Source organism: Paenibacillus protaetiae, assembly GCF_004135365.1.
In the GTDB taxonomy this organism is placed as follows: Bacteria; Bacillota; Bacilli; order Paenibacillales; family Paenibacillaceae; genus Paenibacillus_AP; species Paenibacillus_AP protaetiae.
Genome location: NZ_CP035492.1, coordinates 1,499,320 through 1,556,450 on the forward strand (window position 1 = coordinate 1,499,320; position 57,131 = coordinate 1,556,450).

Here is a 57,131-nt window from a genome sequence, read left to right on the forward strand (position 1 = left end):
CCATTCAGGAAGGCGTCGGCCGCATGTTCCGGCTGCTCCCGGCATCGCTGCAAGCGGAAGTGGTGGACTTCGGCATCTCGAACGTCCGCATCCGCGACGGCTTCGAAGAGCTTCTCGCTTATTGCAAGGAGCAGGACATCGAGTTTTATGTGACAAGCGGCGGCATCGACTTTTTTGTGTACCCTGTGCTTGAGCGGTTTGGCATTGATACCAGCCATATCTATTGCAACGGCAGCGATTTTACCGGCGAATTTATCGAAATTACGTGGCCTCATCCTTGCGATGAGCATTGCACGAACCATTGCGGCATGTGCAAAACAACCATTATGCGCCGTTTTCCTGCCGATCGTTATGAACGGATCATTATCGGCGACAGCGTGACCGACTTCGAAGGCGCCAAGCTGGCGGATGTCGTCTATTCGCGTTCGCACCTTACGGCAAAATGCAGCGAGCTTGGCATCGCCCATACTGAATTTGAAACCTTCCACGATATTATCGCGGACTTGAAACGAGAAAGGAAATAAACAAATGAGCAGCTTTGAGCAATTTACGCTGGAACAAAAACAGCAGTCGTTTGATGAGCTGCGGGACGTCAAGCAATTGTTTGCATCCCGCAGCTGGTTCCCGGGTACAAGCGGCAATTTGTCCGTACGGATCGGCGATTTCGACCCTGAGCAGTTTTATTTCGCCATTACGGCAAGCGGCAAAGATAAAACGGTCAATACGCCGGAAGATTTCCTGTTTGTGGATAAGCATGGTCAAGCATGCGAGAAAACGAACCTCCGCCCTTCTGCGGAAACGCTCATTCATTGCGAAATTTACCGCCTGACCGGTGCAGGCGCCATCTTCCATATCCATTCCGTATTTAATAATGTGATCTCCGAATATTTCTGGGACCGCAAATCGGTTCCGGTAGACGGTGTTGAGCTTATTAAAGGATTAAATAACTGGGAAGAGGAAGCGCATATCGAAATCCCGATCGTGTCCAACTTCGCCGACATTTCCAAAATCGTGCCGGAAGTAACCGAACGGCTGCAGCCCGGCGTGCCCGGCATTTTGCTGCGCAAGCACGGCATCTACGCCTGGGGCGCCAATGCGTTCGAAGCGAAGCGCCATATCGAAGCGTTTGAATTTATTTTTGAATATGTGTATCGCTTGGAGCTGCTTAAAAAAGGGATGTCGTAATTTAGCGACAGCATCGTTAATGCCCCAATCGGTCAAAAAAAGAAGCTAGGCTCTAGTGGCCTAGCTTCTTCCTGTTCTGAACTTTTGCGCATGCGCGCGTGCTTCTTCGGCATTGGTAACGCGGTTGCGGCTCCATTCCAGCAATATACGGTCAATATAGCGAATATTTAATTTGCCTGCAAATACCGCTTCCTTTAAAGCAAACCGGATAATTTCATCGGAATACCGGTCTTCATCCAACCAGCCGCTGATCGTCTCGCATTCCATCGGCGATAAGAGTCGCCCGAACTCCTGCTCGAAGACCGCAAACAAATTTTGCGGATCAGCCGGCTTGACAGCCGCTGGTTTCCGCTCTGCTTTTTTGGATTCCCGTCTGCTGGCTGCAGACCATTCGGCAGCTTTCAGCAGCCAGCCGTCCAGGCTGTAACGTTCCGACTGAATACCCGTCTCCGCATCCTGCTCGTCTTCAATTGACAAGAAGCCTTCTTTAAGCAGCCGGCTCAGCATTTGGGTCACCGCAAGCGGAGAAGTGCCCATCCGTTCCGCCAGCTGCTCAGGAGTCGGAAAATCAATATATTCACGCTCCGCATACAGCATGATCTGCAGCAGCAGCATAACCTCCGTATCCGTAAGGCCAAGCAGCCGGTAAGATTGAAGAAGGAGAGCATGCACTTGAATGCTCCCTTCCTTCATTGCCGCAGCCATTCCGCGCGAATACGCCTTCCACATCTCATTGCTCAACGTATTCGCCATCCTTTCTGCCTAGCTGTTTTGTTTGCGCTGCACCAGTTCATACGTATCACGAGCAATAAGCAGCTCTTCGTTAGTCGGCACGACCAGCACTTTCACTTTGGATGAATCAGCCGATATATAACGCGTTTCTTTGCTGCGTACCGAGTTGCGTTCTTCGTCCAGCTCAATGCCAAGGAAAGTCAAGCCTTCGCACACCGCACGACGGAGCGTTGAAGAATTTTCACCGACACCGGCCGTAAACAGGAGCACATCAATGCCGTTCATTCCGGCTGCATAAGCGCCGATATATTTGCGAAGCCTGTATACATACATGTCAAAAGCAAGCTTCGCGCGGCTGTCGCCTTCGTTCATCGCCTGCTCGACCTCGCGCATATCGCTGCTCAAGCCGGATACGGCCAGCATGCCGCTATGTTTGTTCAGCATGGAGTTAACTTCGTTAAGCGTCAGCTCTTCCTTGTTCATCACATAGGGCACAATAGCAGGGTCCAAGTCGCCGCTGCGCGTGCCCATCATCAAGCCTTCCAGCGGGGTCATGCCCATGCTCGTATCAAACGACTTGCCGTCCAATATCGCGGTGCAGCTTGCGCCGTTGCCGATATGGCAGCTAACCATCTTCAGCTGCTCCAGCGGCTGGCCTAAAAAAGCCGATGCCTGGCTGCTCACATATTTATGGGATGTACCGTGAAATCCGTAGCGGCGTACTTTATGGCGATTGTATAAGACCGTAGGAATCGGATATAAATAAGACGTTCTAGGCATCGTCTGATGGAAAGCAGTATCAAATACGACAACTTGCGGCACATTCGGCAAGTTCGCTTCAACGGCATTGATGCCCATCATATGGGCAGGGTTATGAAGCGGAGCAAGGTCGAACAGACGCTTGATCTCCAATTTAACTTCCTGATTGACAACTACCGAATCTTTGAACGTCTCGCCGCCATGGACGATACGATGCCCTACTGCATCAATTTCATTCATATTGTGAAGAACGCCATGCTCTGCATCAGTCAGCATATCGATAACACGCTTGACGGCAGTCGTATGATCCAATATTTCGCTTACATGGCGGACTTCCGGCTTATCGGCAGGCTCATGCGTAACGATGGACGAATCCATTCCGATCCGTTCTACCCTTCCGCTTGCCAATACGGTTTCGTCTGTCATATTGTACAGCTGATATTTCAAGGAGGAGCTTCCTGCATTGATGACTAATATTTTCACTGTAACCGATCCCCATCCATATCGTATTTAAAAAATCCCGTTCCTGATTTTACGCCCAGCTGGCCGGCCCGAACCATCTTTTTAAGTATGATGGACGGACGGTATTTCAGCTCGCCGTATTCCCGGAACATGCCGTCCAGCGCGGCAAGCACAGCATCCAGTCCAAACCGGTCAGCCATTTCGAACGGGCCGTGCTGGAACGAATAGCCGATCCGCATCGCGGTGTCGATGTCCTCCGCGGAAGCGACGCCTTCCTCCAGTACATGGAGCGCTTCATTGATAAAGAGACAAATAAGCCGGCTTGTGACAAAACCAGGCGATTCAAAAACCATAATATTTTTTTTATGAATAATTTCTTCCACAAAATTTTTGATGGATTGATAAGTTTCTTCGGATGTGCGCAAGCCGCGCACCGATTCAACCAAATCCACCTTGGAAGCCGGATATATAAAATGCATGCCGATCACCCGCTCCGGATGCACGGTGGCGCTTGCGATTTCCGTCAAACTTAGCGATGACGTATTGCTGGCCAGAATGACATTTGGCGCGCAAATGCGGTCCAAATCTTGAAAGACGGCTTTTTTAATAAGCAAATCTTCAGTAATGGACTCAATGACAAGATCGCAATGCTGCAATTCCAAGTAGTCTTCCGCTTTGTGGATGCGATTCATGATCAGTTTCTTCTCCGCAAGCGTTAATGCCCATTTCTCTATTTTTTTATCGAGGCTTTGCTCGATCATTTGATAGCCGTGTTCAAGCCGCTCTGCGCTTTTTTCCACAAGGCAGACATCCAGTCCGTTTGAAGCGAGCATCTCCGCGATGCTTTGGCCCATCGTTCCAACGCCGACTACCCCGATTTTTTTCATTGCCATAGGGTAAAACTCTCTCCTTTGTGTATGGCTGCATATCCCAGTATGGTCTATCTATGCCTTCGATTTACGGGTTGCCTCTATGTAAGGCATATCTATTATACCTTTTTTGAAATCATAAAAGAAGGCGGGCGAGCTGCCCGCCCCTTTGTTTTTTACACCACTGTACATGCTTTTGCCATATCCTGCTGCTCAAGCAAACTTCTAAATTCGTCGCCGGTCAGTGTTTCCTCCCGGATAACAATAGCCAGCGCATGCTCAAACACGGACCGGCGTTCCTCAAGCATCGTTTTTGTCCGGTCCATAAGCTGATCCAAGATCGAACGGTTAATTTTCGCCCAAGCATCCGGCGTCATCATTTGCGAATCAATGATGCCCAGCTCGGTCAATCCCGATTCAACCAGTGTGCGCACGATATTCATCGCCTGGTCAAAATCGCCCCGGGACCCTGTGCTGCGCCCGCCGTAAAAGATTTCTTCAGCTGCTGCGCCGCCCAGCGCGATCATAATTTGATTGTCCAGGAAATCGCGCGTGTATAAATAATGGTCCTGCTGCGGGTTATGGCGGACATAACCAAGCGCCTGGCCTCTCGGCGATAATGCCACATGCGAAACGCTGCCCGGGCGAACAAGCTCCGCCATGATGGCATGGCCCAATTCATGCAGCGCAACGCGCTCCCGCTCCTCGCGTGTCGATTCGCGGTCGGTTTTTTCACCCATCATCACTTTGTCGATAGCCATCGCCAGATGATGCTCGCCGATGACAGCGGATTGTTCCCGCATCGCATAAATAGCCGCTTCATTCATGACGCTTTCCAGCTGCGCGCCGGAGAAGCCAAACGACTCCGAAGCAATTCGTTCCAAATTAACGCTCGTGTCCAGCGGTTTGTTCGCGGCATGCAGATTCAAGATATGAAGACGCCCTTTTTTATCCGGCAAATCCACTGTAATATGGCGGTCGAAGCGGCCCGGACGCAGCAAAGCGGGATCAAGCGAATCTTTCCGGTTCGTCGCGGCAATGAGCAGAATACGCGGCGTATCGCTGCCGTGAATCCCGTCCATTTCTGTCAGCAGCTGATTTAACGTCTGGTCATATTCGCGCTGCTGGCCGCCGTCGCGTTTGCCGCCGATGACGTCAATTTCGTCTATAAAAATAACGGCACTGCCTTTTCCCGCTTTTTTCGCCTTCTGGCGGGCTTCCTTAAACAAATCACGGATACGGCTTGCGCCTACGCCTACATACATCTCTACGAACTCACTGCCTGAGGCAGCCAAATATACCGAGTCGGTGTAATGGGCAGCCGCTTTCGCCAGCAGCGTTTTGCCGGTTCCCGGCGGCCCCGCCAGCAGAATACCCTTCAACGGACGAATGCCAAGCTTTGAAATCGCATCCGGCTTCATAATGAAATCAAGAGCCTCGATGATTTCCTGTTTGGCCCGGTCCTGTCCGCCAATTTGGTCAAATGAAAAGGACGACACATAGCGGCTCGTCCCGTTTTTACGGCTTGCAATCGGAACCAGGCCGCCTCTGCCTTTGGCCGCAACCGTCACAACAGCCGCCAAGGCTCCCGCCAGCAGGACCGGCACAATGTTAATTCCGGTATAGGCCAAAAACAGCAGCAAAACGACCGCAAAACTAAGCAAAATTTCTTTCACGTATTTACGCATTAGACCACGCCTCCATTTGGGCCGGAGTGCGCGGCAATACGATATATTTGGTCAAATCCCCTTGCTTTAACGTAATATATACGTTTTTATCATCCATCTCCGATGTTGCTTTAATTCCTGTATGATGCGAGGACAGATCGGATAATGCCGCAGGAATTTCCGAATAATGTTTAGTTTCCATCGCTTCTGCTACCGCAAATAAAGCGGACGACCACGCTTCGTCCAATGCTGCGCTGCCGTTCTGGTCAATATCCAGTTTCAGCTCACGATTGCCAATTACATCGCGGCTTTCTTTATAGATCGTTTCATATACGGAACGCAGGTTGGCGTCCGGAGCAAGCTTTACTTTTATTTTTACGGAACCGGCTGTAATATCCGGCTTGCCGGCTTCCACAATTCCATCCGAACTGTTAATCGCTTTTTGCAATGGCGCTGCAACAACCGAACGCTCGTACAAAAACCAGCCTCCAAACAATATTGTAACTGAGGCGGCAACCGTCAACACAACTGCAAGCACGCGTTTAGACAACATAAGCAGCCCGTCCTCCTTCCGCAGCCGTAGATGATCAACTTTCCGCTTATCACTCATCTATCAAGACCGCTATCAAAAATGCTATACGAAGAGTATATCATATTGATCTATCAGAGAACGGGTGTAAAAACAGGAAACAGCGCCAGTTACGACGCTGTTTTCCCGGTTAAATGATATTCATCCATAAAGCTGCCGTCGTGAAAGGAATAAAAGGAATAACTGTATTTGCCGTCTTGCGAAAAATAAATTTCCCAAGCCGGCGTATTGTTAACATATGCGGGCTGCATACGAATAATGGACGCGCCGGAATGGCTCTGCATAAACAGCTGGACGACGCTGTCTTTGGAAATCTGTTCAGCGGCTTGCAGCGTAAGGACGACGTTGCCGTCTTGATCCATCCATACATATTGCTCGTCGCCGGCGTCCGTCTTGCCTTTTACAACCCACATCGGCGAGTCCCAAACATACTTGTAGATCTCGTCGATTTTCACCAGCTGAGCTTCATCCCGCGCTTTTGCAGCGATATCGGATTCATGATTCCAGAGCGGCTTTTGAATCGACTGGTAATACAACAAAGCGGCCGTTACAAGCGCAATAATGACAATCGCGACCATCATAATGATGCGTTGCACCGACATAGCCGGTTTATTTTTTCTCTCCGCAGCTCTCATCAGGCGTGCAGCAGCCTTTCAAAACTTGCCTGTGCTTCATGTTTTATTTTTTCCTCATCCAAATAAACGCATGATCCGTCTTTCAACACCTGGCGCCCGTCGATCCATACATGCTTCACATCACGTCCCGAACCCGAATAAACCAGATGTGATACCATATCCGTCATAGGATAATAATGCGGCTGGTCAATATTAATGGCAATAAAGTCGGCTTTCATGCCGGTGCGCAGCTTGCCGATCGTTTGCTCCTGGCCGATTGCTTTAGCGCCGTATACCGTCCCCATCTTCAGCGCTTCCAGCGCAGGCACAACCGTCGGATCGCCGGAAGTTCCTTTATGCAGCAGAGCGGCAGCATTGATCTCCTGGAACAAATCCAGATTGTTATTGCTGGCCGCACTGTCTGTGCCAAGCGATACCGTAATGCCGGCTTTCAGCATATCCGGAACACGTGCAATACCGCTGGCCAGCTTCAAGTTGCTGATCGGGTTATGGGACACCGCAACTCCCCGTTCTGCGAGCAGCGCGATTTCTTCGTCGTTTAGATGAACGGCATGGGCAACAAGCGAAGGGCGGCTGAAAAAGCCGAGTTTGTCCAGATGCTCTACCGGACGGGTGCCATAATCGCGGACATTTTGCTCGACTTCGGCTAATGTTTCCGACATATGGGTATGCAGCGGCAATTGATAATCATGGGCCGCCTGCACAAACCGCTCAATATAAGCCGGCGGGCATGTATACGGCGCATGGGGCGAAATCATCGTTGTAATACGGCCGTCCGCTTTGCCGTTCCAGTCGCGGGCAAAAGCAATCGCTTCGCTTAGCTTCGCTTCCTGCACCTCCGGCGGGCATAAGCCAATTACGCCGCGCGTCAAAACGCCGCGAATGCCGGATTGTTCCGTCACCTGTGCAACCTGGTCCATCCGGTCGTACATATCCACAAATGCGGTTGTGCCCGACTTCAGCATTTCCGCAACCGCAAGCGCGGTGCCCGCTTTTGTATCCGCATCAACATATTTGGCTTCCATCGGCCACATTTTTTGCTCCAGCCACACTTGCAGATTCTGGTCATCCGAATACCCGCGGAGCAGCGACATCGCTGCATGTCCATGCGTATTAATTAAGCCCGGCATAAAAGCCAATTTGCTGCCGTCCAAACGTTCCGTATCGTCCGGCAGCCCGGCTGGAGGCTGTTCCCCCAAATAAGTGATCCGGTCGCTTGATACGACCATATGTCCACGGAAAGACGGTTTATCGCTGTCCATCGTTATAAACAGCCCGTTTTCAATCCACAACTGACTCATTCCGTCTTGCTCCTCTCATTTTCCAAATAAAACGCCAAGCTAAGCAGCTCTCTTGTAAAATCGGCGTAATGCACTCGAATTTCGTCCGGCACTTTCAGCACTGCGGGAGCAAAATTTAAAATGCCTTCGATTCCCGCTTCAACAAATTGATTGGCGACGCTTTGCGCAGCATCGTCGGGAACGGTAATGATGCCGATGCGGATATACTGCTCTTCCACGGTCTGTTTCAGTTCGCTCATCGGCTGAACGGTCAGATTGTTGATTTGAGTACCGATTTTGTTCGGATGTTGATCGAACACCGCCACAATCTTCAAGTTGTTATCCCGCGAATATTTATTATAGTTGCAAAGGGCATGCCCGAGATTGCCTGTGCCAACGAGCGCAACGTTAATCGTCTGGTTGAGCTTTAATATGTTGCGGATGTTCCCGATCAAATTTTGAACGTCATATCCGACGCCCTTGCGTCCAAAGTCGCCAAAGTAAGCGAGGTCTTTGCGGATTTGCGCAGGGTTAAGCCCAAGCAAGTCGCCAAGCTCCTGAGAGGAGACGGTTTCGACATCTCGCCGGTCCAATTCATGCAGCAGCTGCAAATACGTCGGCAAACGCCGGACGACCGCCTCCGATATTTTCTCCTGCTTCATTTGCGATCATCTCCTCACGTCAGCCATTCGCGTATACGGGGTACCATTTGCTCTGTAAACATCGACTCAATTTTAGGTCCTGGCAGTGAATACAAGAAATGTTTGCCGTAATACGCGTCGATGACTCTTGTATCGTACAAAAGCACAATTCCTTTATCCTCCGAAGTGCGGATCAATCTGCCGAATCCTTGCTTAAACCGGATGACGGCTTGCGGGATCGACAGCTTCATAAACGGATTTTGCTTCTGCTGCTGGAGCAGCTCCGATTTGGCTTCCACAAGCGGATGGTTTGGAGGCTGGAAAGGAAGCCTTACAATCGCCAAGCAAGTGAGCGCTTCGCCCGGAATATCGACGCCTTCCCAAAAAGAGCTTGTGCCGAGCAAAATCGACTTCGGATTTTGCGTAAATCGTTTGGTCAGCTTCGTCCGGTTGCCGCTGTCAATTCCTTGTCCGATCACTTGAATGCCGCTCGCTGTAAGTTTTTGCTTTAACGGATCATAAATCTGCTTCAGCATCCGGTAGGACGTAAACAGCACAAGCATGCGGCCGCCCACTTCTTCTGCCGCTGAGGCAAGCGAATCAATAAGCATTTCATTGAATTGCGGATCACCTGCAGCCCCTCGGAGCGACGGGAAATTGCGCGGCACGATTACGAGCGCCTGCTCCCGGTAATTAAACGGCGAGGGCAGCTGAACCGTCCGCAGCCGTCCGGATTGTTCATATCCGTCAAGGCCTAGCTGTTCCGATACGTATTGGAATGACTTTTGCACAGATAAAGTAGCGGATGTAAGCACAATGCTGTCTTTAACGTCAAAAAAATACTGCTGCAGCTGGCTGCTGACATCAACCGGTGCGCCGTACATATGAATCGAACGGTATCTGTACGTAGTGCTTGCCTCCAGCCAGTATACATGCGATTTGGATTCCATCTTCATAAAGATGCGCAAGTCGTCTTTGACTCTGACCAAATCGCGGACAGCGCCGTTTAAGTCCGTAATTAAAGCTTGGGTGGCGTTGTCGTCCATTCGCTCTTTAATGTCGCCCAGCATTTTTTCCATCGTTTTGACGGAGGCGCTAAGCTCGGTATGCAGATTGTTTTCGATCGTCAGCGCATCATCCCAGCCGGATGGCATTTGCTCTGCACGCAAACGGTATACCGTCTGCCCGTTTTCCCCGTTATGGTCAGCCCCTGCCGCTCCCATAAAGCTGTACAGCATTTCAAACAGCTTATCCCATTGCTCCTTCATATCATTGAAGGCCGGGATAAGCGTATCAATGGTCTCGATCCATGCTTGCGAACGGTCATCCAATTCGCCGGACAAGCGGATGCGGAGCGAATGCAGCAGCCCGGTCCGGCTGTCTTTGTACAAACGTGCAATGGCTTGCGTTAACGTAAAATAAGATAATTGCATGCCCAAATGTTTGCCGGCTACCTCTTCCACATGATGGGCTTCATCCACGATCAAATGATGATAAGTCGGCAGCAACCGATGGTCGGCCTGAATATCGGTGAACAACATCGAATGGTTCGTAATGCAAACATCCGATATGGTTGATTCATGTTTCGCACGATGATAATAACAACGCTTAAACCACGGGCAGGCGCGGTTCAGGCATGAATCGGAGTCGCTGGCTACCGTTGACCAGAATTCGCCGCCGCGATTGCCGAGGTTCAGCTCCTCTTGATCGCCTGTTTCCGTTTCGCCAAGCCATACGATCATTTGAGCAGCCGTAAGCGAATCCTCGACCGGAGATGCCATATCATTGGTATTAACTTTCCCTTCAAACTTCCTGAGGCATAAATAGTTGCCTCTGCCTTTAAAGATGGATGCCCGAAACGGAAACGGCAATATATCGGTCAAAAGCGGGATATCCCGCTGCCTGAGCTGTTCCTGCAAATTAATGGTATGCGTGCTGACGACGATTTTTTTGCTTTCTTTTATCCCATAATACAAAGATGGAATTAAATAGCCCATCGACTTGCCCGTTCCTGTACCGGCTTCAATCAGCAGATGGGAATCATTTTGCAGCGATTCGTATACTTCACGGAACATCTGGGTTTGGGCAGGCCGTTCCTCATATCCGTTAAAACGGGCCTCAAAACTTTGTTTCACCTGCTCCAAATATTGCTCAAACGATACTCCCTCAAGCGGATTGGGATCATCCTCCGAACGCGCAGGCTCTTCATCCATCCACTCTCCGGCTTTCAGTGCAAATTGGTTAAAATAAGTATAGGCGTTCGTATCGACTGCGGTTCGCTGCTCCGCTTCGTATGTCGTAATCTGCACAAACCAGCCGAGATCCGTACTATTGTCTAAAAGCAAGGAAAGCCGCTGCAGCGTAAGCAGTGGCAAATTCCTTAATTTTGTAACCAGTTCCGCGAACAGCTGCGCTGTTGCCAGCGCATCGCTGTCCGCTTGATGGTGATTGTCATGTGCGATGCCAAATAGTTCGGTTACGGCGCCTAACTGGTAGGTCGATATCGACGGGTGCAAAAACTTCAGCATGTCGATCGTATCCAGTCTTCGTCCGCCAAACGTATGATAACCGGCTTTGTCGAGCGCCTGATTTAAAAATCCGGCATCAAAACCGACGTTATGCGCGACCAGTACAGCATCGTCCAGAAGCGGTATGAGTTTTAACAGCACATCCTCCACGGCAGGGGCATCTGCCACCATTGAAGCGTCAATTCCCGTCAGCTGCGTGATGAAAGGAGGAATTGCAATGTTTGGCCGGACGAATGAGCTGAAGCTGTCAATCATCTCAAGTTCATCGTTCAGCAGCACGAGGCCAACCTGCAATATTTCATCGTCGGCGCTATGCCCTGTCGTTTCTAAATCCAATACAGCAAATTTCATCCATTCCCGATCCTCTCACAAACAGCATAACTCGGTACTCCCGAAAAATAACGATAATTGCTGCGGCGATTCTTTACATGACCTCAAGTTGCTGAGGGAGTCCGTAAAGTCCGGAAACACCTCATACGCCTTCATAAAAAGTTTCTCCGCGTAATCCAGATTCAGCCGAATCGCCTGAATACATCCTAGTGCATTATAGCCTAAAGCCTTCCACTTCGGAAAGTCGGTTAAGGAAACAAGCATCACAAAATGCCGGTGCGCTTCGTTCCAGTTTTGCAAATGCATATACGTCATTCCCAAATAAAGGCGAATCAAATTGCTTTCCGGGCTTCCCGCTTCGGCCTGCTCAAAATAATGAGCCGCTTCCTTAAACATAAATAATTTATAATAACCTTGACCGACCGTAAACGATTCAGCAGTTCCTTCCGGGAGCGGAAGCGTATCGCCGCCCGCAGAAGGTACCGGATAAACCGGCTGCCAGACAGAATCGGTCTGCTGCGCCGCTTCCGCAGCGCTTATGCTGCTCAACATTTCGCTCCATGCAGGCGCAAGCTCCGCAGAAGCTTCCATTTGCTGCTGCCCGCAAGAATCCGGGCAAGCATCCGGACCTTGGCCGCGGTAAACATCATTGAAGTCGGACATTTTCTCTTCAAAAACCAGCCATTGTTCAATCAAGCTGTCGCTGGTCTGCTTCAGCATCGCCAGCTGTTCTTCAAGCATTGCTTTCTGCTCGGGCGTTGACGAGTTGTACTCCTGTATAATTTGATCCAATGTTTCATTCATGACTGCAAATAAATGATGGAACATTCCGCATCCCGCCTTCGCCAAAGATTGAGGATTGTTTATGCTCATTCTTTGTTTCGGCCCGGGATTTCATACTTCCAGCCAGCCGTTACATAACGGCGGATAGTTTAAGCTTTGTACCCTTCTTACAGAATAGTGGCATGGATTTCTTCCGTCAAGTTTTGCAGCGGACGGTTGTTTTTATCCAATATCGTAATGACGGGTTTATGCGTTTGCGCTTCTTCGTTCGACATGACTGCATATGAAATAATAATGACTGTATCTCCAGGCTGCACCAATCTTGCTGCCGCTCCGTTCAAACAAATGACACCCGATCCTCTTTCTCCCGTTATGACATAGGTTTCCAGACGGGCGCCATTGTTGTTGTTAACGACTTGAACTTTTTCGTTTTCAAGCAAATCGGCTGCATCCATCAAATCTTCGTCGATCGTAATGCTGCCGACATAATTCAAATTGGCTTCCGTTACCGTCGCCCGATGCAGCTTCGATTTCATCATCGTTCTATACATGTGTATTAACCTCCAAAAGTAAGCAAGGTATTGTCAATCAACCTTGTTGTGCCGAATTTGACTGCAAGCGCCAATATAAGCGGCGAAGAGCCGGATATCGGGTCATTTGCCGGCACTTGCTCCAAACGCGGATACGTAAGCAGCTCCACATAATCTATTTCCGCTTGCGGAACAGATGTAATGTGATTTTGTACACGCTGCAACAATTCGTTTGGCGTTAATTTACCCTCATCGAGCCACTTTTTGGCCAGCTCAAGCGACTGCGACAATACAACCGCCTGCTGCCTTTGCTCCGCCGATAAATAAACGTTGCGCGAGCTTAATGCCAGGCCGTCCGGCTCCCGGACAATCGGGCAAGGAACAATTTCCACCGGGAAGTTTAAATCGTCAACCATTTGCTGTACGACCGCAACCTGCTGAGCGTCTTTCATCCCGAAATAAGACCGGTCCGGCTGAACCAGATGAAACAGTTTCCCGACAACCAGCCCAACGCCGTCGAAATGGCCGGGGCGCGAGGCCCCGCATAAACGTTCTGTCACTTGGCTGACCGTCACTTTGGTCAACGGCCGGTTCGGATACATTTCCTCCACTGAAGGCAGGAATACGGCATGCACGCCGGATGCTTCCGCCAAAGCCAAATCTCTTTCCTCATTGCGCGGATATTTATCCAAATCTTCGTTTGGCCCGAATTGCATCGGATTAACAAAAATGCTGAGTACGGTAAAGCGGTTTTCCTTGGTTGAGCGGCGCAGCAGGCTTGCATGCCCTTCGTGCAAATAGCCCATTGTCGGGACAAAACCGATCGTCTCGCCTTCTGTCAGTTCACGTTTAAATTTGCTGACAGCAGCTTTCAGCTCAGGAATGGTTCTGCACAAAATCACGTGTAGCTGCCTCCTCTTTTTTCGTTCCGGATTGATCGGCAGCATCCGCAGCCGAAACCGAACCGCCATACAAGCTGCCAACCGTATCCGTGCCGGATGTAACGGCTCCGAATACATTTTCCTCGGCAGGGAATGTTTCATTTTTCACATCGCTTACATAACTGCTGATCGCGTCACGAATCGTTGTGCCGATGTCTGCGTACGTTTTGACAAATTTTTTATCATAATAAGGCGATGAATATTTCAATATATCGTGGAAAACAAGCACCTGGCCGTCACATTCGCGTCCAGCTCCGATACCGATAACCGGAATGGACAATTCTTTTGTAATGGCTGCGGATATCGGTTCCGTAACCAGTTCCACCACAACTGCAAACGCTCCGGCTTCTTCGAGCGCTTTCGCGTCCTCAATCAGCTTTTGCGCTTCTTTTTGGATTTTATAACCGCTGAGCTGATGAACCGATTGCGGCGTTAAGCCGATGTGGCCCATTACCGGAATGCCGGCCCGCACAAGCGCCGATACTTCAGCCGCGATATCTTTGCCGCCTTCCAGCTTGAGCGCCTGCGCCCCGCCTTCCTGCATCAGCCGGGCAGCATTGCGAAGCGTAGTCTCACGGCCGATACCGTATGTCATAAACGGCATGTCGGTGACGATAAACGTGTCTTTCGCCGCTCTGGCTACGGCACGCGTATGGTATATCATGTCCTCGAGCGTTACCGGAATTGTCGTGTCATACCCGAGCACAACATTGCCCAAAGAGTCGCCCACCAAAATCAGGTCAATTCCCGCTTCTTCAGCCAGCTTGGCGGACGGGTAATCGTAAGCCGTCAACATCGAAATCCGTTTGTGCTCCTGCTTCATCTTCTTCAACCCAGCTATCGTTAGACGTTTCCTCATCATGCTTCATCCCCTTCGTTTGTTTAGGATAAACACAAAAAAACCTTTTAGCCGCCGCTAAAAAGGTTCCGGTCTGAAAGGAAACGTGTGCGTTTGTAAATCATAAGGCAGGAAAAATATTCCACCTTATTTCGACGCGAATCGCGTGCCGCATCCATATGCGCACACGTGGCGTGTTCCTCTGTCTCGGTCCCTACGGCTCAGAGCAGAAATATAAGGTTCATTTACCCTCTATTGCTTACAACCAGCTCCAGTGCAGCTCCATTTCGGATACCGCCTGTTTTCCTATCATAGCAGAAACCTTCCGCGGCGTAAACGGATTCACGCGGAAGGTTCGCCCATATCGGCAGAAAATACAACAGCGCGCGTGCCGTCGGATTGTTCCACAATAATTGCGCCGCTGCTGTGAAGGCCTACCGGTACCCCTTCCACCACGCCTTGCGGTGTAATTAATACAGCCGGACGATGAAGCGAAACCGACAACGCTTCCCAAAGCGCCGCAATTTTCTCGAAGCCTTCCCGTTGATAAAGCCAATAAAGCTGTTCCCATTCCTCCATAAAATCGGCAATAATGGCCGTCCGGTCATATACCGTGCCCGATTGTATCCGGAGTGAGGTCGCTTTAGCCAGCATCTCTTCCGGATAATCTCCGGTTTCCAAATTCGCGCTTATGCCGATGCCGGCGATAACATACCGCAGCCGTTCATCCTCCGCTGCTGACTCAAGCAGTATACCGCTAATTTTTTTGCCGTTAATTTGCAAATCATTTGGCCACTTGATGCCGATCTGCAGCCCTGTTACGCGCGTCAAGCTTCTGCATAAAGCTACCGCTGTAACAAGGGTCAATTGGGGAGCAAAATGAATCGGCACCTGCGGTCGAAGCACCATGCTCATCCAAATGCCTTTGCCGGAAGGAGATACCCATTCTCTCCCCATCCGGCCACGGCCTTTCACCTGCTGCTCGGCAATGACAAGCGTGCCTTCCGGAGCATCTTCTTCCGCCAACGCGCGCGCAATTTCCTGTGTGGAATCCACTTCATCCAGTAGCGTAACGGAGCGGCCGAAGCTCCGCGCCTTATTCCGCTCCGCAAGCTCTTCTTCCGATAAACGGTCAGGCTTGTACACCAGCTTGTAGCCAAGCTTTCGCGACGCTTCGAACTGGTATCCTAATAGCTCCAGCTTGCGGATTTGCTTCCAGACGGCTGTCCGGCTTACATGCAATTCCTGGCTGATGGCTTCGCCGGATACGAACTGGCCGTCCCGCTCTTCAAACAGCTCCAGCAGTTTATGGTTGTCCATCGTTATTTAACCTTCCTCTGCATTCCATATTTCAGCGCGCTCCAGCAGCCGCTGCCGATTGTTGGCCAGTTGTCCGCAAGCCACCTCGTATAGCAAACGCTCCAGCCACTGACCCGTCCACGGGCCGGGCTTGCGATCCATCCGCTCGGACAGCTGCCTGCCGTTAATGTCTAATTGTTTCACGCTAAAGACAGGCATCTCGTTCAGCCATTGTTTGAAACGGCTGGCAGCCGCTCTCTCAACGCTTATGGCGCCTGCCTCATTCATGGAGAGCCAGCAGGATGCGGTTGCTTCACCGTATCGGAGCACGATGCCGATCCAGCTTTCACGCAGCTTAGCAGGTTCACGCGCCGTTCCGAGCAAGCGAAGCGCCTCCTGGTGAACAGCCAGCACCCCCGCGGCATGCGTGTGGCGGCTGCCTGAGAAACGAAGCGTCTTCATCGCAGCCGCTGCTTCTTCAAGCGTCAACCCCATATGAATGAGCAAAGCAGCCCAGCGGTCATCCAATTCCGCCAGCCTGTCCACTGCTTCTATTGCTTCCGCATGCCGGCCTAATCTATCGGGATGCGCTGCGGCGGCATCCAGCACTGCGACTACGGCCGCCGGCAGCGGTTCTTTCACATGATGGAGCAGCCCGCTGCGGGCAAGCAGCCAAAAAGCAATAGCCGGCGATGAGCCGGCTATCATTTTGTCGAGCTCCATCCGTACCCGCTCCATCGCAATATGCTTCAGCAATTCACGTTGCTTCAGCAGCGCTTTCCACGTGCCAAACGTAGGCCTGAAACGGAATTCCGCCGTAAAGCGGATCATGCGCAGCATGCGAAGCGCGTCCTCTTCATAACGCGTCTCCGCGTGCCCGACACAACGGACAATTCCGTTCTTCAGATCATCCATGCCGCCAAACGGGTCCACCACCGTACCATCCGACCGCAAGGCGATAGCGTTAAACGTCAAGTCTCTCCGGAGCAAGTCCCCTTCCAGGCTCGAAATAAACGTAACCGATTCGGGCTTGCGGTGTTTGGCGTATACGGACTCTTCCCGGAATGTCGTAACTTCATAAGCCATCTCGCCGTGCAGCACGGTAACCGTCCCATGCTGGATGCCGGTCGGGACGGTACGCTCGAACAGTTCCATCACCTGCTCCGGCTTGGCCGATGAGGCGATGTCGACATCCGTGATCGCACGTCCAAGCAGCGTATCTCTAACACAGCCGCCAACAAATACAGCTTCGTAGCCGCCCGCAGCAAGCCGGTCCATTACGGGCAGCGCTGCGGACATTTGTTCAGGCAATGCGATTCGCATACCATTCCCCTTCTCTGCCAGCCGCTGCCAAACCTACAGGCTTATTCAGCGCAAGTGGCAAGCGGCATATCCGCTTCAATACCAAGCACCCGGTAATAGATGCTTTCGTATTGGCTTGTAATCGTATCATTGCAAAATTCAGTCCGCGCACGATGAATACATGCCTGCTTCATTTTGTCATGGAGCGCATCATCGGTAAGCAGCTTCTCCGCATAAAGAGCCATGCCGTCTACATCGCCGATCGGGCTTAAAAAGCCGGTTTCGCCATGCGTCACAAGCTCCGGAATGCCGCCTGCGTTAGAACCAATCGTCGGCACGCCGCATGCCATCGCTTCAAGCGAAACAAGGCCGAAGCTTTCCTTTTCCGAAGGAAGCAGCACCACATCCGCAAGCGAAATCACTTGTGCGACATCCTCCTGCTTGCCTAAGAAATGCACCTTATCTTCCAGTCCCATGGAGCGGATTTTACATTGTATTTTGGTCAGTTCCGGTCCTTCGCCGACAAGTAGCAGTTTTGACGGCAGCCGCTCCGACACTTTCGCGAAAATATCAATGACGTCCCCTACCCGCTTCACAGGGCGGAAGTTGGAAATATGCATCAAAATTTTCTCGTGCGGAGCCGCATAGTCGCCGCGCAAAGCCGCAACGTCGCGCGGGTAATAAACCCGTTTATCGACAAAGTTATACGTCAAGTCGATTGGCGCCGTAATGTCCAGCAGCTGTCTCGTTTCTTTAATCAAGTCGCCGGAAACCGCCGTTACCGCATCGCTTTCATTAATCGCCAGCCTGATCAGATCTTTAAGCGATTCGTCCTGCGCAAGCACCGTAATATCTGTGCCGTGCAGCGTCGTTACTGTCTTCAGGCCATCGCCCGCCATTTGCTTCGCAATATAGGCGCACACCGCATGCGGAACCGCATAATGGACATGCAGCAAATCAAGCTCCTGCATTTTGGCGACCTGCGCCATTTTGCTGGCTAGCGACAGATCATAAGGCGGATAACGGAACACATAATAGTCGTTCACTTCCACTTCATGAAAAAAAATGTTTTTATGGAAATGTCCAAGCCGGAACGGAATGCTATGTGTAATAAAATGAATTTCATGTCCGCGCTCAGCCAGCAGTTTGCCTAATTCTGTAGCCACAACGCCGGATCCTCCCAAGGTCGGATAACAGGTTATTCCGATCTTCAGCTTCTTGGCCATCTGTTCAGCCCCTTTCAGTCAGCAATCCCTTACGTCTAAATCTATTCAAGAAATGGCTGTACACATTTGTGAATGTTCTGATTGTTATTATGATAGAAAAAATGAAACCGGATGCGGGCGTTTCACCGCAAATCCTTCTGCAAAACCGGTGCCATAGGTTTGACCCAGCAGCATATCCCTTGCTTCTACCCGTTGAATATAGCGGTCCGTAAGCGGAGTCGCTACGCTGCCTTCGCCTAATGAGAACTGTGAACGGTATGCAAGCAAAGACTGCCGCTTCGTTTCCATCTGTTCGGAAATATCCACAACAAGCGAAACGTCCTTCGCATCGTTGATGTAGTAATAAATCAGCTGTTCTACGGTAACAGGCGGCAGCTCCGGCATATAACGGCGCAGCTTTGCGTTAAACACCGCTTCTTCCACAAGCTTGCTGCAAGCTACATGGTCAGGATGCCGGTCCTCCCAATAAGGCGCAAATACAATACGGGGCCGATGCCTCCTAATTTCGGCAACAATCGCATCGATATGCTCGCGGCTGTAAACAAGTCCCCGGTCCGGAAGCTGTAGATTCGTTCGTGCATATAGACCGAGCACCGCAGCGGCTGAGGCAGCTTCCTGCTGCCTCAGCTCTACGGTGCCGTTTGATGACATCTCTGCTTGAGTCAAATCACAAACGCCTACGCGCAAACCTTTTGCCGTATGCTTCGCGATTGTACCGGCCATTCCGATCTCGGCATCATCCGCATGGGCTCCAAATACTAATATGTCAAGCATTAGGAAGGTTCTCCCGGTTTGTATTTATGTACAAGCTCCCGCCATCCGAAATCGCCGCGTTCCAGCGATTTGACCAGCAACTCGGCAGTTGCCACATTGGTTGCGACAGGGATTCCCTGTACATCGCATAACCGGAGCAGCGCCGTAATATCCGGCTCATGCGGCTGCGCCATCAGCGGATCGCGCAGAAAGATGATCAAATCCATCTCATTTTGCGCAACTAACGCGCCAATTTGCTGGTCGCCGCCAAGCGGGCCGGACATAAAGCGATGAATGTTCAAGCTCGTTCTTTCCATAATTCGAAGGCCGGTTGTACCGGTCGAATAAAGTGTATGCGGCACAAAGACATGCTCGTATGCCGTCACAAAATTTACCATCTCATCTTTTTTGCGGTCATGCGCGATAAAAGCAATTTTCAACCCCATCGATGATTCCCCCTGTTAGTCCATCAGATGCTCAAAGCCATAAATTAAGCCGGCGTATGTCATCACTTTTTTGACAGCAAGATTGACACCCGGCATATAACCTGCCCGTTCATACGAATCGTGGCGGATTTTAAGCGTTTGGCCGTATCCGCCGAAAATAACTTCCTGCTGGGCGAACACGCCCGGCAAACGAACGCTATGTATACGGAAACCGTTATAGTAACCTCCGCGCGCCCCTTCAATCGTTTCTTCCTCGTTCGGATTGCCTTGGCGCAGCTCCTGTCTCACTTGCGAAATCAGCTCGGCGGTTTTGATCGAAGTGCCGGAAGGCGCATCCAGCTTCTGATCGCCGTGATATTCGATAATTTCTACATGAGGCATATATTTGGACGCTTCCGCCGCAAATTTCATCATTAGAATAGCGCCGATCGAGAAATTCGGAGCGATAAGCCCGCCAATCCCTTTTTCCTTACACAGCTTGTCCAGCTGTTCAATTTGCTCCGGCGTCAGCCCGGTTGTCCCGATAATCGGGCGCACGCCGTATCGGATAGCCGTGCTGGTGTTATGATAAGCGGCCGCGGGAACCGTGAAGTCAACCATAACATCTGCGCCCGAGTGTTCCAGCGCTTCCTCGATAGTTGCGCTGACGGTGACGCCAGTATTCGGCTTGCCAACCAAGGCGCCGGCGTCAATGGCTCCTGCTGAAGGAGAAACAGCAGCAACCAGCTGCAGCGCTTCATCCTCCAGCACCATTTTGACAACTTCGCGCCCCATCCGGCCGGCAGCGCCAATAACCGCTACTTTAATTGTGGAAGACATCTACCATCACCTTTTCCCTTTTCCAAGTTGTTCATTCTTCGCCTGCTGCCGCAGCTTCCGCTTCAAATCCGCAAACAGCCTGCGAGCCGCGGAGTGCCCGTAATCGAGACGCAACGCTTCCCTCGCGCTTGCTGCCGCTTCCTCCAGCCGGCCTTGCTCCGAATAAGCTAAAGCAAGCATATACCAGGCTTCGAAGCTGATCGGATCCCGCTCCGACGCCAGCTTGAGCAGCATAACAGCCCCATCCAGATCAGGCGGCTGCTTGTTTAAGCGCTTATCCGCCTCCATAACAGAGAGCTTTGCTTCAATTGTACTCCAATAATAAAGATACTCTTCGTTATTGGGTTCAAGCTCTACCGCTCTTGCCGCATATGTTTTGGCTTTCTCCCATTTGCCGCTGCGGGCGCAGGAAACTGCGCATCTGTGGCAATAACCGGCGTTGCCCGGCTCGGCCGCGATCGCTTGCTCGAACCAATAAATCGCTTTTTCAAAATCAGCGTTCAATATATAGTCGTAAGCCTTTCGAATGCAGGCTTCCCCGTCCATGCGCCCATCCTCCTTGTACACAGGTTGATGGTACAGCATATGACGAGGCGTGTTTTACGGTTCGATGTTTTTTCTTGTCCAGCGGTTTGCATCGCGGGTATTAAATTTATGCATCACTTTATCGTGAGCTTCCGTCAAATCAATGCCCAGCGAATTCGCAAAGCAAGAGAGCAGGAACAAAATGTCGCCGAGTTCCATTTCAACGGAATTATCCGCCTCATCCGCTTTTTTTGGTTTTTCTCCGTAAAAGTGGTTAATTTCGCGAGCGAGCTCGCCGACCTCTTCACTCATGCGGGCCATGAGCGCTAGAGGACTGAAATAACCTTCCTTAAACTGGGAGATATAGTCGTCAACTTCTTTTTGTATCTCTTTAAGTGATTTATCCGCCATTAAAAGTAGGTCCCTTTCCTCTATGTAATGGAGAGTAACTGAAGCGCAAACCCGAATTGTCTCTATAACGCAACGTGTTTGTCGCGTTAGCGCAAATCCTGTTTGTCGCGTTAGCGCAAATCGTGTTTGTCGCAAAGTGTAAACTCCTGTTTATTGTTGTTCACAGCGTATTCATTCATATGTTATCGCAAAGGCGCTTTGAAAACAATGTTTTTTCCCAAAGCTGGATACGCTATAGAATAAGGCCCGATTGTGGCAAAGGGACTATTCAATCTATCCATAAGGAGATCAGCCCATGGCATCTTCCATTGTAAAACAAGCCCGCAGTTTGCTTCCGATCCTGCTGGGCACATGCATATACGCTTTCGGGCTCCATTATTTTGTTCTCCCAAACCAACTGATGGAGGGCGGCGTAACTGGCATTACAATATTGCTTCATTATGCGTTTGGCTGGCCCCTGTCGATTACGACGCTGCTGCTGAACATTCCGCTTTTTGTCGTCGGCTGGAAAATGCTCGGCCGGCAGGATATGGCGTACACACTCGTTGGCACGATCTCGTTGTCCTTTTTTTTATGGATAATGGAGCGAATGATCGGAAAAGGCTGGATTACCACCTTTCACACAACCCAGGATTATATTCTTGCTTCTTTATATGCGGGCGTGTCTCTGGGCTCAGGGCTTGGCATCGTATTCCGTTTTGGCGGCACGACTGGCGGGGTCGATATTATTGCGCGAATTGTTTCCAGATGGAAAGGGATAAGCATGGGGCAGTTTATTTTGGCGATGGACGGCATCATTATCGGGCTGGCCCTGTTTTTTATTCCGATTGAAAAAGTGCTGTATACGCTAGTTACCGTCTTTATCGCATCGAAGCTGATCGACTTCATTCAAGAGGGGGCTTATTCGGCCAAAGCGTTTACAGTTATTACGAATGCAGGACGGGAAATAGCCGCCAAAGTGACCGAGGATATGGAACGGGGCGTAACGCTGCTGCCGGCAAAAGGAGCTTTCTCCGGCAATGAAAAGGAGATCGTCTACTGCGTCATTCAAAGGCAGGAAATCCGCCGAATGAAATCGATTATACGCAGTATCGATCCCCGTGCTTTTATTGTCATAAGCGAAGTGCATGATGTGCTGGGCGAAGGTTTCTCCGAAACATAACGGTCAGCGAAACGGCTTGATACCGTAAGGCTGCTGCTTATATTTGCGGTAACCGGCAAACGCAAGCACTCCCATAATAAAAGCGCCCAGCAGCAAAATCCAGCTGATCGGATTGCCGGTGTGAAGCGGTGCAATAGCAGGGAGCGGCTCCGCGGCTGCCGTTCCTTCGAACAAGCCCGTTAAGGAGACGGACAGCTCGTCAATGGAACGCCCTATCCATTCCGGCGACGCATGGTTGCCTATTCCGGCATCCAGCAATGTTGTCGTGTAAGCAAGACGCCGCTTTAGATCAGCAATTTTTTCCGGATCCTGCTGCAAGCTCGCCGCCGCTTCAATTCGATCTAAATGCACCGCAAACGAATCTATAGCGCCTCTTGCCGACAAGGCACCGGCGCCGTCATTGCGGCTCCAGGCTTTTTTGACGCGGTCAAGATCGTCCCGCATAACCGCTTCATACGAGTACCATAGCGGGGCTTCCGGATGGATTAGCGCGTCTCCTGCAAGCTGAATGCGGGCGGCATCTGTCAGCCAATCGGTGCTAGCGCTGTTTCCGGCAAGCGTTTTTTTAATGTCAGCCGCGCTTTGTTCAATTAGATTCCAGCCGTCGGATTGTCCCGGATGATTTGTTTTTAAGCTAACAGCCATATTTTGCAACTGCTGAATATTGATATAACCGGCTTGCCGGTTGGATTGTTTGGCTGCATCATACAAGGCGTCCGCCAGTCTGGCGAACTTGTCCGACGCTGCATCTTCAGAGGCGGTGCGGCCTGTGCCGGCTGCATGAGCCCAAACCGATGCAACAGAGCTAATAGTTAGTACAACACAAATGATTGCTGGCACAATTACTCGTTTAAACATGGACATCCCCCATAGTCACTCTATGAAGGGATGTCCTTTGTTAGACCTTTCAATCCAGGTTGTTATTTATTTTAAAGCTTACGATGCTTTTCTTCTTTCTTTAGCCATTCTCACGCCAACCGCTATCATGCCAGCTGCAAAAGCAAATACAGTAAGCCCGTATGTGTAAGCTTGCACCGCAGGGAGATCATCGTAAAGCTGCTCGGCCAGCCATGGGAACACGCCGTATGTATAGTCTACCGTATCGTTAATAAACAGCCACGCTGTTCCGATCGTAACCGCATAAGCTCCCGCCTTCATAAACCGCGCATACAGAAGCACTTCAATCGCCATAGCCAAATGCGAAACACACAGCATGTACTGCTGCCATTCAACTTCTGCGCCTTGCCATGCACCTGCTACAATCATCGAGACGGCCCATACGCCGTATTTGACCGAACAAACGATAGCTAGTCCTTCTATCAGCTTTCGTATTGCCAGAGCAAGCGGGCTGACCGCAGCGGAAGGATAGAGCAAATAAATAAGCGATAACGTAAAAAACAAACTTGCTGTCGGGCTGTCAGGAACAAATACAAGCTGCCAAAGCGGATTTTCTTCCAAAGTAAATTCGAGCTGATTGCCGTACCAAATATAGCCGTATATCGTACCCCCTAAATTCACTAACAATAACAGCCATAAAAAACCCCGGTTCAACAAAAAGTGGCGGCTCCAAAAATATGAGATTGGTGGCAAAATCCTCTTCTCCTTCGATAAGTTCTCTTCTTCAGTACATACGAATTCAGCCCGCTTGTCAAGCTGATGCCCGGCTCCGCATCGTATGAAACCTGCCAGCATCTGTGAATAAAAAGAACCTGGCCTTTGTCGGGACAGGTTCCGTTACATTTATTCAGTTGCTGCCTTTTGCTTCGACAGCCAGGTTGCAAGCTGTGCGATCTCAGCATCTGACAGTTGGCCTTTAAATGACGGCATTCCGCCTCGGCCATTCGTAATTGTCGTTGCAATCTGCTCTTGCGTCAGCCGGTCGCCAACTCCGGTCAGAGCCGGAACTACCGGAGGTGTTCCGTTCAAGTCCGTCGCATGGCAGCTGACACAGTTTGCCTTTTTCACAATTGCCATTGCCGGATCGTTCGGATCCACAATTGCTGCTTTTTTCTCTTCCGTTGTTCCTTTATTGACGCTTGGAGCAGGCTGCCCTTTCTCGGCCGCTTCTCTAGCTTTCTCTTCGCGTTCCACCGATTCCGGCCGGGTATTCGTTGCCTCCAGCTGACCTTGGTAATGGTGCCAGGATACCATCGTCAAATAAACGACAGCGATCAAGGACAGAAACATTAGCGAGGATGCTATCGGACGGCGGTAAAACCGGCGCTCTTTGCCCGTATCCAGAAACGGCGCAAGCAACAGGGAACCAAACAAGATGGCCGGCACGGCTACCGTACCTAATACAATGTATTGTTCAGATACATAAGGATATTTCAAAAACTGATACAGGAACAGGAAGTACCAGTCCGGCATCGGTATAAAAGACGCATTCGTCGGATCGGCGGGATAACCGAGAGGTGCTCCCTCAGCCATCGTCCATACAAGAAAGCCGACCAGCACTACGCAGCCAACCATCCATTCCTTCAGCAGGAAGTTTGGAATAAACGCTTCCGACTTCCCGGGGAAAGCAGTGTAGTCAGGCGGCGTCTGCAGCCCTTTGCCTTTTTTGACACGCGAATCTCCGACGTATACAACCTTCTCGTCTGATTTATGTCCATGTGCCACAGGTAATCCTCCCTTCGCTTAAAGTGGTCCCGAAATGCCTTGTCTACGAATCATCAGGAAGTGCGCAGCCAACATAGCGATTAGGGCTCCCGGAAGGAAGAACACGTGAATCGCAAAGAAGCGGGTTAAGGTTTGAGCACCGGTAATATCGCCGCCATACAGAAATGTCCCGATATATGGACCGATATACGGTACCGATTCAGCAATCTGCACGCCAACCTTGGTTGCAAAATAGGCTTTGTTATCCCAAGGAAGCAGATAACCTGTAAAACCTAGTCCAAGCATAATGAAAAAGATGAGCATGCCTACAACCCAGTTCATTTCGCGCGGCGCTTTGTAAGAGCCGGTAAAGAACACACGCAGCGTATGTAAAAACATCATCACGATAACAAGGCTCGCTCCAAAATGGTGCATGCCCCGGACAATTCCCCCGAACGCCACCTTATGTTGAAGGTAGTCAACACTTGCATATGCGTTATTAATGTCAGGCACGTAATACATGGTCAAGAACATCCCCGACAAAATTTGTATGACGGTTATAAAAAACGTCAAGCCGCCAAAGCAATATACAAACGCGGAAAAGTGATGCGCAGGATTGACGTGCTCTGGCACTTCATGGTCTGCAACATCTCTCCACAGCGGCGTAATATCGAGACGCTCGTCCACCCAGTTGTAAATTGATTTAAACATCTGAGCTACGCCCTCCTATCTAAACCCGAGTATTCGATTTAATCGAACCCAAATATACAAAGCCGTTTTCAATTTTTACTTCATATTCGTCAAGCGGTTTTGGTGCAACAGCCAAGTTCTTGCCGTCGACCGTATAACGTGCGCCGTGGCATGGGCAGTTATATTCATGTTTGCCGAGGGTGTTCCACGCGATCGTGCAGCCTAAATGTTTGCAAACAGGAGAAAGGGCAAATATACCATTATCCCCTTTAGTTATGTACGCCGACAATTGCGCATCGCTTTCATACCAGCCGTCTACTTGGTGAACCTTAAAATGAAACACTTGCGGTTCGGAAGTGATTTTCGATTCTTCCACTACTTTCACAAAAGTACTCGCACTCTTTTTTTCCAACAGCGGGTCAACCGCGAACCGGACCATGGGCAGTACAGCACCGCCTACCATAAATGCGGTTGTGCCTCCAAGCGTATATGACAAAAATTGACGCCGGGACATCTCTTTGCGCTGAACCGGTCGATGTGCGGATTCTTGATGTTCGTGGTTACTCATCTTCTGTTCTACCCCCTTTGCCAACCATATATCGTGTCTTGCCACGGGGCAATACACATGACGAACTAGGACATTTCCTATAATATCCTAGCTGACATTTAGCGTCAATATATGGAAGTATCTTTGAATACCTGTAAAAAAAGCGTTTTCTCAATTGGTCAAGATTTTGTCACAATTACACTTGTCTTCCAATTGTTATCCCCAATGACACCTTTAATTATGCAGCTGATTCCTTTAAATCGCTTCCTGATCCATGCCGGAATTCCACAACTCCCGGATCGCCTGCGATACTTCCGCAGCATCAGGCAGCTTGCCGTTATCGGCGGCGGCAATGACCAAATCGGCATGTTCCGGCACAGGCCGGGACAACGGCTTGGCGGTAATTACAATGACGAACTTAAAGCCGGCCGTTTTTAACGATCCGCACAGCTTGTTCACCAAATTGGTTATTTCCTCGCCTCCGTAATGGCATGCCGGGTAGGTCACGATTCGCCCTTTAAACGGAACTTCAACCAAATCCATAATATCCCGAAGCCGTTCCAATTCCTGGGTTGCTTCGTACGGCCGCTCTAAGCCGGTCATTCCAGTTACCGGCAGCAGGCATGTGTCCAAATAAGGCTCCAGCTCGTTCCATTTGCTTTCTTCAATCTCACTGAATTTCACCTCTGCACCTGACCTTTCTTTGCTGCGAACTGTGTCCTATATTACAATCTTTTGATGATTTTGCCAATATAGCGAAATCATTGGATAATGGTTGAATATCAAGCATGTGTGCTTGTATCTTCATACGATGAAAAAAAAGAACTTCTACAGCAGGCTGAAGGGGGCTCCCTCCTGTCTTCCGCAGAAGTTCTTTTGTTTTTATCCGTTTCCTTCGACGCTTTGGGCGTTCAAGCCTTTGACATTAATGTTTGATCTCGTTCAGCTGCTTCGTCAAACGGTAGAACGTATCCTCGTCGCCGGAGGCAAGCGCGTGATCAATGGCCAGGTAGATTTTATCGGTACGATATTTCAGAATCGCGTCATCCAGTATCATCTCGGCAGCTAATGACAGCATCGCTTCATAGGTTACTTTCATTTTATCCAATGGATACCTCCCCCTATCAACCGGCGTTTTAGACCTTCATTTGTTCCGCTTTCGAATCGCTTGTTCCATCTTATTCAACCCATGTCATGTATGTAAGTTCATCCGCCTATGCGGCTCTTCCCGCGCTTGGATGCTGATCGTCTACTCTTTCTTATTATCCGGCATTAATAGCTGATTTTCTTGGTGCTGAAGTCCGGAATAACACCCGATACAATCGCCGCGCCGGCTTTCGTCATCCGGACGACAGTCCCATACGTATCGTGCTCGCCAATTCTGACTAAACCAAGATGCACCATCATCATAATCAGCCTCTGCTCCATAATCGTCTCCGCGCTGTCATAATAATAAGGTTTGATCAGCGGAATAAGCACCTTCCGCAGAGAATCCGTTGTTACCCACTGCTCCGCCAGATGATTCATCCAATGGACTAGCGGCAGAAGATTCGGGATTGGCCCTTTATACAGTTTAAGCCAATGTTTATACAGATGAAGCAGCTCGCCGGGAGGTTTGGATGCCAATCGCTCCTCCCCGGCAGGAGTAACCGTAAGGTTCACCCCGTTTTCTTGAATATATTTGGCATGGCGGCAATAGTCATACAAGAAGCAGAGACGGCTTGGATACGTGTTAAAATGACGGCCGTAGCCAAATCGCCAAGCTCCTTTGGCAGGCAGCTCTTCGCGGATGGACATCCTCTCCAGCAGCTGGTTAATGAAACGCTTATACATAGAACCGTCTGCGGAGAGCTGTACTTCATTATGGTAAACATAATGAAGCAGGGCGTTAATATCATTTTGCAGCAGCTCCTGCTCGTCCCGGTACACCTGCGGATCGCTGGTATAAACCAGCTCCTCTGCAAATCTGCGCTTCAGCGTTTCACGGAAGCGTGTTTTCAAATCAACCGGTACTTGGAACAAATATTTGCCGGGACCGCTAAAGCCGTTAAACAGCCAGCCCTGATGCTTGAAACGGTTAATCATTTCACGCGGGCCGGACTCCGGCTGCACTTCAGCCGTTTTTTTTCGTGTCCGTTTCGTTTTGGCCTGTGGGGCGGCTTGCTCGGGCTGCTGCTGATCCGTTATCCCGAAATAGCTTTGCTGCGCTCTCGCCATCAGTTCTTCCAGGCTAAAGCTTTCTCTCGATTCAAACAGCAGCAAATTTAAAAAACGCAAATCTTCAAGCTTTAAGCCCACGACCTTGGTATCAAATACCTCTTTGCGGCTCACGGTCGAGAGAATGGATTGAATCAACTCGTTTTTGGAGTGGCCGTTGCACTCGCATTGATAAACCTCAGCAATCCGGCTCAGCTGCTTAATATCTGCGTATCCAAGCATATCCGCCAAATTCAAGGGGCACTCTCCTTTCCGCTCCGCTCCTGTTCATCCCTTTCGACTGCTGAAAGCGGCAATGTACTACCATTATGGGAAAATATGCGGATTTTATAACATCAAGCGGCTCAACTTCGTAACCTTCTTGCTGCAAAATAAAAAAGAGCTGACCGCCCGGAGAGGGCAAATCAGCTCATGCCTGCAAATGTTTGGTGCAATTATAAAGCAGCGGTTTCCAAGCTCCGCTTTCTTGTTCAAATATGGAATATGACAAATTACCTAGATGCACATCTTCTATTTGAGAACAAAGCGCCTTAAAGATTTCACTTAAAAAACTGCCGTGAGATACGATCAGAAGACGGGTGCCGGGGTTAGCCGCAGCATAGTCTTCCAAAAACGACAGCCCGCGGTTCCGCACACTTTCGTCCGGCTCCTTACCGATATTTTGCATACGCCAGTCCGCTCCCCAGCGGGCAAGACGCTCTTCTTCCGTTGTTCCTTCGACTAGCCCGTAGTGGCGTTCTCTCAGTCGGGCGTCCGGCTTCAGCAAAGGAATCCCCGTCCGGCCAGCTATAATCGCTGCCGTCTGGCAAGCCCGCTGCAAGTCGCTGGAAATAACAGCGTCCCATTCATCTGAAAGCCGCGCAGCCAGCAGCTCCGCTTGGGCAATTCCTTCATCGTTAAGCGGAATATCGGTCTGGCCTTGAATTTTGCCAAGCGCATTCCAATCTGTTTTGCCGTGGCGTACAAATCCGATAATCAATGTCCCGATTCCCCTCTTTAATTTCTCGTTCTCGATATCCAGTTCAGAACAAGCAGCGTCATAATAATGCCGAGAATTGACAGCGCCACCCAATATTGCGGGTAGGCCGGCACGACCTTCAATACAAACGGGTCGCTGACGCTTGCCATCGGAACCTCGGATATGAAATGCGCGGTAATCGGCATGCTGTCGCTGGATGCATTGGCGGTCTCGATCAATCCCGTCAGCTGTTTGACTTTCTCCGAAGAAGCGCCTGAAGAAGACGGGCTGCCGTGAAAAAGAAAATAGAGCAGCGCACTTGAAAACATCGCCATAAAACAAGCCGTTACAATGGCGATATTCCGCCGGAATGAGCGCGTAAACTGATAGCTTTTATGCGCTACGGGCCGCAGCCATGCCTGCTCTGAATAAATCCGTTCCATGACGCCTTTATTAATATGATCAACCGGACCAATGATCTCTTCTTCAAAAGAAAGGCTCTGAATCAGCTGGCCGCTTTCTTCCCATAACCGAAATTGCTCGGCACAGCTGCCGCAGTTCAGAAGATGATCATCGACTTCCCGCCGAATGTCGCTGTCCTCCGCCATATCCCAATATTCACAGAAGTTATCTTGAGCGTCCTCGCATTTCATCGCGTCTTCATCCCTTCGTATTCCTCTATCACAGCCGTTTCTCCAAAATAAGGCTCAAGCTGGCTTTTCACACTAGCTCTGGCCCGGAATAAAAGCGACTTGACAGAACTGACCGTTTGTCCCAATATATTGGCAATTTCTTGATAGTCCAGTTGGTCATATTCCCGAAGAATAAGCGCCGAGCGTTGTTTTTCCGGCAAATTGTTAATGGCGTCCCTTACCATGGCCATTCTTTCCTTGCGTAATGCCATTTGTTCCGGCGCGTGGTCGGGCGAAGCCACAGGACTTCCCGTCTCATCAAGCGATACATGGGCCATTTTCTGCTTGCGCAGCTCGCTTAACACCGTATTGCGTGCAATGGTATAAAGCCACGTCGCAAACGTAGCGTCCATTTCCCGAAAGGAATGCAAGCTTTTATATGCTTTATAAAAAGTTTCCGAACATAAGTCTTCCGCCAGCAGCTCGAGCTTGGCGCTTTTCAGCATATGATAGATAAAAGCTAATATTTTACGCTGGTAACGAGTCATCAGTTCAGAGTACAGTTCGGCGTTACCATCTTTGATTTCACGAATGAGCTCGGAATCAGTCATAGAACAGGCGAACCTCCTCCACCTGCGAATTACCCCGATCCGGCTATGTATAATTGTACCTTGCCAGAAAGGAAAAGTTGCGGTCGTTGGCCTTAATAAATGAAGATCATTTTCGTGTAGATATAAAATTCGAGCACGAGTCCTATATTCCTTCTTAAATCGACAATGGGATATAAAAATCCATATATTTACATCAATGTTCGCTCAAGTCATTTTAACATAGCAAGTGAAATGCGTACGGAATTATGAGAAAATTTTTTTGAGCAAAAAAAGAACCACCCTCACAAGAAGGTGGTCCGCACAAAGTGCGAAGAATTTGGATAGGAGTGGAGAGAAACCATACTGTACTTTTATTATATGTATACGCTTCCATTCTGTCAATAAGCGTTTACATTTTTATTGAACTTTTTTGTAAGCGTTTTATTGTTGTTTTGCTAAAAAAGGACAATCCGGCTGCGAGGCGAATTGTCCTTTTTTTCAAACCTATAAATGGATGGTATAACCGGATGCGGCCAGCTGCTCCATCGCCTGATCCAGCTGCTCCTGGTTACGGAACGATAAACGAAGCACGCCCGGCACATCCTCCCGGCTTTCAATAATTTGAATATTGCTCAGGTTAATGCTGTTGTTGCCAAGCTCTGTCGTAATTTTACCGATAATGCCGGGATGATCCGGAACATCTACATAACAGTCGTATGTAGAATGAATAACGCCTTTGCGCCGCTCGGGCATCCGGGAACGGAACCGTCCCGCTTCCAGGAACGCCTGTTGGATCGCTTCGCCGTCCTCCGTCTCCAGCATATGCATGAACCGGGCCGTCTCTGCGTTCCAATCCTGCAGCAGCTTCAGCAATACGGAACGGTTGTTAATGAGAATATCGCGCCATACAACCGGATCGCTGGCGGCAATTCGCGTTATATCGCGGAACCCGCCGGCCGCAAGCGATTCATACAGCGGATTGGTTTCGTTATACCCGCGGATCTGATTCACAAGCGCCACCGCGATCATATGCGGCAGGTGGCTGATTGCGCCAACAATTTGATCATGGGACACCGCATCCACTACAACGATATGCGCCTTCGTATAAACAAGCAGCTCCTTCAGCCGGTCCACCGCATCTTGCGGTGTCGAGCTGTCCGGCGTCAGCACATAAAAGGCATTCTCGAACAAATAGCTGGATGCCGCTTCAACGCCGGACCGTTCCGATCCTGCCATCGGATGGCCGCCGATAAACACAGCACCGTTCAAATCAATGGACTTGGCGCATGCCGCTACCGATGCTTTTGTGCTGCCGACATCGGTTATAATACAGCCCGGTTTTAGATGAAAGCGGCTGATCTCCTGAACATAGTCCGCCAGTTTGCCGACCGGAACGCACAGGAATATAAAGTCGGCGCCTTCCGCCGCTTCGCGCATCGAGGTCGTCGCTTCATCAACAACCCCTCTCTGCACATACTTCTCGACCGATTCAGGCCGGTTGGAGTGGCCGACCACGGTAATGCCCGGCTTGCCTTTAAAGCTTAAAGCCAATGAGCCGCCGATAAGGCCAACTCCAAAAATCGCTATTTTTGTCATATCGTTATCCGTGCACCGCCGCTTCTTGCAAAACTTGCTCGAACGCATTCAAAAACTTGCGGTTTTCTTCCTCTTTGCCAATCGAGACGCGAATGTACGTCGGGTAACAAGCCCAGCCCGGACGTACGATAACGCCCTTCCGCAGCAAAGCATCAAAGACTTGAGGCGACGGAAGGCCCGTATCGACCATAATAAAGTTGCCGTGTGCCGGGAAATAAGATAAGCCAAGCCTGTCGAACTGTTCGCTCAAATAAGCAATCCCTTTATTATTTTCGGTCCGGCAAAAATCAATAAATGCCTGGTCGGCTACTGCTGCTTTTGCCGCAGCTTGAGCGGCACGGCTTGTATTAAACGGCTCGCGCACCTGATTAATATAACGGATCACATCAGGATGGCCAACGCCATAGCCGATGCGCAGCGCTGCAAGGCCGTATATTTTCGAGAAGGTGCGAAGCACAAGCAAATTGCGGTAGTTCGGCAGCAGCTCAATGCCATCCGGAAAATCAGGATTGTCCAAAAACTCGCAATACGCCTCATCCAGCACAACAAGCACATGCTCCGGCACTTGATCCAAAAATTGAACCAGCTCCTCGCGGCCAACAATCGTGCCGGTTGGATTGTTCGGATTGCACACCCAAATAATTTTGGTGCGATCCGTTACCTTCGCCAGCATCGCCGGAAGATCATGTTTGCCGTCCTTCAGCGGAACTTCAATAATTGTGGCATTTTCCACTTTGGCATTATGTTTATATTGAGCGAATGTTTCATCCGCCATAATTGTCTCGTCACCCGGCACAAAAAAAGCTCTGGCCGCCATTAAAATAATTTCGCTGGAGCCTGCTCCAAACACAATCTGGTTGCTTTGAACGCCTAAATAATCGGCTAAAGCGTTCGTCAGATCGACAGCCGCCCCATCCGGATAAATATTGGTTACTTCGTTTACGATCGCAGCTTTGGCCTGCTCAGAGCAGCCAAACGGATTCTCATTGGAAGCAAGCTTGATCACTTCGGACAATCCAAGCTCCCTCTTTACGTCCTCAACGGGCTTACCTGGCTGATAAACCGGGAGATGTACGATATTGCTTTTAGGCTGCATGCGCCGTTCACCTCTTCTATTTGATAGCTTCCACTTGCACGTTTACCATTGTCTCATATATTTTGCCGCTTTTAAAGTGAATTTCATAACAAACAAGCTCCCCCGGAATTTCCGGAGGAGCTTGCCCCTCAACGTGCAGCATTAGCCTTTCAGTTGCTTAACGAAATCGCCGATCTGGCCAAGGCCGGTTTCCCGCTTCGACCCGTCGCCCAGCAGCGGCAGCGCATCTTCAATTTGGCGCACAATAGCGCTGCCTACAACAACGCCGTCGCATAAAGCGGAGAAGCGCTCCACATGCTCGCGGCTCGAGATGCCGAAGCCAACTGCGATCGGAACATCACACGCTTCGCGGACCGTGGCGAGAAATTCGTCAATGCCGGCATGGAAATCGGAGCGGACGCCGGTAACGCCAAGCGAGGATACGCAATAGACAAACCCTTTGGCCTGGCTGGCAATCCGCTTGATCCGGTCCTTAGATGTCGGAGCAACCAGCGGAATCAAATAAATGCCGGAAGCTTCTGCCAGCTCCCGCACTTCCGCATCCTCTTCGATCGGCAGGTCGGGAATAATCAGGCCGCTTATTTCTTTCGTACGGATCAGTTCAAAGAAACGTTCAATCCCAAATTGCAGCACCGGATTAAAGTACGTAAACAGGATAAAAGGAAGCTGGACGCCTGCTTGGCGCGCCTGAGCGGCTGTCTCTATGCAGTCCAGCATCGTAATGTTATTTTTGAGCGCCCGCTCGGATGCTCGTTGAATAACCGGGCCGTCGGCAAGCGGATCCGAATAAGGAACACCAAGCTCAACCAGGTCCGCACCGGACTGCTCCAGCTGCTTAATAATTTCGACGGTCGACCCGACATCAGGGTCGCCTACCGTAACAAAAGGAATTAAGGCGGTTTCGCCAAGCTCACGCAAACGTGCAAACGTTTGATCAATGCGATTCATTGTTTTCGCCTCCCAGGTAACCCATAATCGCTTCGACGTCTTTATCGCCGCGGCCGGACAAGCTTACGACAATAATCTGGTCTTTATCCAGCGTTGGAGCCAGTTTCATCGTCTGCGCAATGGCATGGGCTGATTCAAGCGCCGGGATAATGCCCTCCGTTCGGGATAGAAGCTGAAGCCCTTCCAGCGCCTCCGCATCCGTAATCGGAACGTATTGCGCTCTTCCCGAATCCCGCAAATAAGCATGTTCAGGGCCGATGCCCGGATAATCGAGGCCGGCCGATATCGAATAAGCCGGGAGCACCTGGCCGTGCTCATCCTGCAGCACATAGCTGAAAGAGCCCTGGAATACGCCTTCGCGCCCTTTAGTCATCGTTGCCGCATGCTCCTCCGTATGAACGCCGCGGCCGGCGGCCTCCACGCCAAGCAGGCGCACGCCTTCATCTTCAATAAACGGATAAAAAATGCCGATCGAGTTGCTTCCTCCGCCGACAGCCGCTACAACGTAATCCGGCAGGCGGCCTTCATCAGTTATGATTTGCTGGCGGGCTTCATCCCCAATGATCCGCTGGAAATCACGAACCATCATTGGATACGGATGCGGGCCGGTAGCGGAGCCCAATATATAATACGTATCGTTGACATTGCTTACCCAGTAACGAAGCGCTTCATTGCACGCATCTTTCAGCGTACGCGTGCCGGATGTAACCGGAACTACTTCCGTTCCGAGCAGGCGCATACGGAACACGTTCAATTGCTGCCGTGCCATATCTTCTTCGCCCATCAGCACTTTGCATTCCAGCCCAAGCAAAGCGGCAACCGTTGCCGACGCAACGCCATGCTGGCCGGCGCCTGTTTCGGCAATGACTTTCTTTTTGCCCATCCGTTTAGCGAGCAGCCCTTGCGCCAGCGCATTATTGATTTTGTGGGCGCCGGTATGGTTCAAATCTTCACGTTTCAAATAAATTTTAGCGCCGCCCAAATGCTCGCTGAGACGCTCGGCGTAATACAGCGATGTCGGACGTCCGGAATATTTATGGAGCAAATAACGAAGCTCTTCCTGAAACTCCGGGTCTTGCGAATAATGCTTATAGGCTTCTTCCAGCTCCAAGAGCGCGTTCATTAACGTTTCAGGCACGTAACGTCCGCCAAATTTGCCGAAACGGCCGTTGATATCTGGCACAGTATTCATGAATTAACCACCCTTTGCACAAATAATCGTATTTTGTCGATGTCTTTATGTCCGTCCGATTCTACGCCGCTGGATACGTCTACGCCGCCCGGCGCATATTGCTCCATAAGTTCCCGGACATTATCCGGATGAAGGCCGCCGGCGACGTATAGCGGCACGCCAATGGCAGCGGCTGCTTGTTTGTATGCGTCAATTTGCCGCCAGTCAAACGGAACGCCTGTCCCGCCGCCGGCTGTATCAATCAGCACGGCGTCCACCGCTCCTTTGAACGGGGCAAATCGCTGCTCCGGCGTCTCGCTTCCATCGCCTACGGAAAATACTTTCCATACGGCAACGCTCAGCTGCTCACGGGCTTCGCGGCAAAACTCCGGCGATTCTGCTCCATGCAGCTGCACTACATCAAGCGGCGCGGCTGCCAGCGCGCTGCGCAGCTCCTCAAGGCCGGCGTTCACAAATACGCCTACCGTCCGCGGCGCGGCGCCGTTCGCCGCTGCCAGCTGCTTGGCTTCATGAATGAGGCCTGCTGCTGTTTCCGGACTGACCTGGCGTTTGCTTGGCGCAAACACAAAACCGATTTCATGGAACGGCAGCCCGTTCATGGAACGGATCGTTTCCTTGTCTTTCAACCCGCAAATTTTGATTCGGGGTGCATTCATCGTACCGCCACTTCCCCCATCAAGTCCAGCACCGCCCGGCCAACATCCTGCTGGCGCATAAAATATTCGCCGATCAGCACGCCTTGCGCGCCTGCTCCGGCCAAATAAGCGAGATCGTCCGGACCCGCTATGCCGCTTTCGCTAATGACCGTAACTTCTTTCGGAGCAAGACCGATTAACGTTTCCGTCGTTGTCAGATCCGTCACAAACGTATGCAAATTACGGTTGTTGATGCCGATAAGCGATGCTTGGCCAAGTTCCAGCACCGAGTTCATTTCGGCTTCGTCGTGAACCTCTACGAGCACATCCAGCCCAAGCGATTTCGCCGTACTGTACAGCTCGGAAAGCTGCTGCTGCGTTAGAATCGCCGCTATAAGCAGCACCGCATCGGCGCCGATCAGGCGCGCTTCATAGACCTGCCGGTAATCAATAATAAAATCTTTGCGCAGCAGCGGCACATGAACCGTCTGCTTAACAGTCGTCAGAAATTCGTTGCAGCCTTGAAAATAATCCCGGTCCGTCAATACCGAAATGCAGTCCGCTCCTGCCTGCTCGTAAGTCGCCGCAAGCAGCGCCGGATGAAAGTCCTCGCGAATCAGCCCTTTGGAAGGCGAAGCCTTCTTCACTTCCGCAATCAGCCCCATCGAACGTTTGCGGCCTGCTGTAAGCGCCCGTTCGAAACCGCGGCATGCAGGCATGCCGGCGATTCGGCGCTCAGCATCCGCCAGTGAAAACGATGCGGCCAGCGCTTCAACTTCTTGCTGTTTGGTTGCTACGATTTTATTTAGAAACATGAGCCAACTCTCCTGTCGTTTGAATAAGCGTCTCCAGTTTCCGCTGTGCGGCGCCGGAGTCAATGATTTCCGCAGCGACCCGAACTCCTTCTTTCAGAGACGACGCCGCGCCTCCGACAAATATGCATGCAGCGGCATTCGCCAACACGATCTCGCGGTATGCGCCGCGCTCGTTGCCGCTAAAGATGGAGCGGATAATCGCGGCATTGGTTGAAGCATCTCCGCCAATGACGTCGCTTAACGGATACCGCTTCAGGCCGATTTCCTCCGGCGACAAATCGTACGTGCGGACCTGGCCGTCCAGCAACTCCGATACTCTCGTCGGTTCGGAAATGCTGATTTCATCCAATCCGTCATAACTTCCGACAACAAGCGCCCGTTTTAACCCAAGCTCGCCCAGCACACCGGCCACAAGCTCTGTCTGCGAACGATCGTACAGCCCGACCAACTGGCGGTCAGCGCCGGCCGGATTCGCAAGCGGACCCAAAATGTTAAAAATCGTGCGCACGCCAAGTTCGCGGCGGGGAGCAGCTGCATGCTTCAGTGAAGGATGGTACAGCTGTGCGAACATAAAGCAAATGCCCGCCTGATCCAGGCATGCCGCCCCTTGTTCAGGCGTCAGGTTAATATTGACGCCAAGCGCTTCCAGTACATCTGCGCTGCCCGCTTTGCCGGACATCGCGCGGTTGCCGTGCTTGGCAACCCGAATGCCTGCCGCTGCGGCTATAATCGCCGAGCTTGTTGATATATTGAATTTATGGATGCCGGATCCGCCGGTGCCGCAAGTATCAAGCAGCCCTTCCCGATTCGTGTTCAACTGGCTCGAGAACGAACGCATCGCTTCCGCGAAGCCGGTAATTTCATCCTTCGTTTCGCCTTTCATACGAAGAGCGGTTGCTACGCCTGCAATTTGGGATGAGGTTGCTTCTCCGGACATGATGATATCCATGACAGAGCGCGCTTCCTCCCGCGTTAAATCGTGATTGCCCATAATTTTAGTCAACGCCTGCTTCATATCAAGCTGCCTTATTGTAGCGGTCATCGTCCGATCCCCTCTCCCATATTAACGTAATAATCCGTATTTAGCTCGTTAAAATCTTTTTTTGCGGCCGTTCCAAACATCAGCTCTGCCGTGCGAATCGCCTTTAGAAGCGCTTTTGCTTTATTTTGTGTTTCTACAAATTCATTTTCCGGTATGGAGTCCCATACGATTCCTGCCCCGCTTTGCACGTACGCTTTGCCGTTCTTGAATATAATGGTGCGGATCGTAATGCAAGTATCAAGCGAACCGCCAAAACCAAGATAGCCGATCGCGCCGGCGTATGCGCCTCTCGCTTCATTTTCCAGCTCCGCAATGATTTCCATCGCCCGCAGCTTCGGCGCACCGGAGACCGTTCCCGCAGGCAGGCACGATATGAAGGCATCAAAAAAGTCTTTATCCTCCCGCAGCTTCCCCGCTACATTAGACACGATGTGCATCACATGCGAATACCGCTCGATTTCCATAAACGAATCGCAGTGCACCGAGCCAAACTCCGCCACCCGGCCGATATCGTTGCGGCCCAAGTCAACCAGCATCAGGTGTTCGGCGCGCTCTTTCTCATCGGCGAGCAGATCGCGCTCCAGCTCCAAATCTTCCTCCGGCGTGCGTCCGCGCGGGCGTGTACCGGCAATCGGCCTTGTTTCCACCCGGTCGCCGTTTACTTTCACCAGCGCTTCAGGCGAGGTTCCGACAATAATTTGCTCGCCCATCTTCAAATAGTACATATACGGAGAAGGATTCATCGTCCGCAATACCCGATATACATGCAGCGGATCAATGGATGTCTCGATGCTGAAACGCTGCGAAAGCACCACTTGAAAAATATCGCCTGCGCGAATATATTCTTTCGCCTGTTCGACATTGGCGATGAACTGTTCCTTCGTTACATTGGAGCGCACATCGCCAAGCTCCGGATCGGCAGGTACGGTAGATCCGGCAATAACCGGAATGGAAACCGGCTGCTTCAGCCGTTCAATGGTTGCCTCGATCGTTGCCAGCGCCTGCTCGTAAGCAAGCTCGATAACCGCATCGGTAGCTCCTTCCGGGATATGGACGTTTCCGATAATTTGCAGCTGCTGTTTAAAATGGTCAAAAGCGATAATTTGATCGCAAAACATAAACTGAATATCATTCATCTGCAAGTCATCAATCCGGTGAGCGGGCAGTTTCTCATAATATTGCAGCAGATCGTAGCCAAAAAATCCGATAGCCCCGCCTGTAAACGGCGGCACATGGTCCAGCTTCGGGCTGCGGTAGCCCCGCAAGTGCGCCTTCAGCAGCTCAAGCGGCTTGTCGGAGAGACTAATCTGCTCGCCGTTTTTTTCAAGCACCATGCGGCCATTTTTCCCGTACAGCATCATAAACGGATTGGTCCCAATAAACGAGTGCCGTCCCCATTCCCCGCCTTCCACGCTCTCAAGCAGAAACGCATTTGGCTCTTTCGCGAAATGCTGGAATACACGGATGGGCGTTTCGGTATCGGCCATCATCGTACGGACGATTGGAATCAGGTTGTAACGGCCGGCAAGCTTAATAATTTGCTGTAACTCGTTTGTCATGGATAATCCCCCTTTATGAACTGTTCGGACTGCTGCAATCCCCGTTTCACCGGCTGGATTGCAATAAAAAAAGCTTCTGCTATAAGCAGAAGCTTCGAGTTTATAATAGGGAATTCAAAAGCAGCTGGCAGATGCTGATCCAGACAGTATGACAAATAAAACTTAGCCTCGTTCAATAAGGCCAAATTCGCCGTCGGTATAACCTGTCAAAAATCCGCTTGGCATGGAACAATCGTTCCGCTCTTCTAAGCTCTGCTCTGCTACTCTCGTCTCTATTCCACTCGGCTATCTGCTCACTTGTACGCTCAACTATCAATCTAACATATAAAACGCTCAACTATAAGTTCTCAACTAAACCAACTATACAACAGCCGCAGGCTCCCGTCAATCTAAGCTTTTGCCAAGTCCGGACGAAGCACCTGCGCTCCCCGCAAATAGACATGCTTAATGTCCGCTTGCGATTTATCGGTATTGACCAGAATCATCAGACGGATGCAGCGGGCAAGGCTGCCTTTAACCGGCACTTCCAGCGAGCACATAAGCGGCACCAGCTCCCAGCCGTCCATTTGCCGGATCGCTACCGCCGGAAAAGTATCGTCGATATCGCCTGTTACGGTAACAAACACGCAGCTAATATCTTCCGGCACGATTTGGTTTTCGGCAACGATGCCTTTCAGCAACTCGAGAGTGGCGCTCAAAATTTGTTCCTTTTCATTTGCTTCAACGGTGATGGCTCCGCGAATTCCTCTTACGCTCATTGATTTACGCCTCCTGTTTTAATTCCTCGACAATTTCGCGAACCCATTCGACCGGCACGTCAGATTTGATCTCCACTTTGCCGATTGCAACAGGCACTACAAAAACCATCTTGCTTTCTTTAAACTTTTTGTCATGGCTCATCGCATCCATAATCGCATCTGTGTCCAAATGCGCCGGCAGCCGGGTAGGCAATCCGCAGCTTTGCAGCGATTGCTTCGTGACATCATAAACGGATTGGGGCGCCCCATAACGAAGGCCAAGCTTGGCCGAACCGATCATACCGATCGAGATCGCTTCGCCGTGCAGAAGCTCTCCGTAGCCTGCAACAGCTTCCAAAGCGTGGCCGATCGTATGCCCCAGGTTCAAAATCGCCCGCAAGCCGTTCTCGCGTTCATCTTCGGATACGACAGCCGCCTTCACGCTGCAGCCCTTATACAGCGCATAACCAAGTGCATCGGCATCAAGCGCCTGCAGCTTGCCGGCATTCGTTACGCACCATTCTACAAACGATTCGTCCCAGATCAGCCCGTGTTTAACCACTTCCGCAAGCCCAGCGCGAACTTCCCGGATCGGCAGCGTCTGAAGCGTGTTCAAGTCGTACAGCACCATTTCCGGCTGATGGAATGCGCCGATAATGTTTTTGGCAAGCGGATGATTAACCGCCACTTTGCCGCCGACACTGCTGTCATGCGCCAAAATCGTGGTTGGAATTTGAATAAATTGAACGCCGCGCATATAGGAAGCAGCTAGAAACCCGGCCAAATCGCCAACAACGCCGCCGCCAAGAGCGACTACGGCAGATTTGCGGTCAAGCCCGGCTTCAAGCGCCTTCGCCACCAGCTGCTCCAGCACGGCAAGCGACTTGGAGCTTTCCCCTGCGTCTACAACGGCGCTTGTTACGCGGAAGCCTTCACCACGCAAGTGCTGCTCCAAAGTTTCCAAATAAAGGGGAGCGACATGCGAATCGCTTACAATCATTAAAGTTGATTTTTTGCTGATGCCATGTTTGGTAAAATAACCGGCTGCAGAATCAAGTAATCCTTCACCGATATAAATAGGATAAGAGCGTTCTCCCAAATCAACCGTAAGCTCTCGCAAACTGTTCCCTCCTGACTACTCGCATCTTATGCTGTAAAGATTGCGATGCAACGCGTGCACGTTTTAATGTGCTAAATATCTTTGCTCATTATAGTACAGCCCTCCCGGTTTGACAAGGAAACCGCCGCTTCCCGCACGCTTGCGGGCTATGGTTTTTATAAGCTGAAACGAGAAGTTGCGGCGCCATAGCCGGAATAAAAAACAGGCCTCGAAACAGTCCCTAGCGGGGCGGTTCGAAGCCTGTTTACAACGGGTTTCCAGATCGTGCTACCGGTTGACCGACGTTCGCATGCCGGCCTCGCTTATTCGCGGCTCAACCGCAAGCTGAGGATCGTAAACCAGCCTGTAAATTTGTCTCGTATCTACGCCGACAATTTGCGCACACTCTTGGATCGTAATCAAACCCCGCCTGTATGCGGCAATTACTTTACGCTTGTCCATCTGCATCCTCCATTTACCCAGAGTCCTTGTCCCTAGTATTGGAGATGTTGGGAAGCCCTATACATCCGGATGCTTAAGATTGCAATTTCCGGTAAAAAAACGTATCCGCCGTCTCAAAACAGTATTGCGCCGGCGAAAAAATTTGCTCTGTGCTGCCAACAAACAACAGGCCGCCCGGCTTTAGCGAATCCGAAAATTTCCGGTAAAGCGTCTGCTTCGCTTCCTCTGTAAAATAAATAAGGACATTGCGGCAAACAATAAGGTCATAACCGCTTTCAAACGGATCATGGAGCAGGTTTTGCTGTTTAAACCGGACCGCCTTTTTCAGCTTGTCCGATACCGCATACATCCCGTCCGCTGTCCGCTCAAAATAACGGTTTTTGTATAACTCGGGCACATCCCGGATGCTCCGGTCGTAATAAAGGCCTTCCTTCGCTTTCGCTAACACGCCCGCATCCAAATCCGATGCCGCTAGATCTGTTTGATCCAGCAATCCAAGCTCCGATAGCAGCATCGCGATCGTATACGGCTCTTCCCCTGTCGAGCATGCAGCGCTCCAGATCCGAAGCTGCGGGCTTTGCTTATGCAGCTCAGGCAGGAAGCGCCGGTACAGCGTCTCCCAGCGGCCAGGATTACGCCAAAATTCCGATACATTGATGGTCATCCGGTCCAAAAGTTCATCCATCAGCGCCTTGTCGAGCTGGATCGCTTTCCAGTATTCCGCAAACGTGTTATACCCGTGTTTCAAACGCAAAGTTGTTAATCTTCGTTTCATTTGCGCTTCTTTATATTGCGACAAGTCAATTGCCGTTTCTGATTTAATATGATGGATAAATGATATAAAATCCAAATCTTCGGACATGCTTGATCCTCCCGCTCCTACCCGGTTGTCTAGCGTGCAGACTATACCCAGCGCAGCGAAGCAAGCTCGTAATCCACAAGCTCCTCCGGCGCAAAAAACAAGCCGATTTCACGAGCGGCGCTTTCGGCCGAATCCGATCCGTGGATCAGATTGTAGTTCGTATGTACGGCGTAATCGGCGCGAATGGTGCCCGGATAAGCGTCCAGCGCATTTGTTTTGCCAATCAGTGCGCGTGTATGCGCGACAACATCGTCCCCTTGCCACACCATTGCAAATACCGGTCCTGATGTGATGAAATCAAGCAGCGGCGGATAAAACGGTTTGCCCGCATGTTCGCCATAATGGCGTTCCGCCAGTTCGCGGTTCAGTTTCATAAACTTGCCTGCCACGAGCTGCAGCCCTTTTTTCTCAAAACGCGCTACGATTTCTCCAATTAACCCTCTTTGCACTCCGTCAGGCTTTACCATAATAAAAGTGCGTTCCATTATGATCCCCCCTTTTTTCTAATACGTACGTTTATTTACGAAATGCGCGATGTCCACCAAATGCTTTTTGGCGGGAATCGCAGGCAGTTCACGGATCGCTTGAAGCGCCTTCTCAATGAAACGGTCCGCCAGCCGGTCCGCTTTATCAATGCCCGTGCTTGACCGGATCAGCTCGATTGCCGGCTTCGTATCCACTGCGCCGTTCTCGTCCCGGATTACCCGGATCTGCTCCAGCAGCGCCTCCTGGACCCGTTCATCTTCCAAAGCAAAGATGACGGGAAGCGTAATATTGCCCTGGCGGATATCCGAACCGGGCGGCTTGCCGATTTGCTTTTCCGTTCCCAGCAGGTCGAGCAAATCATCGCGGATTTGAAACGCCATTCCTACATTGTATCCGTAACGATACAGCTGCCTTGCCGTTTTCTCATCCGCATTAGCCGCAACTGCGCCCAGCAGGCAGCTGATCGCAATGAGCAAAGCCGTTTTGCGGCGGATGCGCAGCAAGTAATGGCGGACATTTTGTTCAATATTAAAAAAATCCCGGATCTGCTCCATTTCCCCAATACTCATCTGCACCATCGCTTTGGACAAATATTGATGGATTACGGGATTATCCAGTTCAGCCGCAATGGTCAGCGCTTTGCCGAATATGTAATCGCCCGTATACATCGCGATCCGGTTATCCCACTTCGAATTTACGGTCACCTGGCCTCTTCTTGTATCCGCATCATCGATGACATCGTCATGCACCAGCGACGACATATGAATCATCTCCAATGGGACGGCCACTTTTTGCAGCACATCAAGATCATATTGGCCGAACTTTCCCGCAAGCAGGACAAACACAGGCCGAAGCCTTTTGCCGCCTGCTTTAGCCAAATGAAGAGATGCCTCGTTCAAAACGGCGTGATCGATGGAAATGCTGCGCTCCAGCTCCAGCTCTATTTGGTTTAGGTCACTCTTCATTTTGGTGTACAAGTCCAATATTTTCATTCTTTCACCCGTCTATCGGAGTTTTGGTATTAGTTGGCATCAAAAAAATCAAATTGCACATGCTTCTCCAGCAGCCCAAGCTGCTCTGCATATTTGCAGTAAAGTTGAAGCCCTGCCTGCAGCTGCGGACCAAAATCATATTGCAGCTCCGTAAAATAGGTGCGCCAGAACGATTCTTCCCCGCCCAGCTCGCGGCAAGCTCTGCGGATCATCGAGTCCGGATCGGCAAGATTTTTCCGCTTGTTTTGCAGCAGAAGCCGGTGGATGTAACGAATGGACTCCGGGTCGTTCGCAGCTGCTTCTCGGTTCACTGCAACGACTGCATAGGTCATGCCAAGGCCGGTAAATTGATTCCACAGCTCGCCAAGGTCGATGCGGTAAAGATCCTGGCGATTCCAAGACGCTTGTATCGCCGGGTCTCCGATCAGCAGCGCGCCATCGGCATTCGCAAGCATCAAGTCAAGATCAGGCGGCATGGTCTCATAAGCCGGATGGCAGTCAAAATGCAGCTCCATGACAATTTTCAGCAGATTAACCGTTGTTGCGGATGCATTGGTTAATGCGATGCGCTCCGGTTTCGCTTTATCAATAGGTTGTTTCAGAAACAGAAATAAAGAATGGACACGGCCGACCGTTCCAACCGATAACTGCGGCAGCAGCATCAGCTTATCGCTGTTTTTGGCATACGCATAAGACGATACTGCCGATAACTGCAATTGTCCGTCTTCAAGCATCCGGTTCAGCTCGGCCGGCACTTTGGCTACGATGCTAATATCTGCGCGATCCAGCTTCAATCCGTGAAAAATCGGCCAAGCGTTCGCATAATCAATTTGGCCGACGGAGATGGTTTCCAGTCTAGTCCCCATCATGTTCATCTCCCCATCTTCTATACAGCTCATGGTCAATATCCATATTGTCCAATACTTTGCCCACGAGAAAATCAATCATTTCATCCATCGTTTGCGGTTTGTAATAAAAGGCCGGCATTGCCGGAATGATTCGTACGCCCAGCCTTGCAAGCGAGAGCATATTCTCCAGATGGATGGCGTGCAGCGGCGTCTCGCGCGGGACGATAAGCAGCCTGCGCCCTTCCTTAAGCATAACATCGGCGGCACGGGTCATTAGATCATCCGAAATGCCGTGGGCAATGGATGCCAGCGTCCCCATCGAGCAAGGCATGATGGCCATGCCTTCCATCCGGTAAGAACCGCTGGCAATGCTTGCGCCGATATCCGCGTTCGGATGGTAAACAAGCCGGCCGCTTTCCATCGCTTCGCCGAAGCGGCGCTCCAGCATTTCCTTCCGTTTGGAGCTTTCCCAGCCCAGCTCTTCTTTCAGCACTCGCCAGCCCGCTTCCGTAACAACCAAATGAACGGCAGCTCCGGTACGCAACAATTCTTCAACAAGCCGAATGCCGTAAATCGAGCCGCTGGCGCCGGTTATGCCAACTGCCCAGCGTTTAGGCGGCTGTCCGCTTGTCCGTTCGCCTACCATTGGTGAAGCACCACCAGATCAAAAAACGTAAAAACAAACAAAACGACACTTAATGTTCCGTTCATGCCAAAAAAGGCGGTCGGCACCCGGGACAGATCATGCGGGCGGACCATCCAATGTTCATAAAACAAAATGACGGCCGAAACGATGGTGCCGGCCAAATAAATCCAGCTCAATTCCGTCATCCAGAACAGCGACAGGAATCCGATAATCGTTACCGCGTGAAAACCTCTCGCAATCCAAAGCGAGCCAGCGATGCCAAAACGCGCAGGAATGGAATAAATGCCGTTGCTGCGGTCAAATTCAAAATCTTGCGTCGCATAAATAATATCAAAGCCGGCAAGCCATAGAGCAACCGAAACATACAGCACCCAAACCGCCGGATCGAAGCTGCCTGTAACGGCAACCCACGCGCCAACCGGCGACAGGCCGATCGTAAGGCCAAGCACCACATGGCAAAGCCAAGTGAACCGTTTCGTATAGGAGTACAAAACAAGCAGCGCTACAGCGATAGGCATAAGCTTGAGCGTAATCGGGTCCAGATTGAAGCAAGCGATGAGCATCAGCGCAAAGGAGACGATAATAAATAAAATAACTTCTCCAATGCCGAGCAGACCGGCTGGAATCGCGCGTTTTGCCGTACGCGGGTTCTGTTTGTCAATCACCCTGTCGATAACCCGGTTCAAACACATCGCTGCGCTTCTTGCGCCAAACATTGCGAGCGTAATCCAGCCGATCTGCGCCCATGAAGGCAGATGGCCTTCCATGGCCACCCCGCCAAGAAGCGCTCCCATAAAAGCAAACGGCAAAGCAAATATGGTATGTTCAAATTTAATCATTTCAAGAATAATGCGAATTTTGCGAATCATGTTAGCTGCTCTCCTTTGTTCCGATATGAAGTGCTGCGATACCTCCGGTCAAAGGATAAGCCTGTACGTCAACAAGTCCCGCTTCTTGAAACAATGCACTTAATTCCTTTGCGTTCAGAAAAGTTTTTAATGAGTCCGGCAGCCATTTGTATTCGTTAAACCGTTTGGCAACCATTTTGCCCATAAGAGGCAGCAGACGTTCGAAATAAAAGTAATACACCGCTTTAAACGGCTGCCAGTCCGGCTTGGAAAGCTCCAGGCATACAACCTTGCCGCCAGGCTTCACTACCCGCTGCATTTCCTTCAGTACCTGCAAGTAATCCGGCACATTGCGCAAGCCAAAGCCAATCGTCACATAATCAAAGCTGTTGTCTGCAAACGGCAGCTCCATTGCATTGCCATGAACGAGGGTAACCTGCTTGTCCAACCCGATCCGCTGCAGCTTCTCCGCGCCGACATTCAGCATGTTCCGGCTGAAATCAAGTCCGGTCACTTTGCCGCCGCTTGCCTGCGCCAATGCAATCGTCCAGTCGCATGTGCCGCAGCACAAGTCAAGCGCGCTGTCTCCAGGCTGGACGTTCATTTTCCGCATCGTAAATTTACGCCAAGCTTTATGTCTTCGAAAACTTAATAGATCATTCATGAAATCGTATTTGGTCGCAATGCTTTCAAATACGGCATGAACATGCTGTTTGGATTGTGTATCCGTGCTCACTTAAGTCCACCTCATCCCTCTGCTGCTAGAGCCGGAGCGGCTATTTTTTTCATAAACGAGTCCAGCTGGGCTATCAATTCCCCGCCGAGCTGGTCGGAATCCATGCGAGCCGCCGTTTGGCGGATGACTTCCGATGCTGTACGGAGCTTCGCTGCGAGCTTGGCCCGGATATCATATTTTTGAACTAAACTGGCTATAACGGCCGCTTCATGATCGCGCTCCGACAGCTGATGTTTCTCCTCGGCCGTGCCCTCCTGCATAATGTGCCAGAATGCCCAGCTGTTGCGGAATTTCGATACGGATTCGCTGCGCTGCAGCTCCTCGAGTACCACCTCGCAGCTGCTAATATGCGGAAGCAAATCGGACCAAACACGAGACGAAGCACCTTCAAGCATGCCGGCAAACAATTGAAACAGCTCGCTCTTGAGCTGAACCGTTTGGCTTAAATACTCTTCGGCTGATACTTTAAGCTGCTTCATCTTCGTATATAGATTGACTTTGAGCCGGTTCACTTCACAGACCGCCGCGCTAATCTTGGAAACCATCTCGATCTGCCCGGCTTGCGCCAGCAGATAATAAAACCGGCTGCTGAAGTAATCGCCTGCCAGCACCTTCAGCTGGCGGGAGCGCATTTCGCGCATCGAACGCTTACCGATATCCGTATCAATCAGGTCATGGGTGTCCATGCCGAGCTGCACGAGCGTTATTACAACCGCATACAAATCGCTTGATTTGGACAAGATGCGATGCTCGCCCAAAAAAGCGTGAAGCAGCCTGACGCGAAAATCCGGAACCGCCGGCAAATCCGTATGCGATTGGATCATATCGTACTCGACATATTTTCTAGTCATTTCAGGAATTCGATAAGATATCATTAACAGGCCTCCGAACAGAAGAGCGGGCATCCGCCGCTCAATATCTAAATTATTATAGCATAACTTTAAGGGAGTTTATATAAAGAAGGCGAGTAATTCATCTTTTTGTGACAGTTTAACGGGCTTGGTGCGCCTCTAGCGCAGGCCGGCCGGGGCGACTGGTTACGTTGCTGCTGACGGTCCGGCTGCCCGCCGCTCCGTGATCCAGGCCGGCGACAGGCTGATGCGCAGCCGCTGCCGCCACAGCTCATCCTGCAGCGGATTGGCAGGCAGCTTATCCCGTTCCGTTTGGAGCCAGCTGTCCGAACGTCTCACATCGGAGCCGAACAGCAACGTGCGCCCGCTTTCGCTTGTGCGGTCCATATAGCGCAATAGTATCCGGTTCACATTGTCCGTCTGGCTAAACGCAAACCGGACCAGCTTATCCATATCCTGAAACCATAACGTCTGCTCATTCGGATCGCTGTCTACGAGCAGCTCAAGCGACAGCACCGAATTGCTCCATTTGACGCTGGACAGCCGGCTATTGAGCTGAAGGGCGATGAGCGCGTCGACCATATTGGTGTTCGTTAACCGCTTGATCGTTTCTACGCGAAATACCGGGATTTCCTCTTGGAATGCCGGCTGATGATTCACCGTTCCGGGCAGCCAGGATAAAACGGCAATAACCGCAGCAACGGCAGCGGCAGCAGCGGCAAAGCGTTTCCATAAGCGTATTCGCATAGCAGCCTCCCTTCCCGATTCATCCTGAATTGGCGTTTATTGCATGAGGCATTTCATTTTAGTGTAGGCTTGGCGCAATATCCCCATACCCCATTGTACAAACAAATGGAGCAGGCTATGCCTGCTCCATTAGCTTTAATGATAGACTTCTTCTTATTGATCGGTTTCTACTGTTCCGTACTTGGTCAAAATCGTTGCTTTGCCGCGGATTTTGATAGCTGACGTATGATCGGTGAACTGGCAAATCATCACTTCGTTTTTGTCCAGTTTTTCATTATGATGAAACTTCGTATCTTGCCCGCGGGTCATGCCGATCACCTGCACGCCTTGGTCCTTTGCCTTGATTACGATATATTCGCTGGAATCTTGCATCTTCAAGCCCTCCTGTACTTCGGCTTCTGATTAAACGTGTAGAAAAGCGCCCTCCCGCCGGCAGCGAAAGGGCTCTCAAATGTAGACAGATGTTGGTCGGAACGACAGGAATCGAACCTGCGACCTCACCCACCCCAAGGGTGCGCTCTAGCCAAGCTGAGCTACGTCCCGGCATCGCAACAAAAGTCTACCTAAATTATTCCTGAGTGTCAACAATGAACTTATGCAAAATGAAAACGCCCGAACGATAGCCGTTCGGACGCTGAGTATCATTATATCGTACATGCTTTCATTAATTAGATACGAGATCTTTCAAGGATTTCCCTGGTTTGAAAGCAGGCATCTTGCTTGCTGCAATATCAATTTCTTCACCCGTTTGCGGGTTGCGGCCTTTGCGCGCTTGACGCTCGCGAACCTCGAAGTTTCCGAATCCGACAAGCTGCACTTTGTCACCGCTTTGAAGAGCGTCTGAGATCGCATCAAATACAGCGTCAACCGCTTTTGTTGCGTCTTTTTTGGACAAGTCTGTCAGCTCTGCTACTTTTGCAATCAATTCTGTTTTGTTCATGGTTTCCTTTCACCTCCCCTTGAAGGCACTGAACTGTCATCTTATCCCTCTTATTAACCGAAAACTTCAAAAATATACCTTTTTAACCGAACAAACTTATAGTAATACAGGAATTAGCCAATTTCAAGAGCGTAAGACGCTTTCATTCGTTTTCAAAAGGCAGGCATTAACGGTTTTTACGCCTGCTCAAATTGATGAAGGTAACAGCCAGCGCAAGCAGGAGAACAGCGCCCCGGATAATGTCGTTTGCATAATACTGCACGTTCATCATCGTCATGCCGTTCAGCAGCACGCCGATCAGCACCGAACCAAAAAAAGTGCCGATTACATTCGGCCGCCCTGCACCCAGGACAGAGTAGCCGACAAACGCAGAAGCCACTGCTTCCATCAGGAGCGGAGAGCCGGCGTCGATCTGGCCCGTGCCAACACGCGCGGCGTATAAAATACCGCCGATTGCGGCAAATACGCCGGATGCGATGTACGCATACGTGCGGATCCGCTTGACGCGGATACCCGACAGGCGGGCAGCTTCTTCGTTGCCGCCAATCGTATACATTTGGCGCCCCCAGCGGGTCAGCTTAAAGAACAGATGAACAAGCACAACCGCAACGATCATCAAAATAACCGGAACCGGGATGCCAAGCAGCTTCCCTTGGCCCAGCCACAGGAATGACTCGCTGAATGTGCCGGGCGCGGTCGAGCCGTCCGGCATCGGCATATTGTTATAGATGTTGTAGCCTTTCGTATATGTGCGGTGAATGCCTGCTACGATGTACATGACGGCCAGCGTCGCCAGCATATCCGGGATACGGATCCGCACGATCAGCAGCGCATTCAGGAGGCCTACCAATACGCCGATCAGCAGCGCAACCGGAATCACGACATAGATCGGCAGCTCGTACCAAACCATAAATGCAGCCGTTACAACGGTAGTCAGCGACACGGTCGAGCCAACGGACAAGTCAAAGCCGTCAACCGCAAGCGAAATCGTAACGCCAATCGCCACAAACGTCACAATCGAGATGGAACGGAGAATATCCGTCAAATTGCTGTACGTAAAAAAGTATTCGTTCATCAAAGAGAAGAACAAAATAACAACGCCAATCACGATCAGAGAGCCGTATTTAAACACAAAATTTGTCGTTTTATTCATGTTGTTCTCCTTTTCCGCCGCTCGCATGCAAAAGCAGTTCCTCTTGCGTTGCCGCGCCGTGCTTGAATTCCGCAACAAGCGAACCGTCGCACATCACATAGATGCGGTCTGCAATGCCAAGCGCCTCGGCAAATTCGCATGTAAAATAAACAATCGTTTTCCCTTGTTCGGCAAGCGATCCGATAATCCGGAAAATATCGCTTTTCGCGCCGATATCGACGCCTTTTGTCGGTTCATCAAACAGATAGACATGGGCATCGGTAGGCAGCCATTTGCCAATCGACACTTTCTGCTGGTTGCCGCCGGACAAATGCCCGGTAAGCTCGCCGGCGGAAGACGTCTTAATGCCCAGCCGGCTTATAATATCGGCAGCGTTTTGTTTCTCCTTCGGTTTCGAGACGACACCCAGCTTCGATATCAGCTGCAAAATCGGCAGGCTTAAGTTTTGCTGTACCGATTCCTCTACAAAAATGCCCTGCTTGCGGCGCTCTTCCGGCACAAGAACAATGCCGCCTTCAATAGCGTCAGCCGGATCGCCGGGCTTCAGCAGCTGGCCGTTCACCTTCACTGTCCCGCTGTCCGCCTTGTCCGCTCCAAACAGCAGACGGGACAGCTCCGTTTTGCCGGCGCCTACAAGCCCGACCACTGCGACGATTTCGCCGCTTTTGGCTTCAAAGCTGACATTCCGCACCTGCTTGCCCCATGTTAGCCCGGATACTTCAAGCCGAGTTTCGCCAATCGGGACATCCAGCTTTGGATACTCTTCTGAAAATACTTTGCCGAGCATCGCGCGGACCACTTCTTCCGCGTTCAGCTCCGGCGCCGGCTTTGTCCATACCCGTTCGCCGTCGCGCATAACCGTTACCGTATCGCACAGCTGGAACACTTCCGGCAGCCGGTGCGAAATAAATACAATGCCGATGCCTTCAGCCCGGAGCTGCCGGATGACGCCAAACAGCTTCTCGGCTTCTTCAAGGCTGAGAGGCGCTGTCGGCTCGTCGAAAATAACGTATTTGGCTTCTTCGGTCAGCAGCCGTGCAATCAATACAAGCTGCTTTTCCGCCAGTGTCAGCTCTCCGGCTTTTTTCTTGACCGGAATATCGGCGCCAAGCCGGTTAAGCGTAGCTTTCGCCTGCTCCTCCAATTTGCCCCAGTTCAGCAGCCAGCTGCTTTTTCGGGATGAGATGCTATCCAGCATAACATTTTCCGCAACGCTCAAATAAGGCACAAGCGCCGTATCAACTTCTTGATAGACGCAGTGAATGCCTAGCTGCTTCGCATCCGCCGGGGAAGCGATGGATACCGTCTGCCCGTCGATTGAAATTTGGCCGCCGTCTTGCGTATAAGCGCCGGACAAAATTTTCATAAGCGTGCTTTTGCCTGCTCCGTTAGCGCCCAGCAAAGCGTGCACTTCGCCGCTTCGTACGGTAAAGTCCACATCACGAAGGGCGGGCACGCCGGAGAAAGCTTTACGTATGCCGTTCATCACCAGTTGCTTCATTATTGCATTCGCACCTCTTCCCTTGTAACGCATGAGGAAGCTTATGCCTTGGGCATAAGCTTCCGTGTACGCAGTTAACGATTAGTTTTGCGCTTCCAGCTCTTTCATCCAGTCTTCATAGTTTTGCGTGCTGCTGCCCCAACCGTCCACATATTGAGCAAGTTCGGTTGTGTTAATTTTTTTATCCGTTGGCAGCTGATCGCGGCTTACGTATACCGATTCCAGCGTAATCGTCTTGTCGACTTGTTCGCCCTTCAGCATTTTGTAAAGGGTGCGGACCTGAACGCGTCCGATATCTTTTGGATCCGTTGCAGCCGAAGCAATCCATGGGCTGTTTGGATCTTGAATCATTTGCAGGTCTTCGTCGCTCATGTCGATACCGTATACTTTAATGTCCGTGCGTCCCGCTTCTTGAATCGCGCGTGCAGCGCCTTTTGCAAACTCATCCCAAGCTGCCCATACTGCCGTAATTTGGCCCGGCTTCGGATATTTCGTCAGAATAGCTTTCATTTGCGCTTGTGTATCGACTTGCGGATTGTTGGCGTTGCCGAAAGCCGCAACTTCTTTAATATCCGGATATTTGGCTTGGAATGCCTTGTAAGAGATTTGCCGGCGTTCCATCGGCGCAAAGCCGGCTACCCATACTTTTACGATGTTGCCTTTGCCGCCGGTATCTTTCGCAAGCTGCTCGAGCGTCAGATCCGCCATCTTCTGGTCGTCCTGCTGCAGCATCGTTACGCCGTCCACATTCAAATCGGAGTCGAAGGAAATGACTTTGATCCCTTTGGCAACCGCTTTTTTAGCGCCGGCTTCCAAAGCCGAAGCTTGTCCATGGTCAAGCAAAATGCCGTCATAACCTTGGTTAATGGCTGCATCCAGGTTGGATGCCATTTTGACAAGGTCGTTGTCGGATGCGAAAACTTGTACTTTACCGCCGAACTTCTCAACTTGCTCTTTAACGCCTTCTACGTATTGAGCCGAGAACGTACCGGTATTGAACTGCATCACGAGCGCGACTTTTTTTCCTTTCAGAGAAGCCAGGTCGCTGTCGCCGGATGGAGCTGCGCTTGCCGCGTCTTGCGATGGCGCTGCGCTTTCAGCCGCTCCGCTGTTTGCATTATTCGTCGTATTTTTGTTGCCGCATGCCGCAATGATAACCAGAACGGCTGCCAGCAGCAGGCTGAGTGAAATTTTTGAAATTTTTTTCATCTAGTCTGTTCCTCCCCTTATTCCTTTGCTATATATAGATTTAAAAAATATAATACCAGCTTTTCCAACCATGTCAATCGGAATTATGTAAGTTTATAAGGAAATTTGTGAATTTTTAAGAAATTTCGTCGAATAAAGTCGAATGACAATATGTGCAATTATAAATATCATTCGGTTTTATTGCAATACCGATCCATGATTTCGAACGCAAAAAAGTGCCGTTCCCGCATAACAGGAACGGCACTTTGTATCCGGAGATGCACGCCGGTTATAGAATGATGGCAATAAGGCCGCCGGAACCTTCGTTAATAATCCGGCCCAGCGTTTCTTGCAGCTTATACCGCGCATTGTCCGGCATTTGAGCGATTTTGCCTTGGATGCCTTCTCTGACGATGGAATGAAGCGAACGGCCGAAGATGTCGGAATCCCAAATTTTGATCGGGTCGTTCTCGAAATCCTGCATCAGATAACGAACGAGCTCTTCGCTTTGTTTCTCCGTGCCGATAATCGGAGCGAATTCCGATTCCACATCTACCCGAATCATATGGATCGAAGGGGCTGTCGCCTTCAGCCTTACGCCAAAGCGCGAGCCATGACGGATAAGCTCCGGCTCATCCAGCGCCATCTCCGCAAGCGTAGGCGCTGCGATGCCGTAACCGGTTGTTTTCACCATTTCGAGCGCTTCGGCGAAGCGGTCGTATTCGCGTTTGGCATGGGCAAATTCCTGCATCAGCTGAAGAAGATGATCTTTGCCGCGAATCTCAACGCCTACAACCTCCATCAAGATGCGGTCATACAGCTCATCCGGCGCATACAGATCAATTTCCGCTACGCCTTGCCCCATGTTCATGCCGCTGAGGCCGGCTTTATAAATAAAATCATAATCCATAAATTGATTGACGACACGGTCGACATCGCGCAGACGGCGAATATCTTTGACCGTATCGCGAACGGAGTTCTCGTAGTTGCTCCGGAGCCAGTGATTTTCGTTCAGCACCATAACCCAGCTTGGCAGGTTTACGTTCACTTCGTGTACCGGGAACTCGTAAAGCACTTCGCGAAGGACGGAGATCACTTCCTCCTCGCCCATCGTGGCTGCGCTTAACGACATCACCGGAATATCGTATTTCTCTTGAAGCTCGGAGCGGAGCCTTTGGGTTTCTTCGCTGCGCGGGCGTGTAGAGTTGATGACAAGGACAAACGGCTTGCCGACTTCCTTCAGCTCGCCCACTACTCTTTCTTCCGCTTCGATGTAGGAGCTTCGCGGAATTTCCGCGATCGTGCCGTCCGTCGTGACGACAACGCCAAGCGTAGAATGCTCTTGAATCACTTTGCGTGTTCCAATCTCAGCCGCCTCCTGGAACGGAATCGGCTCTTCAAACCATGGCGTCGAAATCATGCGAGGGCCATTTTCGTCCTCGTAGCCTTTTGCCCCTTCAACCGCGTACCCTACGCAATCCACCAGGCGGACGTTCACGTCCAGCCCGTCGGTAACCCGCAGTTGTACAGCTTGATTGGGTACAAATTTCGGTTCGGTCGTCATTATCGTTTTGCCAGCGGCGCTTTGCGGGAGCTCATCCACGGCACGGACGCGGTCGGCTTCATTCGAAATATTCGGAAGCACCACCGTCTCCATAAACCGTTTAATAAAGGTTGATTTGCCTGTCCGGACCGCTCCGACGACACCGAGGTAAATATCCCCGCCGGTACGTTCGGCTATGTCCTTGAAAATGTCCACTTTCTCCACTGAATATCCCCTCCCAATTGAAATTCCGGTTCGCCGCCTTCCACCGGACAAGAGGGCAGGCCAGCGACGCAACTCGTACATGCTTTTTGGACTAGTAATAGCATATGTGCCGTCTCCCCTTTTATGACGATTCTTTCTACGAAATCTTTTTGGATTAGCCGGCTTCATTCCCTTCCAAGATTGAGTTATATGAGCAAAATAGGCTGGATATGCCGAACAAATGGTGCAAAACGCAACAAAAAAACTCTCTCGCTTAAACTAAAAGCGAGAGAGTGATAGAAAGGCTGCTAGCCCGCCAAAGCGACAGGCTCGCCGTTTACATAGCGGTAGGGAACCGATTTGACCGGGACATAAAGCGTATTATCGACCAGAAGCGCACGCAAATCCGTTTCCGGCTGGAACGAGGTTAGCCCGCTTTTTTGGATCGCCTGCATCAAATCAAACGCATAGTCGACGTAGGCGTTACCGTTATCGTCTATCATCGTTTCGATTTTTTGCCCGGAGTAAACGCTGCGCAGCGTTTTTTCTTTGGTATTCATCTGTTTATAATTAATGCGGTAGAAACCGGGATATACCTGCTCCCCTTTCGGGACGAGGCCTTGATGTTTGTCCATATATTCGCGGATGGTTTGGTTCAAATCATTTATATATTGCACGGTTATCAAATCCATCAGTTTGACGCGCGGAGCGGTTTCCTCATCAATGACTATAAAATAATAATGGCCGCCGTTCTCAAATGCAGCGGGAGGGATTTCGCTTAAAAAGCCTTTTTGCTTTAGTTGGCTAAAATCAATGGCGAACTTCTCATAGCGCGGTGTCTCCATCGTACTGTTTTTGATCGGAAGCAGGCCTGTTTCTTTATAATAATCATCGATTGCCGCCTGTACGTTGCGGACAGCGTCTCTTGGCGGTGCCTGATTTTCTTTCAGCTGATTATTCGGGTACATGCAGCCGCCCAGCGATAGAGCGGCAGCCGCCAGCAGCAAGAGAGGCAGCAGGCGGCGAATCGTCCTGTTATAACATGTCATCAATTGGGCTTGTCCCTCCGTATCCATCTGACTGTCCATCATCGTTGTGCCGTCCGGTCACCAAAGCGAGTCATCCTCCCGCGCCTGGGCAAGCTTCTTTAATACCGCAGCGCGCAGCGGATCCAGCGGCACATTCACAACCGCATTCCCTTGTACCCTCGCCTGACAGGATAACCGTTCGCAGCTATCCGCTCCGGCAGCAAGCTTATTACGTTCCTGCTCCCCCATCGGCAGCAATCGGCTTCCCGGCTCAACCGTTACTTTACACATAAAACAGGCAGCTTTGCCTCCGCAACGGGTCCGAATCGGCACATGAGCACGCCTGGCCGCATCTAATAACGTTGTGCCGGGACGCACCTTCACCGTAATGCCGGCTGGCATAAACGTCACTTCACAGTTCAAGCCAGCC

General features: G+C 50.8%; 64 protein-coding genes and 1 tRNA gene (2 of these 65 only partly in view). 3 read left to right on the top strand and 62 right to left on the bottom strand.

Features of this window, described 5'->3' with window-relative positions:
• Positions 1-524 carry the 3' portion of a 2-hydroxy-3-keto-5-methylthiopentenyl-1-phosphate phosphatase gene (locus tag ET464_RS06645; RefSeq protein ID WP_129439371.1) on the top strand. 160 nt of this gene lie to the left of the window's left edge, so 524 of the gene's 684 nt are visible here — the last part of the coding sequence; its start codon lies off the left edge, out of view; the stop codon is at positions 522-524.
• 4 nt (positions 525-528) lie between these two features.
• Entirely contained in the window at positions 529-1,185 is a 657-nt protein-coding gene (gene mtnB / locus ET464_RS06650) for a methylthioribulose 1-phosphate dehydratase (RefSeq protein WP_129439374.1), read from the top strand.
• Positions 1,186-1,245: 60 nt separating this feature from the next.
• Here the strand turns inward: mtnB and ET464_RS06655 are convergent, their stop codons facing one another.
• The 21 genes from ET464_RS06655 to ET464_RS06755 form a co-directional block, all read right to left on the bottom strand.
• Positions 1,246-1,926: a DnaD domain protein gene (locus ET464_RS06655; protein ID WP_129444159.1), complete on the bottom strand. Its 681-nt coding sequence runs from the start codon at positions 1,924-1,926 to the stop codon at positions 1,246-1,248.
• Between the two features lie 21 nt (positions 1,927-1,947).
• Positions 1,948-3,159, bottom strand: coding sequence for an acetate/propionate family kinase (locus ET464_RS06660; protein ID WP_129439376.1), 1,212 nt, complete (start codon positions 3,157-3,159; stop codon positions 1,948-1,950).
• A complete protein-coding gene (locus tag ET464_RS06665; protein WP_129439378.1) occupies positions 3,156-4,031 on the bottom strand; it encodes a 3-hydroxyacyl-CoA dehydrogenase family protein in 876 nt (291 codons plus the stop codon). Before ET464_RS06665 ends, ET464_RS06660 begins: the two co-directional genes overlap by 4 nt.
• Before the next feature lie 152 nt (positions 4,032-4,183).
• A complete protein-coding gene (locus ET464_RS06670) occupies positions 4,184-5,695 on the bottom strand; it encodes an AAA family ATPase (RefSeq protein ID WP_129439380.1) in 1,512 nt (503 codons plus the stop codon).
• Positions 5,688-6,227: a hypothetical protein gene (locus tag ET464_RS06675; protein ID WP_129439382.1), complete on the bottom strand. Its 540-nt coding sequence runs from the start codon at positions 6,225-6,227 to the stop codon at positions 5,688-5,690. Before ET464_RS06675 ends, ET464_RS06670 begins: the two co-directional genes overlap by 8 nt.
• Before the next feature lie 146 nt (positions 6,228-6,373).
• Complete coding sequence (locus ET464_RS06680; protein WP_129439384.1) at positions 6,374-6,865, bottom strand: cell wall elongation regulator TseB-like domain-containing protein; 492 nt, start codon at positions 6,863-6,865, stop codon at positions 6,374-6,376.
• A gap of 32 nt (positions 6,866-6,897) precedes the next feature.
• On the bottom strand, positions 6,898-8,199 hold the full coding sequence (locus ET464_RS06685) for an amidohydrolase (RefSeq protein WP_129439387.1): 1,302 nt from the start codon (positions 8,197-8,199) through the stop codon (positions 6,898-6,900).
• Entirely contained in the window at positions 8,196-8,840 is a 645-nt protein-coding gene (locus ET464_RS06690; RefSeq protein ID WP_129439389.1) for a redox-sensing transcriptional repressor Rex, read from the bottom strand. Before ET464_RS06690 ends, ET464_RS06685 begins: the two co-directional genes overlap by 4 nt.
• A 14-nt stretch (positions 8,841-8,854) precedes the next feature.
• Positions 8,855-11,698, bottom strand: coding sequence for an ATP-dependent DNA helicase DinG (dinG, locus tag ET464_RS06695; protein ID WP_129439391.1), 2,844 nt, complete (start codon positions 11,696-11,698; stop codon positions 8,855-8,857).
• A gap of 15 nt (positions 11,699-11,713) precedes the next feature.
• Positions 11,714-12,505, bottom strand: a complete 792-nt coding sequence (locus ET464_RS06700; RefSeq protein WP_165279932.1) for a tetratricopeptide repeat protein — start codon at positions 12,503-12,505, stop codon at positions 11,714-11,716.
• Positions 12,506-12,627: 122 nt separating this feature from the next.
• The gene (gene panD, locus ET464_RS06705; RefSeq protein ID WP_129439395.1) at positions 12,628-13,011 is read right to left on the bottom strand and encodes an aspartate 1-decarboxylase; all 384 of its coding nucleotides are present in this window, start codon (positions 13,009-13,011) and stop codon (positions 12,628-12,630) included.
• Between the two features lie 5 nt (positions 13,012-13,016).
• Positions 13,017-13,892 (bottom strand): pantoate--beta-alanine ligase, encoded by an 876-nt coding sequence (gene panC, locus ET464_RS06710; RefSeq protein WP_129439397.1) that lies wholly within the window; start codon positions 13,890-13,892, stop codon positions 13,017-13,019.
• A complete protein-coding gene (gene panB / locus ET464_RS06715; protein WP_208543930.1) occupies positions 13,867-14,790 on the bottom strand; it encodes a 3-methyl-2-oxobutanoate hydroxymethyltransferase in 924 nt (307 codons plus the stop codon). The genes panC and panB overlap by 26 nt, the downstream gene beginning before the upstream one ends.
• Positions 14,791-15,111: 321 nt before the next feature.
• A complete protein-coding gene (locus tag ET464_RS06720) occupies positions 15,112-16,089 on the bottom strand; it encodes a biotin--[acetyl-CoA-carboxylase] ligase (RefSeq protein WP_129439401.1) in 978 nt (325 codons plus the stop codon).
• Between the two features lie 6 nt (positions 16,090-16,095).
• Positions 16,096-17,391 carry a CCA tRNA nucleotidyltransferase gene (locus tag ET464_RS06725; RefSeq protein WP_129439403.1) on the bottom strand — a complete coding sequence of 432 codons (1,296 nt, stop codon included), beginning with the start codon at positions 17,389-17,391 and terminating at the stop codon, positions 16,096-16,098.
• A gap of 41 nt (positions 17,392-17,432) precedes the next feature.
• Positions 17,433-18,596 carry an N-acetyl-alpha-D-glucosaminyl L-malate synthase BshA gene (gene bshA / locus ET464_RS06730; RefSeq protein ID WP_129439405.1) on the bottom strand — a complete coding sequence of 388 codons (1,164 nt, stop codon included), beginning with the start codon at positions 18,594-18,596 and terminating at the stop codon, positions 17,433-17,435.
• Positions 18,597-18,683: 87 nt separating this feature from the next.
• The gene (bshB1, locus tag ET464_RS06735; RefSeq protein WP_129439407.1) at positions 18,684-19,370 is read right to left on the bottom strand and encodes a bacillithiol biosynthesis deacetylase BshB1; all 687 of its coding nucleotides are present in this window, start codon (positions 19,368-19,370) and stop codon (positions 18,684-18,686) included.
• On the bottom strand, positions 19,370-19,795 hold the full coding sequence (gene mgsA, locus ET464_RS06740) for a methylglyoxal synthase (protein ID WP_129439409.1): 426 nt from the start codon (positions 19,793-19,795) through the stop codon (positions 19,370-19,372). Before mgsA ends, bshB1 begins: the two co-directional genes overlap by 1 nt.
• A 15-nt stretch (positions 19,796-19,810) precedes the next feature.
• Positions 19,811-20,614 carry a 4-hydroxy-tetrahydrodipicolinate reductase gene (gene dapB / locus ET464_RS06745; protein WP_129439411.1) on the bottom strand — a complete coding sequence of 268 codons (804 nt, stop codon included), beginning with the start codon at positions 20,612-20,614 and terminating at the stop codon, positions 19,811-19,813.
• 6 nt (positions 20,615-20,620) lie between these two features.
• Entirely contained in the window at positions 20,621-21,160 is a 540-nt protein-coding gene (locus tag ET464_RS06750; RefSeq protein ID WP_165279933.1) for a tetratricopeptide repeat protein, read from the bottom strand.
• Between the two features lie 54 nt (positions 21,161-21,214).
• Positions 21,215-21,550: a nucleotide pyrophosphohydrolase gene (locus ET464_RS06755; RefSeq protein ID WP_129444161.1), complete on the bottom strand. Its 336-nt coding sequence runs from the start codon at positions 21,548-21,550 to the stop codon at positions 21,215-21,217.
• 295 nt (positions 21,551-21,845) lie between these two features.
• Between ET464_RS06755 and ET464_RS06760 the strand changes: the two genes are divergently transcribed.
• On the top strand, positions 21,846-22,712 hold the full coding sequence (locus ET464_RS06760) for a YitT family protein (RefSeq protein ID WP_129439415.1): 867 nt from the start codon (positions 21,846-21,848) through the stop codon (positions 22,710-22,712).
• Positions 22,713-22,715: 3 nt separating this feature from the next.
• Here the strand turns inward: ET464_RS06760 and ET464_RS06765 are convergent, their stop codons facing one another.
• From ET464_RS06765 to ET464_RS06960, 41 genes are all read right to left on the bottom strand, one after another.
• Positions 22,716-23,570 (bottom strand): sporulation protein YpjB, encoded by an 855-nt coding sequence (locus ET464_RS06765; RefSeq protein WP_165279934.1) that lies wholly within the window; start codon positions 23,568-23,570, stop codon positions 22,716-22,718.
• 78 nt (positions 23,571-23,648) lie between these two features.
• Entirely contained in the window at positions 23,649-24,302 is a 654-nt protein-coding gene (locus tag ET464_RS06770; protein ID WP_425271747.1) for a DUF1405 domain-containing protein, read from the bottom strand.
• A gap of 150 nt (positions 24,303-24,452) precedes the next feature.
• The gene (locus ET464_RS06775) at positions 24,453-25,334 is read right to left on the bottom strand and encodes a menaquinol-cytochrome c reductase cytochrome b/c subunit (RefSeq protein ID WP_129439421.1); all 882 of its coding nucleotides are present in this window, start codon (positions 25,332-25,334) and stop codon (positions 24,453-24,455) included.
• 18 nt (positions 25,335-25,352) lie between these two features.
• A complete protein-coding gene (qcrB, locus tag ET464_RS06780; protein ID WP_129439423.1) occupies positions 25,353-26,024 on the bottom strand; it encodes a menaquinol-cytochrome c reductase cytochrome b subunit in 672 nt (223 codons plus the stop codon).
• 19 nt (positions 26,025-26,043) lie between these two features.
• Positions 26,044-26,571, bottom strand: a complete 528-nt coding sequence (locus tag ET464_RS06785; RefSeq protein ID WP_129439425.1) for a Rieske (2Fe-2S) protein — start codon at positions 26,569-26,571, stop codon at positions 26,044-26,046.
• A gap of 234 nt (positions 26,572-26,805) precedes the next feature.
• Positions 26,806-27,234: a DUF2487 family protein gene (locus tag ET464_RS06790; protein WP_129439427.1), complete on the bottom strand. Its 429-nt coding sequence runs from the start codon at positions 27,232-27,234 to the stop codon at positions 26,806-26,808.
• A 241-nt stretch (positions 27,235-27,475) separates the two neighbouring features.
• Entirely contained in the window at positions 27,476-27,658 is a 183-nt protein-coding gene (locus ET464_RS06795; RefSeq protein ID WP_129439429.1) for an IDEAL domain-containing protein, read from the bottom strand.
• Positions 27,659-27,822: 164 nt separating this feature from the next.
• Complete coding sequence (locus tag ET464_RS06800; RefSeq protein WP_129439431.1) at positions 27,823-29,004, bottom strand: hypothetical protein; 1,182 nt, start codon at positions 29,002-29,004, stop codon at positions 27,823-27,825.
• 172 nt (positions 29,005-29,176) lie between these two features.
• Positions 29,177-29,746 (bottom strand): histidine phosphatase family protein, encoded by a 570-nt coding sequence (locus ET464_RS06805; RefSeq protein WP_129439434.1) that lies wholly within the window; start codon positions 29,744-29,746, stop codon positions 29,177-29,179.
• A gap of 17 nt (positions 29,747-29,763) precedes the next feature.
• Positions 29,764-30,378: an anti-sigma factor family protein gene (locus ET464_RS06810; protein ID WP_129439436.1), complete on the bottom strand. Its 615-nt coding sequence runs from the start codon at positions 30,376-30,378 to the stop codon at positions 29,764-29,766.
• On the bottom strand, positions 30,375-30,968 hold the full coding sequence (locus ET464_RS06815; RefSeq protein ID WP_129439438.1) for an RNA polymerase sigma factor: 594 nt from the start codon (positions 30,966-30,968) through the stop codon (positions 30,375-30,377). Before ET464_RS06815 ends, ET464_RS06810 begins: the two co-directional genes overlap by 4 nt.
• Before the next feature lie 483 nt (positions 30,969-31,451).
• Positions 31,452-32,543 (bottom strand): prephenate dehydrogenase, encoded by a 1,092-nt coding sequence (locus ET464_RS06820; RefSeq protein ID WP_129439440.1) that lies wholly within the window; start codon positions 32,541-32,543, stop codon positions 31,452-31,454.
• A gap of 4 nt (positions 32,544-32,547) precedes the next feature.
• On the bottom strand, positions 32,548-33,639 hold the full coding sequence (hisC, locus tag ET464_RS06825) for a histidinol-phosphate transaminase (protein ID WP_129439442.1): 1,092 nt from the start codon (positions 33,637-33,639) through the stop codon (positions 32,548-32,550).
• Between the two features lie 141 nt (positions 33,640-33,780).
• The gene (gene trpA / locus ET464_RS06830; protein ID WP_129439444.1) at positions 33,781-34,587 is read right to left on the bottom strand and encodes a tryptophan synthase subunit alpha; all 807 of its coding nucleotides are present in this window, start codon (positions 34,585-34,587) and stop codon (positions 33,781-33,783) included.
• Positions 34,574-35,779, bottom strand: a complete 1,206-nt coding sequence (trpB, locus tag ET464_RS06835) for a tryptophan synthase subunit beta (protein ID WP_129439446.1) — start codon at positions 35,777-35,779, stop codon at positions 34,574-34,576. The genes trpA and trpB overlap by 14 nt, the downstream gene beginning before the upstream one ends.
• Positions 35,776-36,435 (bottom strand): phosphoribosylanthranilate isomerase, encoded by a 660-nt coding sequence (locus ET464_RS06840; RefSeq protein ID WP_129439448.1) that lies wholly within the window; start codon positions 36,433-36,435, stop codon positions 35,776-35,778. Before ET464_RS06840 ends, trpB begins: the two co-directional genes overlap by 4 nt.
• Positions 36,432-37,229 carry an indole-3-glycerol phosphate synthase TrpC gene (gene trpC, locus ET464_RS06845; RefSeq protein WP_129439450.1) on the bottom strand — a complete coding sequence of 266 codons (798 nt, stop codon included), beginning with the start codon at positions 37,227-37,229 and terminating at the stop codon, positions 36,432-36,434. The genes ET464_RS06840 and trpC overlap by 4 nt, the downstream gene beginning before the upstream one ends.
• Complete coding sequence (gene trpD, locus ET464_RS06850; RefSeq protein ID WP_425271759.1) at positions 37,216-38,244, bottom strand: anthranilate phosphoribosyltransferase; 1,029 nt, start codon at positions 38,242-38,244, stop codon at positions 37,216-37,218. The genes trpC and trpD overlap by 14 nt, the downstream gene beginning before the upstream one ends.
• A 23-nt stretch (positions 38,245-38,267) precedes the next feature.
• Positions 38,268-39,830: an anthranilate synthase component I gene (trpE, locus tag ET464_RS06855; RefSeq protein ID WP_129439452.1), complete on the bottom strand. Its 1,563-nt coding sequence runs from the start codon at positions 39,828-39,830 to the stop codon at positions 38,268-38,270.
• A 389-nt stretch (positions 39,831-40,219) separates the two neighbouring features.
• Positions 40,220-40,588, bottom strand: coding sequence for a chorismate mutase (aroH, locus tag ET464_RS06860; RefSeq protein WP_129439454.1), 369 nt, complete (start codon positions 40,586-40,588; stop codon positions 40,220-40,222).
• A 4-nt stretch (positions 40,589-40,592) separates the two neighbouring features.
• On the bottom strand, positions 40,593-41,687 hold the full coding sequence (gene aroB, locus ET464_RS06865) for a 3-dehydroquinate synthase (protein ID WP_129439457.1): 1,095 nt from the start codon (positions 41,685-41,687) through the stop codon (positions 40,593-40,595).
• 267 nt (positions 41,688-41,954) lie between these two features.
• Entirely contained in the window at positions 41,955-42,128 is a 174-nt protein-coding gene (locus ET464_RS19775; RefSeq protein ID WP_165279935.1) for a hypothetical protein, read from the bottom strand.
• Between the two features lie 73 nt (positions 42,129-42,201).
• Positions 42,202-42,990, bottom strand: a complete 789-nt coding sequence (locus ET464_RS06870; RefSeq protein ID WP_129439459.1) for a CheR family methyltransferase — start codon at positions 42,988-42,990, stop codon at positions 42,202-42,204.
• 41 nt (positions 42,991-43,031) lie between these two features.
• A complete protein-coding gene (gene ndk / locus ET464_RS06875) occupies positions 43,032-43,475 on the bottom strand; it encodes a nucleoside-diphosphate kinase (protein ID WP_129439461.1) in 444 nt (147 codons plus the stop codon).
• An 18-nt stretch (positions 43,476-43,493) separates the two neighbouring features.
• Complete coding sequence (locus ET464_RS06880) at positions 43,494-44,468, bottom strand: polyprenyl synthetase family protein (RefSeq protein WP_129439463.1); 975 nt, start codon at positions 44,466-44,468, stop codon at positions 43,494-43,496.
• Positions 44,469-44,497: 29 nt separating this feature from the next.
• Entirely contained in the window at positions 44,498-45,337 is an 840-nt protein-coding gene (locus tag ET464_RS06885) for a menaquinone biosynthesis protein (RefSeq protein WP_244226701.1), read from the bottom strand.
• Positions 45,324-45,962, bottom strand: a complete 639-nt coding sequence (locus ET464_RS06890) for a UbiX family flavin prenyltransferase (protein WP_129439465.1) — start codon at positions 45,960-45,962, stop codon at positions 45,324-45,326. The genes ET464_RS06885 and ET464_RS06890 overlap by 14 nt, the downstream gene beginning before the upstream one ends.
• Entirely contained in the window at positions 45,956-46,831 is an 876-nt protein-coding gene (locus ET464_RS06895) for a UbiA-like polyprenyltransferase (protein WP_129439466.1), read from the bottom strand. The genes ET464_RS06890 and ET464_RS06895 overlap by 7 nt, the downstream gene beginning before the upstream one ends.
• Position 46,832: 1 nt before the next feature.
• Positions 46,833-47,546, bottom strand: coding sequence for a demethylmenaquinone methyltransferase (locus ET464_RS06900; RefSeq protein WP_129439467.1), 714 nt, complete (start codon positions 47,544-47,546; stop codon positions 46,833-46,835).
• A gap of 11 nt (positions 47,547-47,557) precedes the next feature.
• Positions 47,558-48,421: a heptaprenyl diphosphate synthase component 1 gene (locus ET464_RS06905; RefSeq protein ID WP_129439468.1), complete on the bottom strand. Its 864-nt coding sequence runs from the start codon at positions 48,419-48,421 to the stop codon at positions 47,558-47,560.
• 162 nt (positions 48,422-48,583) lie between these two features.
• Complete coding sequence (locus ET464_RS06910) at positions 48,584-49,144, bottom strand: hypothetical protein (protein WP_129439469.1); 561 nt, start codon at positions 49,142-49,144, stop codon at positions 48,584-48,586.
• Between the two features lie 153 nt (positions 49,145-49,297).
• On the bottom strand, positions 49,298-49,516 hold the full coding sequence (mtrB, locus tag ET464_RS06915; RefSeq protein WP_129439470.1) for a trp RNA-binding attenuation protein MtrB: 219 nt from the start codon (positions 49,514-49,516) through the stop codon (positions 49,298-49,300).
• Positions 49,517-49,609: 93 nt separating this feature from the next.
• Positions 49,610-49,687, bottom strand: a tRNA-Pro gene (locus ET464_RS06920).
• Between the two features lie 121 nt (positions 49,688-49,808).
• On the bottom strand, positions 49,809-50,084 hold the full coding sequence (locus ET464_RS06925) for an HU family DNA-binding protein (protein ID WP_129439472.1): 276 nt from the start codon (positions 50,082-50,084) through the stop codon (positions 49,809-49,811).
• Between the two features lie 166 nt (positions 50,085-50,250).
• Positions 50,251-51,237 carry an ABC transporter permease gene (locus ET464_RS06930; RefSeq protein ID WP_129439474.1) on the bottom strand — a complete coding sequence of 329 codons (987 nt, stop codon included), beginning with the start codon at positions 51,235-51,237 and terminating at the stop codon, positions 50,251-50,253.
• Positions 51,230-52,738, bottom strand: a complete 1,509-nt coding sequence (locus tag ET464_RS06935) for a sugar ABC transporter ATP-binding protein (protein WP_129439476.1) — start codon at positions 52,736-52,738, stop codon at positions 51,230-51,232. The genes ET464_RS06930 and ET464_RS06935 overlap by 8 nt, the downstream gene beginning before the upstream one ends.
• Before the next feature lie 81 nt (positions 52,739-52,819).
• The gene (locus ET464_RS06940; RefSeq protein ID WP_129439478.1) at positions 52,820-53,947 is read right to left on the bottom strand and encodes a sugar ABC transporter substrate-binding protein; all 1,128 of its coding nucleotides are present in this window, start codon (positions 53,945-53,947) and stop codon (positions 52,820-52,822) included.
• Positions 53,948-54,215: 268 nt separating this feature from the next.
• Positions 54,216-55,694, bottom strand: a complete 1,479-nt coding sequence (gene spoIVA, locus ET464_RS06945; RefSeq protein WP_129439486.1) for a stage IV sporulation protein A — start codon at positions 55,692-55,694, stop codon at positions 54,216-54,218.
• A 287-nt stretch (positions 55,695-55,981) separates the two neighbouring features.
• Entirely contained in the window at positions 55,982-56,764 is a 783-nt protein-coding gene (locus tag ET464_RS06950) for a YphF family lipoprotein (RefSeq protein ID WP_129439488.1), read from the bottom strand.
• Positions 56,765-56,779: 15 nt separating this feature from the next.
• Positions 56,780-57,124: a 2Fe-2S iron-sulfur cluster-binding protein gene (locus ET464_RS06955; protein WP_244226702.1), complete on the bottom strand. Its 345-nt coding sequence runs from the start codon at positions 57,122-57,124 to the stop codon at positions 56,780-56,782.
• On the bottom strand, positions 57,114-57,131 hold the 3' portion of the coding sequence (locus ET464_RS06960) for a hypothetical protein (RefSeq protein WP_129439490.1). Its footprint extends 588 nt past the window's final position; only the last 18 of its 606 coding nucleotides appear in the window; the start codon falls outside the window, past its right edge; it ends in the stop codon at positions 57,114-57,116. The genes ET464_RS06955 and ET464_RS06960 overlap by 11 nt, the downstream gene beginning before the upstream one ends.

Coding starts and splice junctions, on each gene's coding strand:
- mtnB (WP_129439374.1), top strand. CDS start 529: ATGAGCAGCTTTGAGCAATTTACGCTGGAACAAAAACAGCAGTCGTTT.
- ET464_RS06665 (WP_129439378.1), bottom strand. CDS start 4,031: ATGGCAATGAAAAAAATCGGGGTAGTCGGCGTTGGAACGATGGGCCAA.
- ET464_RS06670 (WP_129439380.1), bottom strand. CDS start 5,695: ATGCGTAAATACGTGAAAGAAATTTTGCTTAGTTTTGCGGTCGTTTTG.
- ET464_RS06675 (WP_129439382.1), bottom strand. CDS start 6,227: ATGTTGTCTAAACGCGTGCTTGCAGTTGTGTTGACGGTTGCCGCCTCA.
- ET464_RS06680 (WP_129439384.1), bottom strand. CDS start 6,865: ATGTCGGTGCAACGCATCATTATGATGGTCGCGATTGTCATTATTGCG.
- ET464_RS06685 (WP_129439387.1), bottom strand. CDS start 8,199: ATGAGTCAGTTGTGGATTGAAAACGGGCTGTTTATAACGATGGACAGC.
- ET464_RS06690 (WP_129439389.1), bottom strand. CDS start 8,840: ATGAAGCAGGAGAAAATATCGGAGGCGGTCGTCCGGCGTTTGCCGACG.
- dinG (WP_129439391.1), bottom strand. CDS start 11,698: ATGAAATTTGCTGTATTGGATTTAGAAACGACAGGGCATAGCGCCGAC.
- ET464_RS06700 (WP_165279932.1), bottom strand. CDS start 12,505: ATGTTCCATCATTTATTTGCAGTCATGAATGAAACATTGGATCAAATT.
- panD (WP_129439395.1), bottom strand. CDS start 13,011: ATGTATAGAACGATGATGAAATCGAAGCTGCATCGGGCGACGGTAACG.
- panB (WP_208543930.1), bottom strand. CDS start 14,790: ATGAGGAAACGTCTAACGATAGCTGGGTTGAAGAAGATGAAGCAGGAG.
- ET464_RS06720 (WP_129439401.1), bottom strand. CDS start 16,089: ATGGACAACCATAAACTGCTGGAGCTGTTTGAAGAGCGGGACGGCCAG.
- ET464_RS06725 (WP_129439403.1), bottom strand. CDS start 17,391: ATGCGAATCGCATTGCCTGAACAAATGTCCGCAGCGCTGCCCGTAATG.
- bshA (WP_129439405.1), bottom strand. CDS start 18,596: ATGGCCAAGAAGCTGAAGATCGGAATAACCTGTTATCCGACCTTGGGA.
- bshB1 (WP_129439407.1), bottom strand. CDS start 19,370: ATGCTTGACATATTAGTATTTGGAGCCCATGCGGATGATGCCGAGATC.
- mgsA (WP_129439409.1), bottom strand. CDS start 19,795: ATGGGGTTGAAAATTGCTTTTATCGCGCATGACCGCAAAAAAGATGAG.
- dapB (WP_129439411.1), bottom strand. CDS start 20,614: ATGTCTTCCACAATTAAAGTAGCGGTTATTGGCGCTGCCGGCCGGATG.
- ET464_RS06750 (WP_165279933.1), bottom strand. CDS start 21,160: ATGGACGGGGAAGCCTGCATTCGAAAGGCTTACGACTATATATTGAAC.
- ET464_RS06755 (WP_129444161.1), bottom strand. CDS start 21,550: ATGGCGGATAAATCACTTAAAGAGATACAAAAAGAAGTTGACGACTAT.
- ET464_RS06760 (WP_129439415.1), top strand. CDS start 21,846: ATGGCATCTTCCATTGTAAAACAAGCCCGCAGTTTGCTTCCGATCCTG.
- ET464_RS06765 (WP_165279934.1), bottom strand. CDS start 23,570: ATGTTTAAACGAGTAATTGTGCCAGCAATCATTTGTGTTGTACTAACT.
- qcrB (WP_129439423.1), bottom strand. CDS start 26,024: ATGTTTAAATCAATTTACAACTGGGTGGACGAGCGTCTCGATATTACG.
- ET464_RS06785 (WP_129439425.1), bottom strand. CDS start 26,571: ATGAGTAACCACGAACATCAAGAATCCGCACATCGACCGGTTCAGCGC.
- ET464_RS06810 (WP_129439436.1), bottom strand. CDS start 30,378: ATGAAATGCGAGGACGCTCAAGATAACTTCTGTGAATATTGGGATATG.
- ET464_RS06815 (WP_129439438.1), bottom strand. CDS start 30,968: ATGACTGATTCCGAGCTCATTCGTGAAATCAAAGATGGTAACGCCGAA.
- ET464_RS06820 (WP_129439440.1), bottom strand. CDS start 32,543: ATGACAAAAATAGCGATTTTTGGAGTTGGCCTTATCGGCGGCTCATTG.
- hisC (WP_129439442.1), bottom strand. CDS start 33,639: ATGCAGCCTAAAAGCAATATCGTACATCTCCCGGTTTATCAGCCAGGT.
- trpA (WP_129439444.1), bottom strand. CDS start 34,587: ATGAATCGCATTGATCAAACGTTTGCACGTTTGCGTGAGCTTGGCGAA.
- trpB (WP_129439446.1), bottom strand. CDS start 35,779: ATGAATACTGTGCCAGATATCAACGGCCGTTTCGGCAAATTTGGCGGA.
- ET464_RS06840 (WP_129439448.1), bottom strand. CDS start 36,435: ATGAATGCACCCCGAATCAAAATTTGCGGGTTGAAAGACAAGGAAACG.
- trpC (WP_129439450.1), bottom strand. CDS start 37,229: ATGTTTCTAAATAAAATCGTAGCAACCAAACAGCAAGAAGTTGAAGCG.
- trpD (WP_425271759.1), bottom strand. CDS start 38,244: ATGAAGCAGGCGTTGACTAAAATTATGGGCAATCACGATTTAACGCGG.
- trpE (WP_129439452.1), bottom strand. CDS start 39,830: ATGACAAACGAGTTACAGCAAATTATTAAGCTTGCCGGCCGTTACAAC.
- aroH (WP_129439454.1), bottom strand. CDS start 40,588: ATGAGCGTAAGAGGAATTCGCGGAGCCATCACCGTTGAAGCAAATGAA.
- ET464_RS19775 (WP_165279935.1), bottom strand. CDS start 42,128: ATGGACAAGCGTAAAGTAATTGCCGCATACAGGCGGGGTTTGATTACG.
- ET464_RS06870 (WP_129439459.1), bottom strand. CDS start 42,990: ATGTCCGAAGATTTGGATTTTATATCATTTATCCATCATATTAAATCA.
- ndk (WP_129439461.1), bottom strand. CDS start 43,475: ATGGAACGCACTTTTATTATGGTAAAGCCTGACGGAGTGCAAAGAGGG.
- ET464_RS06880 (WP_129439463.1), bottom strand. CDS start 44,468: ATGAAAATATTGGACTTGTACACCAAAATGAAGAGTGACCTAAACCAA.
- ET464_RS06885 (WP_244226701.1), bottom strand. CDS start 45,337: ATGATGGGGACTAGACTGGAAACCATCTCCGTCGGCCAAATTGATTAT.
- ET464_RS06890 (WP_129439465.1), bottom strand. CDS start 45,962: ATGGTAGGCGAACGGACAAGCGGACAGCCGCCTAAACGCTGGGCAGTT.
- ET464_RS06895 (WP_129439466.1), bottom strand. CDS start 46,831: ATGATTCGCAAAATTCGCATTATTCTTGAAATGATTAAATTTGAACAT.
- ET464_RS06905 (WP_129439468.1), bottom strand. CDS start 48,421: ATGATATCTTATCGAATTCCTGAAATGACTAGAAAATATGTCGAGTAC.
- ET464_RS06910 (WP_129439469.1), bottom strand. CDS start 49,144: ATGCGAATACGCTTATGGAAACGCTTTGCCGCTGCTGCCGCTGCCGTT.
- mtrB (WP_129439470.1), bottom strand. CDS start 49,516: ATGCAAGATTCCAGCGAATATATCGTAATCAAGGCAAAGGACCAAGGC.
- ET464_RS06925 (WP_129439472.1), bottom strand. CDS start 50,084: ATGAACAAAACAGAATTGATTGCAAAAGTAGCAGAGCTGACAGACTTG.
- ET464_RS06930 (WP_129439474.1), bottom strand. CDS start 51,237: ATGAATAAAACGACAAATTTTGTGTTTAAATACGGCTCTCTGATCGTG.
- ET464_RS06935 (WP_129439476.1), bottom strand. CDS start 52,738: ATGAAGCAACTGGTGATGAACGGCATACGTAAAGCTTTCTCCGGCGTG.
- ET464_RS06940 (WP_129439478.1), bottom strand. CDS start 53,947: ATGAAAAAAATTTCAAAAATTTCACTCAGCCTGCTGCTGGCAGCCGTT.
- ET464_RS06950 (WP_129439488.1), bottom strand. CDS start 56,764: ATGATGGACAGTCAGATGGATACGGAGGGACAAGCCCAATTGATGACA.